This window comes from Arthrobacter sp. P2b (genome assembly GCF_900168295.1).
GTDB lineage: Bacteria > Actinomycetota > Actinomycetes > Actinomycetales > Micrococcaceae > Arthrobacter.
Map to the genome: position 1 here is coordinate 1 of NZ_FVZL01000011.1, position 55,988 is coordinate 55,988.

Sequence of the window (55,988 nt, forward strand, 5' to 3'; positions counted from 1 at the left end):
CCGACGCCTTCGAAATCGTCCTCAACGTCGCCTCCGTCGGCATCATCATGACCTGGGCCACCATCGTCCTGTGCCAAATCCAACTCCACCGCTGGTCAAACAAAGGCTGGCTCAAACGCCCCACATTCCGCATGTTCGGCGCCCCCTACACCGGCTACCTCTCCCTGCTCTTCCTCCTCGGCGTGCTGATCATGGTCTTCATCGAATCCCCCCTGACCATGCTCGTCACCGCCATCGCCTCCATCCTGATGGTCTTCGGCTGGTACGCCTGCCGCAAACGCATCCGCGACATCGCCGAAACCCGCGACGGCTTCACCGGCATCTCCCCGGTGGTCGCCAACCCGCCGGCGGAGACGTTCAAGAAGTAGTGCACGCCGGCTAACACGCCGCAACGCCCGACGGCGGCACCTTTGGTTCTGGAGCTACAGAACCTCAGGTGCCGCCGTCGGGGTTTTAACGGGAATCGCTGTTATCGCTACTTATGCCATGAGGGCTCCACCACCATCGCCGAACCGCCGCCGCGCCTTGTTGGTTCGGCTGCAGCGACAGTACGCCCGTCCGGCAGGAACTCGATGGCCGTGGCGGCGCCGATTTCCGCCGCAGAGGTGCCTGGCGCACCCGCAGCAGTAAACGTGTGGCCGTACCGTGTGGCAAGGTCCTTGCCGTACGGCGCGTCGATGAAGGCCTGTTCAGCGCTTACATTGGCCGTATTGCGCTGCGAGGCGCGCGGGGCGGCAAGGGCGTCCTGGATGTTCATACCCAGGTCGATGCGGTTAATGAGCGTCTGCAGGACCGTGGTGATGATGGTGGAACCGCCCGGGGAACCAAGCGCTACGAAGGGTTCGCCGTCCTTGAGCACGATGGTGGGCGACATGGACGAGCGCGGCCGCTTGCCCGGCTGGATGCGGTTGGGGTCGGTTTCGCTGTACACCGGTGAGAAGTCCGTGAGCTCGTTGTTCAGGATGAAGCCGCGGCCGGGAACCACGATGCCGGACCCGCCGGTCTGCTCGATGGTGAGGGTGTACTCCACCACGTTGCCCCACTTGTCGGAAACGGTGAGGTTGGTGGTATTGATGTTCTCCGTATCCGAGGCGTCACTAAGCGCCGCCGGTTTTGCCGGGCACACGCCGTCGTACGCCACGTCGCCCGCGGCCACAGGCTTGGTTGCCGCGCGGTTGGGATTGATCTCGCAGGCCCGTTCCTTGCCGAAGACCGGGTCGAGGAGTTCTTCCGTAGGAACGTCCACGAAGGCAGGATCGCCAACATACTTGCCGCGGTCGGCGAAGGCGAGGGCGCTGGCTTCAAGGTAGTGGTGCAGGACCTTTGGCTTGTCGTTGGCAAGAGCGGGAAGGTCGAACACCTCCAGGATGTTCAAGGCCTCCCCGACGGTCGTGCCGCCACTGCTGGAAGGTGCCATGCCGTAAACGTCATAGCCGCGGTAGTTCACGTGGGTGGGGTCCTGGTCGAGGGCCTCGTAGTCATCCAGGTCTTCAGTGGTCATGACGCCTGCGGGGCCGGGAACCGGGACTTTGGCGTCCACGGATGAGGGTGCATTCCGGACAGTGGAGACGATTTCCTCGGCGATCGGGCCTTCATAGAACTCGTCCACGCCCTTGTGTCCCAGAATCCGGTACGTCTCGGCAAGATCCGCATTTGTAAAGACAGTTCCAACAGCGGGAGGAGCACCTCCGGGCAGGAACAGCTCCCTCGTAGCGGCAAACGGAGCAAAACGGTCCTGGTTTTCGGCGGTCTGCAGGCGGAAGGTCTCGTCCACCACAAAACCGTCTTGGGCAACGTCAATGGCAGGTTCCAGTGCATCTGCCAGGTCCATGCTGCCCCAGCGGTCCAGCGCGCGTTCCCAGGTTGCTGGAGTCCCCGGCACACCAACAGACATGCCACTTGTAGCCTGCTTGCGGAACGGGTAGGCAACGGGTTTATCCGCGGGACTGGCCGGATCGATGAACGCATTTCTGGGCATCGCGGCCGGTGCGGTCTCGCGGCCGTCGATGGTGCTGACCTTGCCCCTCTTCGCGTCGTAGAACACAAAGTAGCCGCCACCGCCGATGCCGGCGCTGTAGGGTTCGGTGACGCCCAGGGTGGCGGCTGCGGCGACAGCGGCGTCGACGGCGTTGCCACCCTTGCGGAGGATTTCGATGGCCGCGGCGGAGGCGTCCGCGTCAACGGTGCTGACGGCGCCTCCGTAGCCGGTTGCTGTAGGCCTTTTTTCGACGTTGTCGGCCTGCCGCGGATGGGCAGAGGCCGGGCTCGCCAGTGCTCCAGTGGTCACGCTCATCGCCAGCGCCGCCGTGACGGCACCGAGCCGGCGTCCCAGATGTGGCATGGTTGCTCCTGATTGGGTTCGGGTGAGGTGCGTCACACGCTACTCCTCGCCCCCTGTACTCTCAACGGCTGCGCCTACCCCTGCTGCATGCCTTCCTGACGCTCCGCTGTCGCACAGGTCTGTCCTCTTGACGTGCGTGGGGTGCGGGTCTATTCTCGGCCCCATCCTGCCGTTCAACGTTCACGGGGGAGCACCAGCAGGGCACGTTTACTGTTCGTCCTGGGCTCCGTCAGTTGCCACAGGACGTGTCCAGGGGCACCGGTCAAGGAGGACCGCGATGAGCAATCCGGAAGCAAAAATTGTCGTAGGTGTGGACGGCTCCGATTCCTCGGTCCAGGCCCTGCGATTGGCAGCCCGGCTGGCGCCCGCCCTCAACGCGCAAGTCCATGCTGTGGCTTGCTGGGATTTCCCGCAAATCTACGCTGGCTACGTTCCGCCCGACTTCGACGCATTTGAAGCAGCCGCGCGACAGACCTTGGCCGAGGCTCTCGGCAAGGCGTTCGGGCCGGATGCCTCCGTAGAGATTACCCAGGCTATAGTCCGCGGCCCGGCGCCGGCCAAACTGGTCGAAGCCGGCGCGGACGCCGCACTCCTGGTGGTGGGGCGCCGCGGGCACGGCGGCTTCATCGGCATGCACCTGGGGTCGGTGAGTTCAGCATGCGTTTCGCACGCCGCCTGCCCTGTCCTGGTGGTGCATGCCGACAGCAATCACCGGCCCCACCATCTCTGGAGAGGCTCCAAGGGCAAGGGCGCCGCGAAGCTCTAGCCCCCGAACCTTCCTGGCGTAATGCAACGCCCCTGCAACTCCCGGCTGGAGCCGATCCCCTATGCTCAGCAGAGTGCCCCTCTGCGCAGGCGCCCGCAGGAGTGGCACTAACTGGGCAGTTCAACGTCGAACCATTCGGGAGAAACAGCATGACCAACTGGCGGATCAGGGATTTCCACTCCTCGGACCTGGACGGGATCCTGCACCTCTGGGAGACCTTGAAGGCGAGCAACGTGGAACCCGTCTACGCCCTTTCCGAGGTCCTGGCATCCTGCGAGAAGGACCACGCCGTGGTGGCGGTGCAGGGCGACCAGGTGGTGGGGGCCGCCGTCGGACGCGCCGCGCACGACCAGGGCTGGATCGTTTTCCTCGCCACCCTGCCCGAATACCGCGGACGTGGGATCGGCACCTCGCTGCTGGCCGCCGTCGAAAACCGCATGGCACCGCACGGGCTCAACAAGCTCTCTGCACTCATGCCGGAATCGGAAACCCGGGTGGAGGCATTCCTGGGCCGCGGCTTCGCCCTGAAGAAGAACCTGCGCTACTTCGAACGGACCATTCCTGTCCAGCGCCAGGAACTCGGCGCCCTGGGCCAGCTGGGCGGTCGCGTCCTGGCCCGCGACCTCTGGGAAAACGTGGCCGGCATGCGCAAGGAGAAGGAACTGCTCGAACGCCGCCTGGTGCTCCCCCTGGCCGAGGCCGACCTCGCCGACGAATTCGGTGTGGTTCCGCCCCGCGCCGTCGTACTTTTCGGCCCGCCCGGCACCGGCAAGACCACCTTCGCCAAGGCCATCGCCTCCCGCCTAGAGTGGCCCTTCGTGGAAGTCTTCCCCTCCCGGCTCGCCGCCGATCCGCAAGGCTTGGCCGGCGCCCTCCGCGAGACCTTCCTGGAGATCGCGGAGCTGGAACATGCCGTGGTGTTCATCGACGAGGTGGAGGAAATTGCGTCACAGCGCTCGGGTGAGCCGCCGTCCCCGCTGCAGGGCGTCACCAACGAACTGCTCAAGATCATCCCGGCCTTCCGCGAACAGCCCGGCCGCCTGCTGGTCTGCGCCACCAACTTCATCCGCGCCCTGGACACCGCCTTCCTGCGCCACGGCCGGTTCGACTACGTCATCCCCATCGGCCTGCCGGACCGGCAGGCCCGCGAAGCGATGTGGCAGCGGTTCATCCCCGCCCCCGTGGTGGACGCCGTTGATGTTGACCTGCTGGTGGAGCGCACCCAGGGCTTCTCCCCCGCCGACATCGAGTACGCCGCCCGCAGCGCTTCCCAGCGCGCCCTGGAGAAAGCAGTGTACGACGACGGCGGGCTGGCCTCCGGAGGGCAGCTTTCCGTCCGGGAGGCGGTCCGGAAGGGCCCCGCCACCCAGGATTACCTCGACGCCATCGCCGAAACCCGCACCACCGTCAGCGAGGAAGTCCACCAGGACTTCCTCGAAGACATCGACGCCCTGGGCCGCGTGTAAGGCAGTAACGTGTGAAGCATGTCCTCCAACCCCCTCCGGCATGCCATGGCGCGCATGGGCGGCCGCGATCCGCATGAAAAGCACCGCGCGGCCACACCGCTTGAACTCTTTTTCGACCTGACCTTCGTGATCGCCTTCGGCGTTGCCGGCAGCCAGTTCGCCCACGAAATCGCCGAAGCGCATTTCGTTGCCGGCCTGATGGGGTTCTCCTTCGCCATGTTCGCCGTCATCTGGGCGTGGATTAACTTCACGTGGTTCGCCAGCGCCTATGACACGGACGACTGGATCTTCCGCGTGGTCACGATGGTCCAGATCGTTGGCGTCCTGATCCTTGCCATGGGGATCGAGCCCATGTTCCATTCCTTGGTGGAGGGCAAGCATGTAGACAACGCGGTGATCGTGGGCGGCTACGTGATCATGCGGCTGGCACTGGTTGCCCAATGGCTGCGCGCAGCCAGGCAGGATCCGGCCCGCCGCGAAACATGCCTGCGCTACGCGAAATACCTTGCGCTGGTGCAGCTCGGCTGGATCGCGGTGCTGATCATCGAGGCGGACGTTCCCACCACGTTCTTCATGATTGTGCCCCTGATCGTCCTGGAGATGTCCACCCCGTACGCCGCCGAACGCAAAGCGCGGACGCCGTGGCACGCCCACCATATTGCCGAGCGGTACGGGCTGCTGGCCATCATCGCTTTGGGTGAATGCCTCATCGGTGCGATCGAGACGCTCCGCGCCATTGTGGCCAACCACGGCTGGAGCGTGGACGCCGCGCTGGTTGGCTTTGGCGGCACAGCCCTGGCTTTCGGCATGTGGTGGATCTACTTCATGCTTCCCGCCGGACGTGCGCTGCACCTGCGGCGCCACCGGTCATTCCTGTTCGGTTACGGCCACATCCCAATCTTCGCCGCGATTGCCGCCACCGGCGCCGGGCTGCACGTGGCAGCGTACTTCATCGACCACGAGGCACACATCAGCGGCGCCGTGGCGGTGGCCAGCATCGCAGTTCCCGTGGCACTGTTCAAAGGTTCACTGACCTGGCTGTACAGCGTGATGGTGGGCCCGGACCGGACGGTCATCACCGTGGCAGCAGGTGTGCTGGCGGCGCTGGCCGCTTCAGTTGGCATGGCGGCGGCAGGAGTTTCCGTCCCGGTCTGCCTGCTGGTGATTGTGCTGGCGCTCGGCATGTCGGTCGTCATCGATGAGCGCCGCGGTTCCGACCGGCTGCATCACGCGCTGGAGAAGCTGGAGACTACTGCTCCCCGCCCGTCCTAGCGTCCAGCGCCGCCCCGCCGGTGGCATCCTGCTCCCCGTAGGACAGGTTCTCGTAGTCCGTGGTGTCTTCCTCATCCAACTGGTCGTCCAGCTCCTCGAGCAGCCACGGGTTCACGCGCGCCAGGATCTTCCGGACCTCCTCCACCTCCACGGCCGCGTACAGCACGGGACGGGCATCCCGGTACTTCGTGACCGGTGGCTTGTCCGGCCATTTTTCGGCCAGTGCCTGAACCCGTTCGGGCAGTGAGTTGTGGGCGTTGTCCGCGATCTTGACCAGGGCGGCGTCGTGGTGCTCTGCGATCTCGCGGATTCCGGCCTGGTAGTCGTCCGGGTTTTCGTGCAGCCGGTTGGTGACGCGTTCGATAATCTCCACGGCCCGCTCGGACACGCCCATGTCCAACAGGGCCTGCCGTGTTATCGGGGTGTCCTCGGCAATGTCGTGCAGATATCCGGCAATCCGGATGTCGTCGTCGAAATCGGCAAGCGCGTCACCGACGGCGAGGACGTGGTCCTTGTACGGGCGCTTGAGCTTGTCCTTTTGCCGGTTGTGGGCCACCTCGGCGAGGACCTTCGCGGTCTCAACCGTGAATCTGGGCGCCGGGCTCTGCTCCGCGGCATGCTGGTCTGACATGTCCTAAGCCTAGGCTGAACCGGCCGCCGAGGCTCACACAGCACCAACGGTTCCGCGCGATGCTACTTCTTGCCGTACTTGCGATGGACGGCCTGCTTGCTGACTCCCAGGCAGAGTGCGATGGCCTCCCACGAGAGGCCGGCCTGCCGGGCGCTCCGTACCAGCGAGGATTCCGTCCGGTGGACTTCCTTCTGCAGCTCGGCGATTGCCTGCAGCGCTTCCGCGGGCCCCATTCCATCCATCGATCCGACCAGTGTCTTCATCCGGTCCACCTCCATGCCGTCAACATTAGTTGACGAACGGTCTTGGCGTCAACAAAGGTTGACGCCGGATCCTGGTTTATGTGCGGTCCGCTTTAGGCGGACCAGATCCACGGGTTCCGGGGGAGCACGTCGGGATCGAACGAATTTAAGGCATGCTCCAGCGTTCCGGGCGGCAGTCCGAGCGATTCCAGCAGCCGGTCCCGGACGGCGGCAACAGGGGTGCCGGCGCGGGAAAGGTCGCCCAGCGTCACCGCGCCATCGCGCTTCGCCAGGCGCACGCCGTCGGCATTCACCACCAGGGGGACATGCGCGTATTCCGGGACGGGAATATTCAGGAGCGATGCGAGATATGCCTGCCGCGGCGTGGATGGGAGGAGGTCGTCGCCGCGGACCACCTGGTCGATGCCCTGCTCGGCATCGTCCACCACCACCGCCAGGTTATAGGCGGTGACACCGTCGTTGCGCCGCAGCACGAAGTCATCCACAACCCCGGTGAATGTGCCATGAAGGCGGTCCTGCACGGAGTACTCCTGCACGGCAGACCGCAGCCGGACGGCGGCCGGCCGGGTGGCACGCTTGAACTCCAGCTCCGCAGCATCAAGGTTCCGGCAGGTCCCCGGATACGCCCCCTGGGGTGCGTGCGGAGCGGACGGCGCCTCCTGGATCTCCCGGCGCGTGCAAAAACACTCGTATGTGAGACCGGCGTTGTGCAGGCGTGTGATGGCGTCAACGTAGAGCCGGCCGCGGCCGGTTTGCCGGACCACCTCACCGTCCCAGGCCACGCCGATGGCTTCCAGGTCCCGCAACTGTTCCGCTTCCGCCCCCGCCCGTGCCCGGTCCAGGTCCTCAACCCGCAGCAGGAAGGTGCGGCCTGTGGAACGGGCGAAGAGCCATGCCAGGATGGCCGTCCGCAGGTTGCCCACATGCAGCTCGCCGGACGGACTGGGGGCGAATCGGCCGGCGGAGGTCATGGATCCAGCCTAAGGGGAACAGCACAAGAGCCCCTCAGCTACCGATGCCTTCGGAAAATCCGACGATCGGTGGCTCAGGGGCTCTTGCCGTGGGGTGCGGAATGACGATGCGTGAACAAGAGTCAATCAGCGGCGGCTTCCTTGCGGGAAGCGGGGTGCAGCGCCCGGGTGGTGTGCCGGAAAGCCTGTAGCCTGCGGGATCCGGCGGTAGCCTTTGCCCTGTTGCCATCATTTGAGCAGCAGACCTACAGTTGGTGCAACTGCCCGGGATTTTGTTGATCACTCTGACTAACCCCTGGGCGCTAACCAGACGGGAAATGATCAGATTGCAGCAACTGGACGCGAGCGATAAACGGATCCTTCGGGCACTCGACGAGGATCCTCGCGTTCCCATCATGGTCCTGGCCCAGCGGCTCGGCCTGGCCCGCGGAACGGTGCAGTCGCGACTGGAGCGGATGGCGGCGTCGGGTGCGCTGCGGCCCAACAGCAGCAGGGTGCTCCCCTCGGCGCTGGGGCGTGGAGTGGCGGCCGCCGTGAGCGCGGAACTGGACCAGAGCCACCTCAACGAGGCCATCGCCGCGCTTCGGGAGATCCCGGAAGTCCTCGAATGCCACGCACCTGCCGGAGACACGGACCTGCTGATCCGCGTGGTGGCCACCAGCCCGGACGACCTTTACCGGGTATCCGAGGAGATCCGGCTGTGCCCGGGCATCGTGCGCACGTCCACCAGCATGTTCCTGCGGGAGGTCATCCCCTACCGCACCACGGGGCTGCTCGCGGCAGACTGACGGAAACGGCCACGCCCGGCTCCGGGCGCAGGTCCACTACACCGGTGGTCCCGCGTTGGATTTCAGGTTCTTCATCACCAGCGTGGACGTCAGGCGCTCCACACCCGGCAAGGACGTCAGTTCGGCGTCGTAGAAGCGCTGGTAGGACGGCAGGTCCTCCGCGATGACCTTCAGCAGGTAGTCCGGCGACCCGAACAGCCGCTGCGCCTCCACGATGTTGGGATTGTCCGCCACCCTGGTCTCGAAGATCTCCATGGTGGGACGGTCCACCTGCCGCAGCGTGACGAACACAATTGCCTCAAAGCCCAGCCCCACGGCCGCGGGGTCGATGTCCGCCTTGTATCCGCGGATCACCCCCGATTGCTCCAGGTCCCGCAGCCGCCGGTGGCACGGCGCCACGGTCAGTCCCACCTTGGCGGCAAGCGCCGTGGCGGTCATGCGGCCGTCCTCCTTGAGGTGGCGCAAAATATTTCTATCAATATGGTCCAGCACGCAAGAATACTACTGCCTGAATAGTGGGGCGGGCGAAAAAGGGACAGCACTTCTGCGCCGAAAGTCCCTAAGGTTTCTCCTGAGACATCCGCTGACAGGAGAAACCCATGAATCCGGAGCTGTTCCTGGCCTTTGTGCTGGTGGCCGCCGCCCTGGCCTGCACGCCCGGCGTGGACTGGGCGTACTCCATCACCGCAGGCCTCCGTCAACGCAGTTTCGTCCCCGCCGTTGCCGGGCTTTGCGGCGGGTACGTCCTGCACACCGTCCTGCTGGTGGCCGGGCTGGCCGCCGTCCTGACCGGTATGCCGGGCGTCCTGGGCTGGATCACCTTGGCCGGCGCCGCGTACCTCATGTGGCTTGGCATCAGCACGCTCCGCTCCTGGCGCGGCGCCTCCTTCAGCGCGGCAGACGCCGTCGGCCGCCCTGCCGCCACCCAGCTTCGAACGTTCCTGCAGGGCATGGGCACCAGCGGGATCAACCCCAAGGGCCTGCTGTTCTACGTGGCGCTGATCCCGCAGTTCGTCAGCGCGGAGGCCTCCCTGCCGGTCCCTGTCCAGTCCGGCCTCCTCGGCATGACTTTCGTTGCGCTGGCAGGCGCCGTCTACACGGCCGTGGCACTGCTTTCACGCACCCTGCTGCAGAGCCGGCCGGGTGCGGCCCGGGCTGTTACCCTGGCCAGCGGCATCATCATGGTGGTCCTGGGGGTGGTCCTGGTCAGCGAGCAGCTCCTGCCACTGCTTGCATCCGCGGTTTAATCCTCGCTGAGCTTCTTCCAGTCCTGTTCCCAGATCCGGCGCATCTCTTCGTCCTTTCGAATGGGAACGGGCGCCGCGATCTCCCGCTGCGGCTCGGGGTCGGGGCGGCGGCGGCCCCAGTCACGGGGATTCAGCGAGCGCCGGCTGGACTCCAGGAGCAGCAGAGCCCGGTCAGTCAAGGCGTCGTTCCGCAGCGCGAGGTGCGTCTTGCGCCGCCGCAGGACCTCGGCGATGGCCTGGTGCGCTGCCTCATAGCGGCCTTCCCTGCGGAGGGCTCGCGCCCGGACCAGCAGCAGCGCGGCGGACAGGTCATCAGCGTTCAGCAGGCCTTCGGTCCAGTCGATCACCGTGCGGCTGCGGCCCAGCGTCAAGGCAATGGAGCAGCGGGCAAGCGCCATGGGGAGCGACGGCGGCAGGCCGGTGAGGGCGTCCAGCGCCGCCTCCGTGCGGCCGGTTTCCCGGAACGAGTGGGACAGCGCCAGGAACACCGACTCCTCACTGAAGAGGACGGGGATCTCCACCCGTTCGGCCAGCTCGATCTGAGTGACGATCCTGGTGAGGTACGTGGACGAGTAGCGGTTCGCTTCGTCCTCGTTCCTGGTGGTCAGTCCGCGCTGCAGGAGCTCTGAGGCACGCAGGTACCCGCCGTGCTTGTAGACCAGCAGCCCGGCCATCAGGTAGCACAGCCCCGCCCACCCGGGATAGGCGCGGGCCAGCGTGATCAGCCGCTCGGGTTCCCGGCTGGTGAACACTGCTTCATGGACTGCCTTGGCCGGCTTGGGCAGGAGCATCTTCAGGCGCGGGACGTCCCCGTCCACGGACAGCAGTGCCGGGTTCCGTCCGCCCAGCACGCCCGTGAGCAGGCCTCCCACTCCCCCGGCCAGGTCATGGACCGGCGTGCGCAGCTGGGCATGGCCAAAGGGGGTAAGGTCGCGCCTGTCCCAGTAGATCGGTGCAGTATCCCCGGCGGTCATCTTTCCATGCTAACCGGGAGGCCGGACAGTGGCGGCTGCAGCTGTCTGTAGAAGAACGGCCGGAAACTTCCGTTGGGCCTTGTTCAACAGCCCGCTATCGGCGAAGGTAGTAAGCACCCTTAGCAGTTTCAGGCTATCCAAGGAGAATGCCATGCAGATCGATAAGGCCCAGATCCTCGAGCTCCTCAGGTCCCAGGGCGACACGGATAAGGCCGCACAGGCCGAGACAGAACTGCCGGACCAGGTGGACACCGACCAGCACGCGGGGCTCCTGTCCAAGCTGGGCATCAATCCCGCGGACCTGCTCGGCAAGCTACCCGGCGGGCTGGGCGACAAGCTCGGCGGCCTGGGATTCTAGGAAGAGCATCAGTGGACGTACGGCCGGTCGGGTTCCGTGGTTGCCGTGACCGCGGACGGTGACAGCAGCAGCTCAACCTTGCTGTCACCGTCCGGGTTGGAGGTGAACTCCCCGGTTGCGGTGACCCAGCTGTCGACTGCGTGCTGTTCCTGCCAGCCGGGACGGTACACGGGGACGCCCACTGGCTGGGCATCCACGGTGCAGCAGGTGACCACGAACCGGGTGACGTAGAAGACGTTCTGCGGATCGTCCTTTGCCGCGGTGACGAACCCGGTGACGGTTGCGGTCTTGCCGGTGAAATAGTCGTCCCCGGGGCTGCGCCGGAGCAGGGACGCCCATTCCCTGACGCCGAACGACGACGGGTCCTCCTCCACGAGCCTGCTGGTCATGGCCGGCCCCAGCGTGCCTGAGAGGTTGAGGTCCCGTTGCCGGGCGGCCTCGGAGGACAGGGCGGCCGGTGGCAGGACCAGCAGCCCCACCACGGCAGCGAGGACGGCCAGGAGGCTGCCCGCGGCACGGAGGCGGCCGGGACTTCCGGTCCCCGCACCAGGGCGACCGTGAGTGTGGCCGTGGCCACCGCCGTCGGTGTGGCTGTGTCCGTCTGCGGCGCCCTCCGCGGCCTCCGGCGGGACAAGGATGAAGGCAGCAACCGATGCCGCGGCGGCCAGCACTGCCATGCCCACGGTGAAGGGAACGTAGCGGGGATGGATGTACAGCTCGAGTTTTCCGGTGAGCGCAAGCCCCAAGGTGGCGGCGATCCCGGTCAGGCTGAGCATGACGCCCTGCCTGCCCGCAAAGCCCTTAGCCAGCAAGATTCATCACCACCCCCAGGACGGCCGAACAGGTGCCGATCAGCAGCACCAGGCGCAGCAGGGTTCCGGCCGTGAACGTGGTGCGGAGCAGTGCCAGCATCTTGACGTCCAGCATGGGCCCGAGGACCAGGAACGCCACGATGGACCCCGGCAGGAACGTGGCCCCAAAGGACAGGATGAAGAAGGCATCGACAGTGGAGCAGATGGAGATGATGAACGCCAGTGCCATCAGTGCCAGCACTGACCACACGGGATCACTCCCGAGCCTGACCAGGACCTCCCTGGGCACCGCCACCTGGATCAGCCCCGCCAAGGCGGAACCGGCGAACAGGGCCGGCATCATGGCGTTGCTTTCCCGCGAGAACAGCTGCAGGCTGCGCCGCACCTTGCCCCCGGACTCGTGCCGGCTGACCTCCACGGCGCACGCTTCCTCGAAGCTGGGCTTCAGGACCCCGGCCGGCCCGCGTCGGCTGTAAAGCCAGCCCACCAGGTTGGCGATCAGCAAACCGCCGGCAAGCCGCCCGGCGAGGATTCCGTTGTCCCAGCCGAAGGCCTGGTGGGTGGTGATGATGGTGACGGGGTTCAGGATGGGCGCCGCGAACAGGAACGTCATCGACTCGCCGACGCTCAGGCCCTTCATCATGAGCCCGCGGGCCATCGGAACGTTCCCGCATTCGCACACCGGCATCAGCATGCCCAGGAAGGACAGGACCAGGCGGCGCAGCACCGGATTCGCGGGAAGCCTGCGGTACAGGACGTCGGGCGGCAGCCAGACCTGCACCAGCACCGAGACCAGGATGCCCAGGAAGACGAACGGCAGGGACTCGATCACCACGCTGATGGAGAGGGTGAAGAAGTCCCTCGCCGCACCCTCGAGGCCGGCAAATGCGCCCGGGGCCAGGGAACGGACGGCGAACCCCAGTAGAGCCACGATGGCCAGGGCCAGCAGGATGTTGAGCCGGCGCCAGCCCAGTTCCCTGGCCCCGGCAGCCGGCTCAGGCGGGGCCGGGCGCGTTTCCACGGCGGGCGGCGACGGCTTTGTCGCCCGGGGCTCCCGTCGGGGCTGGCTCATGCAGGAATGCTAGGGGCACTGCCCACACGGCGCAAGGAGGAGGGCGGGGTCAGGCCCGTTCCATGAACCATTCGGTGAAGGAGCTGGCACGGCCCGAGCCGTCGAACCGCACCACCCAGAGGTTGTCGTATGAAGGATTGTCCCCCGAATAGATGGTGACGCCCTGGACGAAGGCCGTATCGCCGTCGCTCCCCAGCAATTCCCAGCTGAATGTCCAGTCCGCGGGCTGGTCCCGGGCGGCCAGCCAGCCCTCGACAATCCCGTCGTGCCCCAGCCAGGGGTGCGGGTCGCCGGGCCGGGTCTCATAGCGCGCGTCCGGCGTGAACAAGGCGCGGATATCGTCAGGCTCGTTGCTCGTCCAGGCGGCCCGGTACCTTTCCATCCACTCCGGAACGTAGTCGCGCGCTGAAGCTGGCTCGGTCATGCCCCCGTTCTACGCCGATGCCGGGCGGGCTGCAAGCGCTCAGCCGCTGACGGCCGCGATCCACACCCCGATGACCCAGGTGCTGGCTGCCAGACAGGCCAGGCCGAATTCGGCGAGCATCCCCAGCCCGGTGGCTTTAAGGGCCGCCCAGCTGGATGTGGCGGCGGTGCCGATGTTCCGGGTGCGGAGGACTTCGCTGAGCAGCAGGCCGGCGGCAAAGCCGACGAAGAGTCCCACCACGGGGATGATGAACATGCCCGCCACGCCGGCCACCAGGGCAACAACGATGCTGCGGCTGGGAATGGCGTGTTGCTTCAGCTTCCTGCCCGTGAGCACGGCGCTGGCGGCCATGCCTGCTGCCACGAACAGCATGGCGACCGCGAAGACCACCCAGCCGGCCGTCCCTGCCCCGCCCCAGATGGCCCACGCCAGCAGGCTGGCGCCGATCAGGATGCTGCCCGGCAGGACCGGGATAACCGTCCCCGCCACCCCCACCAAGATGGCCAGGCCGCACAGGATGGTCACCGCCGTCTCGGAATTCATGGTCCCCAGTTTAGGGGGAAGCCTCTTAACGCCCGACGGCGGCGCCTCCTGTGCGAGGAGGCGCCGCCGTCGTCATATCCTGACTGGAAGGGGTGCTTACTCCGCTTCCACCGCGGCTGCAACAGCGGCGGTGACGGCGGGCGCGACGCGCGGATCCAGCGGGCTGGGGACGATGTAGTCCGCCGACAGGTCCTCCGCCGCAAGGTCGGCGATGGCCCGCGCTGCCGCGAGCTTCATGGCCGGGGTGATGCGGCGGGCGCCGGCATCCAGCGCACCCCGGAAGATACCGGGGAAGGCCAGGACGTTGTTGATCTGGTTCGGGAAGTCGCTGCGCCCTGTGGCCACGACGGCGGCGTACTTCACAGCCACCTCGGGCAGCACTTCGGGGTCCGGGTTGGAGAGGGCGAACACGATCGAGTCCTGGTTCATCAGGGCCAGGTGCGCCTCGTCCAGTTTGGAGGAGGAGACGCCGATGAAGACGTCGGCGCCCGTGAGCGCCTCGGCCGGCCCGCCGGTGATGCCGCGGGGGTTGCTGCGCAGGGCGATGTCGGCCTTTTTGCTGGTGGTGTCCGCGGCAAGGTCCGCGCGGCTGCTGTTGATGACTCCGCGGGAGTCCAGCAGGACAACGTCGGTGATGCCGGCGGCCAGCAGGATTTCGGCGACGGCGATGCCGGCGGCACCCGCACCGGAGACCACCACGCGGAGGCCTTCGAGGGGGCGTCCGGTGACCTTGGCGGCGTTGGTCAGTGCTGCCAGGGCCACGACTGCGGTGCCGTGCTGGTCATCGTGCATGACGGGGCAGTCCAGGGCTTCGATGAGCTTTTCCTCAAGCTCGAAGCAGCGGGGTGCGGCGATGTCCTCGAGGTTGACGGCGCCGAAGCTGGGGCGCAGGCGGACCAGGGTTTCCACGATCTCGTCCACGTCGCTGGTGTTCAGGACCAGGGGGATGGAGTCGAGGTCACCGAAGGTCTTGAAGAGGGCGGACTTGCCCTCCATGACGGGCAGGGAGGCGCTGGCGCCGATGTTGCCCAGGCCCAGGACGGCGGTGCCGTCGCTGACCACGACCACCAGGCGCTCGGCCCAGGTCAGGGTGCGGGCAAGTTCGGGCTGCTTGTGGATGGCACGGCTGACTTCGGCCACGCCCGGGGTGTAGGCGATGGAGAGGTCGCGCTTGTTGGACAGCGGGACCGTGCTGGTGATGGACAGCTTGCCGCCCTTGTGGGCGTCGAAAATCTCGGCTTCTGTCAGGGCGGTGGCTGCTGAATTGTCAGTAACTGTGGCTGCGTCAATGGACACGTCTTTGTCTCCTGGTGCTCGCCGTGCGCGCACGGCACATGGGGACCCAAGCCCGGGCGGACTCAAGGCAATGGAAATGGTGCGACAGGAAACCCAGGGGTGGCGGGTCCGTGGGAACGTCGGGGATGTTCACTCCCTGTTGCTCCGGTGGACCCATGGTAGGCAGGCGCTCGGCCTGTAATCGGCCGATTTGACGGTCAGCAGCTGCGCCTAAACGTTTATCCAGGCAGTACTGTGACGTACGCCACGCAATTATGGCGTACTTATTGCCGAATTGGACTAGACCGGTTACGCAGTCTGATGGAGTGTGAACCCTGCCTGGGTACCGGGGGAAAGCCGTGCGCAGGCCTTTTTGAGGTCTTCTTCGGCTTCGAAGAGGGACAGCCGGCGGTTCCGGACGGACTGGACCAGACCAGTGACGGTCAGAAGCAGAACACGCGCTGCAACAGCGTCCCCGGATGCGGTGGCCACTACTTTCTCGCTGAGGGCGTCGATCTCGCGCAGCAGCGCAGTGGTGTCGCGGTCCTGAACATAGACGCCGCGGCTCAGGCACTGCTCCACTGCCGGCTGCATGACGCGCATGTGGAAAATTTCCATCACCAGCCCCGCCAGGGCCCGGCCGCGGAAGCGGGCCGAGGCGCCCCGCGAACCGGCCTGCAGTTCGTCGAGCTGCTGGCGGTAGAGGGCAAGCATGAGGTGGGTGGGGGAAGGAAAATACCGGTAAAGGGTGCCCAGCGGCACATCAGCTTTCGCCGCCACTTCCGAGAGTTCCACCGAGTCCAGTCCCTTGCGGGCGAACCCTGCAGCCGACTCCAGGATGCGGGTATAGCGGAGCCGCTGGCGCGGAGCGGACGGCCTTGCGGCCATGGGCGGATGGTCTGAAATGGTCTCGGGCATCAGCATTCCGGGGTTGTGTTCCTATGGTGCAGCAGCCAGGAGCGTCCCCATCCCGAACCGCCTGCAGTCCGGTTCAACTATACGGCACAGTAGCGTGCCGTAATTAGTCAGCGGGCTTAGCTTCCGGGGCAAACCTCGGTCAGCGGACACCCTTGATTTTGACCACGAAGACGGCGCCGAGCAGGCCGATGACTGCGGCCGTGACGAACAGCGTCAGGTACCCGCCGAAGTACGTCACGGCGAGGAATGCCAGGACCGGCGCGACCACTTGCGGAAGGGAGTTCGCGATGTTGATAATGCCCATGTCCTTGCCCCTGTTTGCGGCCACGGGAAGGACCTGCGTCAGCAGCGCGAAGTCGACGGCGAGGTAGGTGCCGAACCCCACTCCCAGGATGCCGGCGCCCACCAGTGCACCGGCCCATACGGGGAAGAAGGCCATGGTCAGTCCTGCTGCGGCAATGATGGCCGAAGACCCGATCACGAACGGCTTGCGCCGGCCCAGCCGGTCGCTCCAGGGCCCGGCAATGACCGCGGTGATCATCACCATCACGGCATAGATTCCGGTCAGGGTAAGCACCCCTACTGCCGGATCCTCGTGGTTGAGGACATCCCGGAGGAAAAAGAGCAGGTACACGATGGTCATCTGGTTGCAGACGTTAACCAGGAAGCGGGTGAGCCATGCCCACGCGAAGTCCGGATGACGGGCAGGGCTGATCCAGAAGCCGCGCAGGAAACTGCCCCATGAGAACGGCGGCCGGAGCTCCCTGGGCAGTGGCGGGTCATTCCGGTGGAACAAGTACGGCAGCACCGAGAACAGCAGGGCGGCAGCACACAGGGCGTAGCCCACCATGTAGTTTCCCGACACCACGGCCCCGAAGACTGCACCGAGGAGGATGCCACCTGTTGAACCCAGCGCCGCCAGGCCGCCTACGCCACCGCGCTGCAGCACCGGCACGCGGTCCGGGACGGCGGCGGTGATGGCAGCGTACGCAGCGTTGGCACCCAGTTGGACCAGGCACCAAAACAGAACCAGCATGGCAACAGCAGTAGCACCGGACATCGCCAGCAAGGCAGCGGCACCCAGGATGGCGCCCGCTAGGATCCACGGTGCACGCCGGCCGAAGCCCGAGACTGTCCGGTCGGAAAGGGCGCCGAACAACGGGTTGGCAACCAGCGAGACGGCAGCACCGCAGGTGGTCACCAGGGACAGGATGGCTTCCTTGTTGGCCTCGTCGATGCCGATGGCGTGCTGGCCGATAAAGATGTTAAGCGGCCCGAAGAAGGCGGCGTTGATGCCCACGTTGACCAGCACCAGCCCGGCGACCCAGCGCGCGGTGACCTTTTGCGTCGGCTCGGCGAGCGCCGCCGTCGTACCCTGCGCCCCGGCTCCCTGATCCAGCGGTGCGGGAGTATCTGACAGGCTCATGACGTGCTCCCCGGGGGACGGCTGATAGGCGACGGGATCAGACTATCGTGGGCGGTACCACTCCGCCGTGTCCGATGGCGGAACAGCACTCTGCAACGTCAGCCCAAGCACTGAGGAGAACCATGAGCGCAGCGTCCACTCCAGCGGAAAGCACCGCCGTCAATACCGCCGACCTCTACGACGAGCGCGGCGACGAACTGGCATCAGTCTCACTGCAGTTCCAGTCCCTCGGCGGGCGTTCCCACTTCAGCGGGCCCGTCCGGACCATCCGCTGCTTCCAGGACAACGGCCTCGTAAAGTCCACCCTGGCCACACCGGGCAACGGCAACGTGCTGGTCGTGGACGGCGGCGGCTCGCTGGGGACAGCCCTAATGGGGGACATGATTGCCGAAAGCGCAGTGGCCAACGGCTGGGCCGGCGTCGTTATCAACGGAGCCATCCGGGACCGTGAAGCGATCGCGGGACTGGACCTCGGCGTGAAAGCCCTGGGCAGCAACCCGAAGAAGAGTGCCAAGGCGAGCGCCGGTGAAGTGGACGTTGACGTGGTGATCGACGGCGTGACCATCCGGAGCGGAGCCATGATCTGGTGCGACCCGGACGGCATCCTCGTGGAGCGCTGACGGGGCGCCGCCAAAAAAGTTCGTCGGGACGGGGAATAAGAAGCGGGCGTAGGATAGTTACTGAAAGCAACTATCCTACGCTTTTCCTACTTCCTTCCCCTGGAGTCCTGCATGTCCAAAACCCCCACGGCGCGCGCCGCCGGAGAAGCGCTGACGCAGCGCCAGATTGTCACCGTGATGGTGGGACTGATGCTGGGCATGTTCCTGGCGTCGCTGGACCAGACCATCGTGTCCACGTCCATCTACACCATTGCCAACGACCTGGACGGGCTGTCACTCCAGGCCTGGGCCACCACCGCGTACCTCATCACCTCAACCGTCAGCACGCCGCTGTACGGCAAGTTGAGTGACATCTTCGGCCGCCGGCCCCTGTACCTCACCGCGATCGCCATCTTCCTGGTGGGCTCGCTCTATGCCGGCTCGGTCAACTCCATGACCGAACTGGCGTTCGCCCGCGGCGTCCAAGGCTTGGGCGCCGGCGGCCTGCTGGCACTGGCGCTGACCATCATCGGCGACATCGTCTCGCTCAAGGACCGGGCGAAATACCAGGGCTACTTCATGAGCGTGTTCGGCATCTCCTCGGTGCTGGGCCCGGTGGTGGGCGGTGCGTTCGCCGGATCCGCCAACATCCTGGGCTTCGACGGCTGGCGCTGGGTGTTCTTCATCAACCTGCCCATCGGCCTGGCCGCACTGGCCGTCGTCTTCCTGTTCCTCCACCTGCCCGCGAAGCACGTCAAGCAGAAGATCGATTACTGGGGCGCTGCCGCCATCACCCTGGCGATCGTTCCGCTCCTGCTGGTGGCCGAGCAGGGCCGCAACTGGGGCTGGACATCCCTGAACTCTTTCCTCTGCTACGGGCTGGGCGTGGCAGGCATCGTCTGGTTCCTGCTGGCCGAGAAGCACGCCGGCGACTATGCCCTGATCCCCCTGCGGCTCTTCCGCAACGTCACCTTCGGCCTGTCCTCGCTGCTGAACTTCATCATCGGCATCGGCATGTTCGGCGCCATCGCCATGCTTCCGCTCTACCTGCAGCTCGTGAAAGGTCTCACGCCCACCGAGGCCGGCCTCATGATGATCACCTTCACCGTGGGCATCCTCACCGGATCCATCACGGCCGGCCGCACCATCTCGGCATCGGGCACCTACCGGATCTTCCCCATCATGGGGACCGGCATCCTCACGGCGGCAGCGCTGGTCATGGGACTGTCGCTGCACGTGGATACCGGACTGTGGGTTCCAGGCGTCATCGCGGTCTTCTTCGGCATGGGCCTGGGTTTCTGCATGCAGCCGCTTACCCTTGCGATGCAGACCTCGGTCCCGCCGCGTGACATGGGCGTGGGAACGTCCTCCGCGGCGTTCTTCCGCTCCATGGGCGGCGCCGTGGGGACGGCCGTGTTCATCTCGCTGCTGTTCAGCCTGGCGGCCAGCCGGATCGCCGACAGCATGAAATCCGCCATGACCGATCCCGCCTACCTGGCAGTCCTCCAGGACCCCGCCGTCGCTGCAGACCCGGCCAACGCCAAGCTCTACGAGTTCTTCCAGAACGGCGCCTCGAACGAATCCCTCAACGACACCAGCTGGCTGCACACCGCCAACAGCGTCCTGACGCGGCCCATCACCGAAGGCTTTGCCTATTCCATCGACGTGGTCATGTTCACGGCCGCCGCGCTGACCGGCATCGCCTTCCTCATCAGCTTCGCGCTGCCCAACAAGAAGCTGACGGACCAGAACGCGGCCAAGGAACCGGTGGCAGCCCACTGACGCCCGCCACCCCTTACCGGGGCGGCAACCAAGGACAGACGACGACGGCGGCCCATCCGCCGTCGTCGTTTTGCCTTGTGGGGCTGGAGGGTCCCAAGTGGAACCCTGGCCGGTGACGTGCCACACTGTTTAGCGCGTGTGCGCCGGCCCTTCTGGCCGGTACCGCAGCCGACGACGTCCGCACCGCATCCATCAGACCCCCAGACCCAGGGAGAACCATGCCCACTGCACAGGAGCAGACGACCGCCCGGATACCGCAGCGGGTGATCTGGCTGGCCCTCGCGGGGGCGGTGGGCGGATTCCTCTTCGGCTTCGATTCGTCCGTGGTCAACGGTGCTGTGGACGCCATGAAGGATGAATTCGCACTGTCCGAGGCTGTCACAGGCTTCGCCGTCGCCATCGCCCTGCTGGGCTGCGCCGCCGGCGCCTACCTCGCCGGCAAGGTGGCCGACCGCTACGGGCGCATCCCCGCCATGAAGCTCGGCGCGCTGCTTTTCCTGGTCAGCGCCCTGGGGACCGGGTTCGCCTTCAGCGTCTGGGACCTGATCTTCTGGCGCCTGGTGGGCGGGCTGGGCATCGGCCTGGCCTCCGTGATCGCTCCGGCCTACATCTCCGAAATTTCGCCGCGCAAGGTCCGCGGCCGGCTGGCATCGCTGCAGCAGCTGGCCATCACCACCGGTATCTTCGCCGCGCTCCTGTCCGACGCCCTGTTCGCCACCAGCGCCGGCGGTGCCGGCCAGGCGTTCTGGCTGGGCATCGAGGCCTGGCGCTGGATGTTCCTGGCCGCCGCCCTGCCAGCCCTGGTCTATGGCTGGGTGGCGTTCACGCTCCCCGAATCGCCGCGCTTCCTGGTGTTCCTGGGCAAGGAGGACGAAGCGCGCAAGGTCTTTGACTCGATTGCTCCCGCTGAGGACACGGACCGGCACATCCGCGAAATCCGGGAGGCCATCGAAGAGGACAAGCTCGCCGGCCAGAAGGGCTCGCTGCGCGGCAGGACGTTCGGCCTGCAGGCAGTGGTCTGGGTGGGCATCATCCTCTCGGTGCTGCAGCAGTTCGTGGGCATCAACGTGATCTTCTACTACTCCACCACCCTGTGGAAGGCCGTTGGCTTCCAGGAGCAGGACTCGCTCACCATCTCGGTGGCCACGTCCGTCACCAACATCCTGGTCACCCTTGTCGCCATCGCCCTCGTGGACCGGATCGGGCGCCGGCCCATCCTGCTGGCAGGTTCCGTGGGCATGGCTGTGTCGCTGGGCGCCATGGCCCTGGCCTTCGCATCGGCCACCGGCAGCGGCTCCGATATCTCTTTGCCGGGCCCGTGGGGACCCGTTGCCCTGGTTGCTGCAAACGTGTTCGTGGTCAGCTTCGGCGCCTCGTGGGGCCCGCTGGTGTGGGTCCTCCTGGGCGAGATCTTCCCGTCCCGGATCCGTGCCCGCGCCCTGGGCCTGGCCGCGGCTGCTCAGTGGGTGGCCAACTTCGCGATTACGCTCAGCTTCCCGGTGATGGCCGCCGGTTCGCTGCCCCTGACCTACGCCATGTACGCCCTGTTCGCCGCGGCGTCCTTCTTCTTCGTGATGTTCAAGGTGCCGGAGACCAACGGCATGTCCCTGGAACAGGCCGAGACGCTGTTCGTAGCCAAGGGTTCCGCCAAGGCCTAGCGACGCCGGAGAGCGTCAGGCGAAGTAGACGCCAATCCGGTTGCCGTCGATCTCCTCGATCCGGATGTCGATGTCGTAGACGTCGCGGAGCATGGCCTGCTGCATGATCTGCCGCGGGCTGCCCTGGTGGACCAGCCGGCCGTCCTTCATGGCCAGGATGGTGTCCGAGTAGCAGGACGCGAAGTTGATGTCGTGGACCACCAGGACGATGGTCTTGCCCAGGTCGTCGGCCAGCCGGCGCAGGAGCCGCATCATCTCCACCGAGTGCTTCATGTCCAGGTTGTTCAGCGGTTCGTCCAGGAGCAGGTACTGCGTGTCCTGGGCCAGCACCATGGCGATGAACGCCCGTTGCCGCTGCCCGCCGGAGAGCTCGTCCACGAACTTGTCCGCCATGGGTGTCAGGTCCAGGTGGGCGATGGCCTCCTCCACCTTGGCCAGGTCCTCAACGGTGGGCCGGCCGCCTGAGTGCGGGAACCGGCCGAAGGCCACCAGGTCGCGCACGGTGAGGCGCATGGTGAGGTGGTTCTCCTGCCGCAGGATGGCCATGGTCCGGGCCAGCTCCCGGCTGTCCGTGGAGGCGATGTCCAGCCCAGCCACGGACACGGCGCCCTCCTCCAGCGGCTGCAGCCGGCTGATCAGCGAGAGGAGTGTGGATTTCCCGGCGCCGTTGGGTCCGATGATCGACGTGATGCCGCCCTGCGGAATGGTGCAGCTGACGTCCTCGAGGACCGCCTGGCCGCCGTAGCTCTTGGAGACGTTGCGGACCGCGATGGTCATTTCAGGGAGCCTTTCAGCAGGAGGTAGAGAAACAGGATGCCGCCGGTGAACTCGATGACCACGCTCAGGGCGGTGCCGAAGCCGAACACCTTCTCCAGGACCAGTTGCCCGCCCACCAGGGCAATGGCGCCGATGAGCACAACGATGGGCAGCAGCCAGGTGTGGCTGAACCCGCGGCACAGCTGGTAGCCCAGGCTCACCACCAGGAGGCCGAAGAAGGTCACCGGCCCCACCAGCGCGGTGGACACGGCCACCAGCAGCGAACAGCCCAGCAGGACCAGCATGACCGTCCGGCGGTGGTCCACGCCCACGTTGATGGCCACCTCCCGGCCGAGCGCCAGGACGTCCAGCGTGTGCCGTCCGCGCCATACTGCTGCGCAGACGGCGGCGATGATCCCCGCGGAGACGCCCAGCAGCGCCGGGTCCACGTTGTTGAAGGATGCGAAAAACAGGTCCTGGAGGATGATGAATTCGCTGGGCTCCATGAGCCGCTGCAGCAGCGAGGAAAAGCCGCGGAACAGGCTGCCCAGGATGACGCCCACCAGCAGGAGCAGGTGCAGGGAACGTGTTGCTCCGGTGAACATCCAGCGGTACAGCAGCGCGCTGAACACCACCATCAGGATCACTTCGACGGCGAACTGGAGGGTGGGCGGGGCTGCCACCACGGACGCGGCCCCGAGGGTGAAGGCCAGCACCGTCTGGATCAGGATGTACAGGGAATCGAAGCCCATGATGGACGGCGTGAGGATCCGGTTGGCGGTGACCGTCTGGAACAGCAGCGTGGACACGCCCACAGCCACGGCCACCAGCAGCATGGCGGCCACCTTGATGGCCCGGCGCGGGAGGATGTAGCCCACGTTGCCTTTGAGTTCGAAGAACAGGAAGAAGCAGACGACGACGGCGGTCAGCGCCAGCAGGATCCCCAGGACCAGGCGCGGCGAGGCGTTCCTGATGCGGCTTCGGAGCGTGGGCTTGGGGACAAGGCTGTGAGCCGTACGGGGTTTGGTGGCGAGCGCTTCAGGCATTGCGCTTCCTCAGGATCAGGACGAGGAAGAGGATGGCGCCCAGCACGGACATGACCATTCCCACGGGGACCTCGTAGGGGTAGCGGATGGTGCGGCCGATGATGTCGCAGACCAGCACGAAGGCGGCGCCGAACAGGGCGGTCCAGGGAACCGCGCGGCGGAGGTTGTCGCCGAAGATGAGGGACACGATGTTGGGCACCACCAGGCCGAGGAACGGCACGGCGCCCACCGTGGTGACCACGACGGCGGAGATCAACGAGACGATGACGAGTCCCAGGCGCATGGTGCGGGCATAGTTCAGGCCCAGATTGGTGGTGAAGTCCTGGCCCATGCCGGCCACCGTGAACCGGTCGGCTGCCAGCAGCCCCACCAGCATCAGCACGGCGACGATCCAGAGCAGCTCGTACCGTCCGCGGAGGACGCCGGAGAAATCTCCGATCATCCAGTTGCTCAGGGTCTGCAGCAGGTCGTAGCGGTAGGCGAAGAATGTGGTGACGGCGGCGATGACGCCGCCCAGCATGATGCCCACCAGCGGGATAAGCAGGGTGTTGCGGGCCGGCAGCCGGCGCAGGATGGCCAGGAACAGCGCCGTGCCCAGCATGGCGAAGGCACTGGCAACCAGCATTTTGGCCAGCACGGGAGCGGAAGGCGCAAAAACTGTTACCACCAGGATCCCGAGGGTGGCGGACTCGACCGTTCCCACCGTGGACGGCTCCACGAAGCGGTTGCGGGCCATGAGCTGCATGATCAGCCCGGCAACGGCAACGGCCATCCCGGCCAGGAGCACGGCGAGGGTCCGAGGCACCCGCGAAACCCAGAAGATCTCCACCGTGGCCGGGTCCGCGGCCAGCAGTGCCGGAAGTGACACGTCGCTGACGCCCACGAACATGCTGGCGGCGGCGAGGGAAAGAACGGAAACTGCGGCCGCAGCCAGGCCCGCATGGTGGCGGGCCTGGCTGCGGGTTGCCGGCGCGGCGGGGCGCACGGCGGTGGCGGTCATGGCGTGTTAGCTCAGGAGCGGGGCTTTAGGCCACGGATTCGGCGACGGCGTCAACCATTGCCTTGACGTTGTTCAGCCCGTAACCGATGACGTACCAGCCCATGGGGTCCAGGTTGATGACCTTGTTGTTCCTGACGGCGTTGGTGGACTGCACCAGTTCGTTGTCGAGGATGGGGTTGGCGGCAGACGCCTCGGCACCGACGGCGCTGTCGCGGTTGATGACGTAGAGGATGTCCGGGTTGGCCTGCTTGATGTACTCGAAGGAGATGGCTTCACCGTGGCTGCCGTCCACCTTCACGTCAGCGGCCGTCGGTACGCCCAGGACGTCGTGGATGATGCCGAACCGGGAGCCTGCGCCGTAGGCCGTCACTTCGCCGCCCGAGGTCAGGACGATGAGGCCCTTGCCGGCAGTCGCTGCCTTGGCCTTGGTCTCGGACACGGTGGCGTCCACGGCCGCGAGCTGCTCTTCCACTTCCGCGGACTTGTCGAAGATGGTTCCCAGCTTTTGGGCCTGCGTCTTGAAGCTTTCCATCGGGTTGGCCGCATCGATGGACAGGTCGATGGTGGGGGCGATCTTGCTCAGTTCCTCATATGCCCCGGCGGTGCGGCCGGAGATGATGATGAGGTCCGGGTCGCCGGCGCTGACGGCTTCGAAGTCCGGTTCCTTGACCGAGCCGATCTTGGTGTACTTCGCGTCCGAGTACTTGGACAGGGCCTCCGGGTACTGCGCTTCAGGAACGCCTGCAGGCTCCACGCCCAGCGCGTCGAGGGTGTCCAGCACACCAAGGTCGAAGGTGAAGACCTTCTTTGGGTTGACCGGCACGTCGGCGGTGCTGCCCTGCGCGTGCTCCACGGTGATGGTGGCGGCTTCCTCAGCGGGCGTGGCGGTCGCGCTTCCGCCGCACGCGGTCACGGTCAAAAGAGCTGCTCCCGCAGCCAGTGCCCCCAGGTAGCTCGACAGCTTCTTCTTCACGTTTTTTCTCCACTCAGGTAATACGTCACAACTCTGTTGCCTAATAGGGCTGAGCCTATAAGTAAGGAAAGGCTAACTTCAAAATGAGAAGGGCGGATTGGGGCCAAAGTGGGGGACATCACACAGGACGACGCCGGCACCTGGGAAAGTGCCGGCGTCGTCCTTGTGCAGTGCGTCGTGGAGTGGGACCTTGGGTCAGACGGGGGTGCGCGCCACCTCTGCCTGCCGCTCCTCCACCAGGGTGGAGACGGCGTTGAACAGCGGGTGGCCGGGCTCCAGGCCCGTGATCCTGGCGGTTGCGTCCGCCGGGCCGGCCGAGGCGAGGATGGCAGCCAGCTCCGTCACCTCGACGTCCGCGGGGTCGTTGAAGCGCAGCGCCGCGGCGATCGCACCGAGGAGTGCCTCGGGTACCACGCCGCGTTCGGCGAGCTCGGCCGCGGGCCCGATAAACCGCTCGTGCCTGCTGAGTTTCCTCAGGGGTGCCCGGCCCACCCGATTCACTGTGTCCGGCAGGTAAGGGTTGGAGAACCGGACCAGGATCTTCTGGACGTAGGCTTCCTGCTCGTCGTTGCTGAAACCATGCTTGGACACCAGCAGCTGCTTGGTCTCCTCCAGCACCGCGCGGACGTCCTCGGCAACATCCTGGTCCGCCATGGCATCGGAGATCTTTTCCAGTCCGGCCTCGAACCCGAAGTAGGCGGCAGAGGCGTGCCCGGTGTTCACCGTGAACAGCTTCCGCTCAATGTACGGCGAGAGCTCGTCCACGAAGGTGGCACCCGGAATCACCGGGGCCGCCCCCTGGAACGCTGTCCGGTCGATGACCCACTCGTAGAACGTCTCAACCGTGACATCCAGGCCCTGGCCGGCTTCCTGGTTGGGGACGATCCGGTCCACCGCGGTGTTGGCGAACACTGCCTTGCCGTCCAGCGCCCCGGCGGCGGCCCCCGGCTGGGAAGCCACTTCCTTGGCCAGGATGTCCGTGGCGTTGATCGCGTTCTCGCAGGCCATGACCTGCAGCGGAGCGAGTTCCGCGCCCCTTGCAACGATGCCCCGGGCGATCACGGGCGCCACGAACTTCAGGACGTGCGGGCCCACCGCGGTGGTGACGATGTCCGCCGTCGCGATCTCTTTGACGAGCTCCGCTTCCTGGGTGTTGGAGTTCAGTGCCCGGAAGTTGTTGACCGTCCGCACCGCGGGATTCTCCCCCACTTCGTGGACCGCGTAGCTGTCCGCCGCCGCCAGTTGCCCGATCAGGGCGTCCGCGACGTCCGCGAACACCACCTCGTAGCCGGCGTCATGCAGGAGCAGGCCCACGAAGCCGCGGCCGATGTTTCCGGCACCAAAATGTACTGCCTTCACTATGCGTTGACCTTTCCGAAGAGCTCCAGGACTTCGTCCTCGGACGTGGCAGCCTCCAGCCGGGCCACCTGTTCCTTGTTGGTGAAGACCTTCGCGATGGAGGACAGGATGTGCAGGTGTTCGTTGTTGATGCCGGCGACACCCACCACGAATTTGACCTGCTTGCCGTTCCAGTCGATGCCTTCGGGGTAGCGGATCACCGACACCGCGGACTTGCGGATGTGGTCCTTCGCTGCGTTGGTCCCGTGCGGGATAGCGAGGTAGCTGCCCATGTAGGTGGACACCGATTCCTCGCGTTCGTGCATGGCCGCGATGTAGCCTTCATCCACTGCGCCGCGGGCCAGCAGGAGCCGGCCGGCTTCGTCAATGGCGGCGTCCCGGGTGGTGGCTGAGCCGGTGAGGATCACGCTCTCGCGGGCGAGGATTTCGGAGTTGCCTGCTGCCTGGGTTTCAGCGGTGCCGGCAGCGGTTCCGCCGGCTACCGTTCCTGCCGCTACCGCCGTTGCGGGGCCGGATGCGGAGGCTCCGCCGGGCGTTCCCGCACCGGCGTCCTGCCCTTCGGTTGCCGCGGCGCCGCCGGTGTTGCTCCCCCTGACCAGCTCCACGATTTCGTCGTAGCGGGGGCTGTTCATGAAGTTGTCAACGGAGTAGTGCACGGCACTTGAAGTGGCGGGCTTGGCGCGTTCGGTCAGGTCCTGGTGCGTGACCACCACGTCGTAGCTGTCGTTGAGGTTGGCGATGGAGGCGTTGGTGACCTTGACGTCGGGGAAGCCGGCCGCCTTGATCTTGTTCCGCAGTACGGAGGCGCCCATGGCACTGGAGCCCATGCCGGCGTCGCACGCGAACACGATGTTCCGCACCGGTCCGGCGAGCACGCCCACGCCGCCGCCGGCGGCAGCACCTGCGCCGGCACCCGTGAGGGTGGAAGCAACGGAGCTCTTCTTGCCCTTCATCTGCTCCATGCGCGAGGTGGCATCGTTCAGGTCAACCTCATCGCTGTGCTTGGTGGTCTTCATGATGACCGAGGCCACCAGGAAAGACGCCGCCGTGGCAAGCAGGACCGCCAGGATCACGCCCACGTAGCTGTCCCGGGAGGTCTGGGCGAGCACCGCGAAAATGGAACCCGGCGCGGCAGGCGCCACCAGGCCGGAGTTGGTGATGGCGAGCGTGGCGATGCCCGTCATGCCGCCGGCGATGGCCGCCAGGATGAGCAACGGACGCATCAGCACGTACGGGAAGTAGATTTCGTGGATGCCGCCGAAGAAATGGATGATCGCGGCACCCGGAGCGGAGGCCTTGGCGGCGCCGCGGCCGAAGAACATGTACGCAAGCAGGATGCCCAGGCCCGGACCGGGGTTGGCCTCCAGCAGGAACAGGATGGACTTGCCCTGCTCCAGGGACTGCTGCACTCCAAGCGGCGTCAGCACGCCATGGTTGATGGCGTTGTTGAGGAACAGCACTTTGGCCGGTTCGATAAAGATGCTGGTCAGCGGGAGCAGGCCGTTGTTCACCAGGAACTGCACCACGTTCCCGGCCCCGGCGCTGAAGGCGGACACCACCGGCGCAATTGCGTAGAAGCCAAGCATGGCCAGCAGCGCGCCCCAGATACCGGCGGAGAAGTTGTTGACCAGCATCTCGAAGCCGGGGCGGATCTTGCCGTCCCAGATCGAGTCGATCTTCTTCATGGTCCAGCCGCCCAACGGGCCCATGATCATGGCGCCGATGAACATCGGGATGCCGGCGCCAACAATCACGCCCATGGTGCCGATGGCACCCACCACGCCGCCACGGACGTCATAGACCATCTTGCCGCCGGTGTAGCCGATCAGGAGCGGCAGCAGGTACGTGATCATCGGCCCCACAAGGCCGATGTTCTTCACACCGTCCGTCTCGCCGAAGCCACCCAGCTGGGGAACCGGCAGCCAACCCTTTTCGATGAAGAGGGCCGTGATAATGCCCCAGGCGATGAAGGCACCGATGTTGGGCATGATCATTCCGGACAGGAACGTCCCGAATTTCTGGACGCCAACCCGCATGCTGGTGCGGGGTTTTGCAACTGTCTCTGTTGCCATGTGATTTCCTAACCGTCATTCCTGCTGCTCCGCAGGATGGTCCGTTGATTACGACGACGTACTGCTGGTGGAACGGGGGTACCGCCAAAGTGGTGCTGGCTCACGCCGGGCTGGTGGAGATCCGGTGCAGCCATTCGAGGAAGAGTTTGAGTTCCGAGCTGGAGAGCTGGTCTGAGTGCGAGGCCTGAAGTGCGGCGTTCAGGGCGATCGCAGCCACCACCACCGAGGACTTCCCGGTGTCACCCGGGGCCGTGCCGCTGGCGGGCTCGGCGGACACCGCGAAAATCATGGCGTCCCGGGTCATGGTGGACAGTTCGAGGTTCCGTTCGGAGGCGGGCTCCGCAATCAGCATCAGCGTCACGCCCACGTTGGCCGCCAGGATGGACCTGGCCGCTTCCCGTGGCTGGACGTTCAGCTGGCCCGCCGCCGCTGCCTTGTTCAGCATCTCCTCCATCAGTGCCTCGGCATCGGCAACGATGGCGGGGCGGCTTTCCGGGCGGATGTTGCCGAACATCACCAGGTACAGCTCCGGCTGGTTGAGCCCGAACTGGACGTGGTTGTCCCACATTCTCCGGATATCCTCGAGCGGCTGTCCGGAGGGGGCGAAATCCCTTTCGCCCGCGACATATTCTTCGAATCCCGCGGCGACGACGGCGTCGAAAAGACCTTCCTTGTCACCGAAGTGGTGGTACAGAGTGGGAGCTGTAACCCCCGCCAGCTGCGTGATCTGGCGGGTGGAGACGGCTGCTCCCCCGGAGTTGGCAAGCAGCTCCGCGGCAGCACGCAGCAGCCGCATCTTGGGGGGAAGCTGGCCATCCAAACTCATAACCGCTACCCTAGCACCTATAGCATTGCTATATGAACTGAATCACATACAATTTTTTCAGGCACGTTTCCCGCCTCCGGACGTAGCAGTCCCTGGTGGACCCGGCACGGCGCCGGTTATCCTGACGCGCCTGGCTACCGGCAGAGAATGAGGACCTTCAGTGCAGAACTTCCCAGGAGTAGGCGTCAGCCCAGGCCGCGTCATCGGCACCATCCGCCAGATGCCCAAACCGATCAGCGAACCTCCCGCCGGCGAACAGCTCCCGGCAGGCACCACGCCAGAGGAAGCCACTGCCGCACTGAAAGCGGCCTCCCAGGCCGTGCACGACGAACTCAAGGCCCGCGCGGCCCACGCCACGGGTGACGGCAAGGCCGTCCTGGAAGCCACGGCCCTGATGGCCAAGGACACCATGCTGATCAAGGGTGCGGCCAAACTGGTTGCCCGCGGAACCTCCGCAGAGCGTGCCATCTGGGAGTCCGGTTCCTCCGTTTCCGAAATGCTTCACAACCTCGGCGGCTACATGGCCGAGCGCGCCACCGACGTCCTGGACGTCCGCGCCCGGATTGTCGCCGAGCTGCGCGGTGTGCCCGCGCCGGGCATCCCGGCCTCGAACACCCCCTTCATCCTGGTGGCCGAGGACCTGGCGCCCGCCGACACCGCCACGCTGGACCCGAACAAGGTCCTGGCCCTTGTCACCGCAGGCGGCGGCCCGCAGTCTCACACCGCCATCATCGCCCGGTCCCTCGGCCTGCCCGCCGTTGTGGCCGCAGTCGGCGTGGATGAACTCCCGGACGGCACGGAAGTGTACTTGGACGGCGCAGCCGGGGCTGTGACTTCCGAGCCTGACGAGCCCCTTCGCGCTGCAGCAGAGGCCTGGGCGGCCACGGCTTCCCTGCTGGCCGAGTTCAGCGGCACGGGAGCGACGGCGGACGGCCACCTGGTCCCGCTGCTCGCCAACGTGGGCGGCGGCAAGGATGCCGAGGCGGCCGCCAAACTTGGCGCCCAGGGCGTGGGGCTGTTCCGCACCGAGTTCTGCTTCCTGGAACGGGACACCGAACCCAGCGTTGAAGAGCAGGCCCTCGCCTACAAGAAGGTCTTTGATGCCTTCCCGGGCAAGAAAGTGGTCCTGCGCACGCTCGACGCCGGCGCCGACAAGCCGCTGCCGTTCCTGACAGACTCCACGGAGCCCAACCCTGCCCTGGGTGTCCGCGGCTACCGCACGGACTTCACCACGCCCGGCGTGCTGGACCGCCAGCTGGAAGCGATCGCATTGGCGGAGAAGCAGTCCGAGGCGGACGTGTGGGTGATGGCACCCATGATCTCCACCGCCGAGGAAGCCGCGCGCTTCGCCTCGATGTGTGCGGACGCCGGCATCAAGACTCCCGGGGTGATGGTTGAGGTTCCCTCGGCAGCCCTGACCGCGGAAGCGATCCTCCGGGAAGTGGGCTTCGCCAGCCTGGGCACCAACGACCTCACGCAGTACGCCATGGCGGCGGACCGCCAGCTTGGCCCCCTCGCCAACCTGAACACGCCGTGGCAGCCTGCCGTCCTGCGCCTGGTGGGGCTGACCGTTGAAGGGTCCCGTGCGGAAGGCAACAACAAACCCGTGGGCGTCTGTGGTGAGGCCGCGGCCGACCCCGCCCTCGCCGTCGTCCTTACCGGGCTGGGCGTGGCCACCCTGTCCATGACCGCGCGTTCCCTCGCGGCCGTCGCCGCGGTCCTGAAGACGGTGACGCTGTCGGAGGCTCAGCAGCTGGCCAAGCTGGCGCTGTCCGCACCGAGCGCCACCGAGGCCCGGGCCTGGGTCCGGGAGAAACTGCCGGTCCTGGAAGAACTCGGTCTCTAAACCGCCAGCGCGGCCATCAGGCCGTGACGCCGAACCCGTCCACCGCCCGGACCCAGCCGCTGATTGTTTCGGCGGCGGTCTCCGGCGCGGTGTACTGGACGACGTGGCCCTGCCCCGGAATCTCCGCCACCGTTCCCTGTGGAGCGGCCGCCGCCAGCGTGTCACACCACGGGCGGCGGGCAATGGGGTCCTTGCCGCCGCGCAGCACCAGCACCGGCTGGTGGACCGCGGCCAGTTTCTCCTCCAGCGGGTACTCCATCATCACCGGCAGCTCCGTCAGGTACCACCGCGGGCCTGCACGGAAATAGTCACCGAACACGATGATGTTGGAAATCAGCGATTCACTGAACAGTGCGTCGCGGGTGAGCGCCAGCGCCTGCGCAGCCACCGACTTCCGGGCCGTGTCCACCACGGGGCCCATCAGGACTGCCCCGGCCACCAGGTCCGGTGCCTGCAGTGCCATCTCCACCGCGAACTGGGCGCCCATGGAATGGCCCACCGGCACAACGCTCCGGACCCCTGCTTCAGTGAGGACGCCGGTCACGAACGCGGCGAAGTCAGCCACCTGCAGCTGCCGCCGGGGACGCGTCGACGCACCAAATCCCGGCAGGTCGAAGGAGTAGACGTCCGCGCCCTTGGCCAGTTCCAGGTGCAGCCGGGCAAGGTAGCGGTGGGAGACCCCGATGCCATGCAGCAGCACGTAGGCGGGCCTCGCACCGGTCCGCGGCGCAGCGCCCGCAGGCTCGGCGGAAGCGTACAGCCGGCCCTGCAGGCCGTTGTATTCCACGTCGCGGCCGCCACTCAATACCATCAGCCGAGCATACCTCCCGCGGCGGCAGGGCCCGGGTAGGCTGAAATGATGGCACTGATAGCTCCCCGGATGACAGGCGCCCTTCCCCCGGAAGACGCCCAGAAGCTAAACCAGGCACTCGCGGGCAGCGATGACATCACCGTTTTTGTGGATGGCACCGTCCACCGGCTGCCGCCCCTGGCGAGGGACGCCGTCGTCGATCTCCTCCACCGGTTCAGCCGCGGCGAAGCGGTGACCGTCAGCAGCGTTGAGGAAATGCTGACCACGTCCAAAGCCGCAGAGCTCGCCGGAATTTCGCACACCTACCTGCGGAACATGACGGACCGCGGCGAAATCCCGGTGGAGTACCGGGGCAGCCACCGGCGCATTCCCCTGGCCGCCATCCTGGCCTGGCTGGAGCGGCAGAAAGTGGAGCAGCAGAAGAAGGATGCCCGGAAGAAGGCCGGCGGCCAGGAAGCCCCGGACCTAGAGGTTCGGGAAGGCTAGATCCTGGGGCGGGCCGACCAGCGGCGCATCTTCAACGCGGCATGGAGCTCCAGGCGGGGCAGCCCCTTGAGCGGGTCCACACCCAGGAGCTGGCGGATCCTGCCCAGCCGGTTGTAGATGCTGCTGCGGTGCAGGTGGAGCTTGGCGGCCACATCCTGGACTGACCCGTCGTTGTCATACAGGAGCTCCAGGACCGGAATCAGTTCGCCGTTGCGGTCGTGGTCCTCCAGCATCCGGAAGTAGACGGAGCCTGAGTCTGCCCAGGCACCAACCCCTCCCCCCGCCGAGGCCAGCAACTGGTAAACCCCCGTGGCCCGGCAATCCACCAGTTCTCCCAGCTGCGGGTCCACCGCCGCAGCCTGCGCCGCCATCTTTGACTGCCGGTACGCCTCGGCCAGCTGGCGGGTGCGCCCGAAGCCTTCACTGATGCCCAGAATGATGCGGTGGACCGGTCGGCCTGACCGTTTGGCCAGCTCCAGCTGGTAGTGCACCAGGACCTGGGCGTGGTTTGCCCGCCCCGTCGATTCGCGGAACAACACCACCGAATGCGTTTCGGTGCCGGCACTGAACAGTACGGCGTCCACCCCCACCGTGGCCTGCAGGGCAGTTGAGCGGTGAATCAGCGTGGAAGCAATCGGATCCGGCCCGGCCGCCCAGCCGTCCGCGTCCAGCACCGTGACCACCTGCCACGGCCCCCGGCCCTGGACTTCCTTCCACCCCGCCACGGCGGCCACCGCGTTGGGTTCGCCGGCGCACGCTGCCAGGAACTCACGCTCGCGAGCGCGCCGGTACTCGGACTCAGCGGTGTTGGAATCGAGCAGCAGCCCGGACAGCATCTCCAGTTCATGGTTAACGCCCGGCAGCTGGGTGAGGATCGCCGTCGGGCTTTCCTCCACGCTGTCCTGCTGCACCCACAGGTACCCCACGCGGAAGCCGCGCACCATCAATGGAACGCACACCCGGCCCAGCATGCCCAGGTCCTCGTTGGCGGGAACCACCACAGGCCGGACGGCCGTTGCGATGCCGTGCGAGAGCTGCCACGCGCTCACGTCCGCCGGCACCTTCTTGCTCAGCAGAAAGTTCACACGCACGCGGTCAGCGTGCGACTGGTTGGAGCTGTAGGCGAGCAGCACACCGTCCAGGTCCTCCAGCGAAAGCCCGCGGCCCAGCTTCTGCGCCACCTGCTCCACGAGTTGCTCCACACCCTGCTGCTGCATGGGCCAACAGTACTGCCTCTGAAGCTGCCGAGCCGAACGGACAGGAGGCGACACCTGACGCTCCGGGACTCGACAAATGTCGATCCCGCCCCAGCAAAAACCGCGGAATCACGCGGTTCCCCTCCGGTTCCCGCACTGCAGCCATGTCAGCTGGCTCACAACCGCATTTATCGTGGAAATACAGAATCCTTCCGCACTTTCCGGCTGATCCGGCCGAGAACCTGGAGCCCACGATGATCATCGGCGTCCCCAAAGAAATCAAGAACAACGAATTCCGGGTGGCCATCACCGCCGCCGGTGTTCACGAGTTCCGCACCCACGGCCACACCGTCCTGGTGGAGCGTGGCGCGGGCCTCGGTTCAGGCATCACCGACGAGGAATACTCGATTGCCGGCGCCGAAATCGTGAACGAGGCGGACGACGTCTGGGCCCGCGCGGACATGGTGATGAAGGTCAAGGAGCCCATCAAGGCGGAGTACCACCGGTTCCGCAAGGGCCTGATCCTCTTCACCTACCTCCACCTCGCGGCCGAGCCCGAACTGACCCGGGAGCTCATCAACTCCGGCGTCACGGCCATCGCGTACGAAACCGTCCAGGAAGGCCGGAGCCTGCCGCTCCTCGCCCCCATGTCCGAGGTTGCCGGCCGCCTCTCCGTCCAGGTGGGCGCCTCCTCGCTGATGGCCCCCGCCGGCGGCAAGGGCATCCTGCTGGGCGGCGTTCCCGGCGTCCGCCCCGCCAAGGTAGTGGTCCTCGGTGCAGGCGTTGCCGGCACCAACGCGGCAGCCATGGCCCTGGGCCTCGGCGCCGACGTCACCATCATGGACATCAACATCCACCGCCTCCGCGAACTGGACGCCCAGTACCAGGGCCGGCTCAAGACCGTGGCCTCGAACAAGTACGAGATCGAAAAGTCCGTGGTGGATGCCGACCTGGTGATCGGCTCCGTCCTGATCCCCGGTGCCAAGGCGCCCAAACTGGTCACCAACGACCTCGTGGCCCGCATGAAGCCCGGCTCGGTCCTGGTGGACATCGCCGTGGACCAGGGCGGCTGCTTCGAGGACACCCACCCCACCACGCACCAGGAACCCACGTACAAGGTCCACAACACCATCTTCTACTGCGTGGCCAACATGCCCGGCGCCGTGCCCAACACCTCCACCTATGCGCTGACCAACGTCACCCTGCGCTACGCCGTTGCCCTGGCAAACCTGGGCGTCAAGGCCGCCTTCGACCGGGATCCCGCCCTGGCCGCAGGCCTCAACATCGCCGCCGGCCACGTGGCGCACCACTCCGTGTCCGAGGCCCACAACCTGCCGCTCGTAGCGGACTGGCACGAACTGGTCTCTGCGTAGCAGTCCTACGCCAGTTCGCGTGCTTGTTCAATGATTCTTAAGGACTCAATGGCATCCTGAGGGTCTACGGGGAGGGGCAGGCTGGAGGCCGCGCCGCCGTCGAGGATTTTGTCCGCGAGGAGCCGGTAGAACTCGGGATAGGCGCCGCGCTCGGTGGGCAGGGCGTCCAGGTGGCCATCACGGCCCAGGAGCCCTGCCCATTCCGGCGCTTCCACGCCGTACTCCTCGTCCAGCGGGCTGCCGCCGGCCACGATATAGGGTTCCTGGGGGTCCACTCCGTGCTTGGTATAGCCCCCGACGGAGCCGAGGACGCGGAACCGCGGGGCCTGCTGGGCGCACAGCATGTTCATCGTGAGGTGGCTCAGCACCCCGGTCTCGTGCCGCAGCACCAGGAACACGTCGTCCTCAGCGCGCTCGTCCGACCTTCGCGCCCGCAATTCCGCGTGGACCACTGATGCCGGGCCGAAAAGCTGGAGGGCCTGGTCGATCAGGTGGCTGCCCAGGTCGTACAGCGCACCGCCCCCCTCGGTCGCCGTGGCGCGTGCCTTCCAGGCTTTCGCGATAATCGGGGACCAGCGCTCAAAACGCGACTCGAACCTCGTCACGGTACCCACAGCCTCCACCGCCAGCAGCTTGCGCAGGGTCAGATAATCGCCGTCCCACCTGCGGTTCTGGAAGACCGTCAACACCCTGCCAAGTTCCCCGGCGAGCTCAACCAGTTCCCGGCCCTCGGCGCTGGTGACCGCGAACGGCTTGTCCACCACCACGTCCAGCCCCGCCTCCAGGGCGGCTTTGGCCAACGGGTAATGGGTGGCCGGAGGTGTTGCCAGCACTACGAGGTCCAAGTCATCGGCGCGCTTCAGCACGGCCGGACCGTCCGGCACCGTCTTCACCCGCGGAAAGCGGGCCGTGGCAGCCGCCTGCCTGCCGCCGTCGGACGTGGCGATAATGTCCAGGGAGTAACTGCCGTCCGACGCGATCAGCGGCGCATGGAAGACGCTCCCTGCCAGGCCATATCCGACGACGGCGGTACGGATGGTTCGCGGTGCAGCTTCAGTCCCGGTCATGGGACTACGCTACTCCGCAGCTCCCCTCAGTGCCCTGCAGATACTGCTGGCTTCTAGTGATCCCCCCTGCAGGAGTCCTTCAGAGCAGGAGATCCACATTGTCCGCCCCAACGAAACAGGCAAAGGCGGCACCTCCCACCAACAAGCCGGCAAAGCCTTCGCCCCAACTGTGCTCACGCAGGGTTGTTCGGCTCACCAGCATTATCGGGACAAGCACCAGAAGATAAGCACAAAGGGGTCCGAATACAGCAATTCCCCAAAGGGCAGCAAAAGTAAGAACCGAGACGTGCGCTGATGCGTTCAGTTTGAATCTGGCAACCGCCAACGCTGAATTGCCGGCGGCCAAGCCAACGACCGTTGCAGAAACAGGCGCCGGTACCTGCAACAAGACGCAGGCGGCGGCACCCATCAGCGTCTGGACGACTACCACTTTGGTTCGCCACTCAAGCGGCAGACCCAAAGCGCCAGCGAAAAGGGGAAACTTTTTGTACGTCACACCAGGGAGGCCGACGATTGCTGCCGCAAGGATCATCGAGCCGATCACCCCGAGCCGCGCTTCGAGCGCTCCCAAGAGGACCACTGCCAACAGCACCAAGGCTGGGGCGAACATTCTCGAATAGGTGGCCATCAACAAAATCATCACCGGAAGCATATCCGGCATGCGAAGGCCGGCACCCCTGGCTTCAGGGATGCCGGCCTTTGCGTCAATGCGGCTGGAAGCCTACTTCTTTTCCCAGCCCAGCGTGGTCCAGTCCGGAACCTGGGACAGGCTCTGGAACAGGGACGGGCCGTAGTTGGCCAGGCCGGTGCGGACGAAGGAGATCTGCGGGCCGTTCATGACCACGCCCATGGAGAAGTACTTGGCCATGTGCTCCTTCTCAACCTCCATGGCCGCCTTGTTGCGCTCCGCGTTGTCCTCGATGGAGGCGAGGTCGGCGATCTTCTTGTCCAGTTCTGCGTCACCGAGGCCGTTTTCGTTGGTCTTGGAGTCGTAGTACTGCTTGACCGCCGACGTGGCGTCCGCGCCAACCGTGTAGCCGGAGACGCTCATGTCGAATTCGCGGGCGCCGATGACCTTTCCGAAGTCGGCGGAGGCGCGCTGGTCAATGCCCACGTCCATGCCGCCGGCCTGAAGCTGCTTCTGCAGGGTCTGGGTGAAGGCGAGAGTGGTGGGATCGTCACCGAAGTTGCTGATCTTGAAGGCTGCGGGCTTGCCGTCCTTCTCCATGATGCCGTTGGCGTTCTCGGTGTAGCCGGCGTCGGTCAGGACCTTCTTGGCGGCTTCCGGGCCCGTTTCCTTGACCGGGTAGTTGTCCTGGTAGTACTCCGAGAAGGGCAGGAGCATCATGGAGCCGGAGCTGGGCTCTTCCCAGTTCAGGCCGTTGAAGCGGACCTTGCGGAGGGCTTCACGGTCCACGGCGGCGAAGATGGCCTTGCGGACGGCAACGTCGGTGACCCGCTGCGCATTGATGTTCATGCCGCCGGCGAAGAGGCGCTGACCGCGGCGGACCTCGGAGTTGCTGGTGCCCTCAAGCTGCTTGTAGAGCGCGATGGTGTTGGCGGACATGGCGTCGATCTCACCGTTTTTGAAGGCCGCGATCTGGGCGCTGGTTTCCAGCTGGCGGAAGGTCACACTCTCCAGCACCGGCTTGTTGCCCCACCACTTCTCGTTGGGGACCAGCGTCACGGTCTTGGCGGCGGCATCGTACTGGTCCACCTTGAACGGGCCGGCCATCCATTCAGGATGCATGTTGCCCACAAAGCCTTCGTTGAAGATCTGGGGCGAGTTCACGGCAGGGTGGATCAGGCCGAAGAAGAGGTCTTCCACCGGATACACCGGCTGGGTCATCTTGACGATGACTTCCTTGTCGCTGCTGCCGGCTTCCACGGACTCCACGAATTCGTAGGCGCCGGAGCTAACGATGTCGTAGCCCGCATCGGGGCTCTTCAGGATGTTCCAGGTGTTCTGGAAGGCCTTGATGTCGATGGGCGTGCCGTCGTTGTACGTGGCCTTCTCGTTGACCTTGATGGTGATGGTCTGCTTGCCGTCCACCACCTCGCTGTCCACGGACTCACAGAAGTCCGGGTTCGGCGTCGCCTTGCCGAGGAAGTCCACCTTCCAGCAGCCGCCGATGCCGCCACCGCTCACAGCCACCGGGTTGATCGGCGCCATCAGGGCGGAGTTATCCGAGCTGTTGCCGTTGTTGGAAAAACCGTTGAAGTCCGGGCCGATGCTTCCCAGCGGAAGGGTGACCTTTCCGCCCTGCTCAAGATCGGCTGCCGGCTTCTCGTTGATGCTGATGAGCTTGGACAGGTCGCTGCCTGCCTCCTGGCCTTTGGCCGTCTCGGGCCCGGTGGCACCGCCACCACCGCCACAGGCCGTCAGCGCCAGAGTTGCAGCAATGGCCGCAGCTCCGCCGATCCTGGTCAGATTCCTCATGGTTTTCCCTTCGTTGTTGCTAGTGGTGGTGCTTGTGATGGGTCGGATAATCCTAGGGCGCATGGTGGTCCGCCGGCTCGTGGACCACCAGCATGTCTTCGTCCAGTTCCCCGTCCGGGAAAAAGCAGGCAAAGCGCTGGTCCGGAGAGGGTACAGGAGCCGCTTCCAGGGCCTGCGTGGCCGCCGATGGTGCGACGGGTTCCAGCGGCGGCTCCAACGTGAGGCACTTTTCCTGCTTCGCCGGCGGAAGTGCAGCGAAGACGGGACACCGCGTGGCGAAGTTGCAGCCTTTCGGCGCATCCAGGGGCGAGGGCAGGTCGCCCTGGAGGATGATGCGTTCGCGGGTGCGCTCCAGCTGGGGATCGGGTACCGGGATGGCGGAGAGGAGGGCCCGGGTGTAGGGGTGGCGCGGGTTGTCGAAAACCCGGTCCACCTCGCCGATTTCCACGATCTTGCCCAGGTACATGACGGCTACCCGGTTGGAGATGTGCCGGACCACCGAAAGATCGTGGGCCACCAGGAGGTAGCTCAGGCCCAGCTCGGCTCGGAGCTTGTCCAGGAGGTTGATGACGCCTGCCTGGACGGAAACGTCGAGGGCGGAGACGGGCTCGTCCAGCACCACCAGCTTGGGGTTGACGGCAAGCGCCCGGGCTATCCCGATCCGTTGCCGCTGCCCGCCGGAGAACTGGTTGGGGAAGCGGTTGACGTGGTCCGGCTGCAGTCCCACGAGCTTCATCAGTTCCATGATGCGTTTCCTGATGGCCGGCCTGTCCATGCCCACGTTCTGGAGCGGCTCGGCGAGCACCTCGTAGACCGTGAACCGGGGGTCCAGCGCCCCGGTGGGGTCCTGGAACACCATTTGCAGTTCCCGCCGCATGGCGCTCTTGGTTTTGGCATCGACGGCCTGCTTGTTGCTGATCCCGCCGATCACCACCTCGCCGTCCTGGTCCTTGTGGAACTCCATGATTTCCAGGAGGGTGGTGGTCTTTCCCGAGCCGGACTCCCCCACGATGGAAAAGCATTCACCCTCGCGGATATCAAAGCTCAGGCCGTCCACGGCCTTGACGGTGCCGATGCGGCGCTTGAACAAAGCACCCCTGGTCAGCGGGAAGTGCTTGCGGACATCCTTGAGCTGCAGCACGGTTGAGCGTTCGGTCCGGGGGATGGAGTCGAAGCGCGACACCGGAACCGGCGGGGCGGCAAACACGTCCTGCACGTCTACGTCTGCGCCCCCGAGCGATTCCGCCTTGATGCACGCGGCCCGGTGCTGGACCCCTCCCGCCACCGGGGCCAAAGCCGGTTCCCCGGCCAGGCAGGCGTCCGAGACCAGCGGGCAACGCGGAGCGAAGGAGCAGCCGGTGGGCTGGTGGAGCAGGTTGGGCGGCATACCCTCAATGGGCACCAGGGACGTCTTTTCCGCCACATCCACCCTGGGAACCGCGCCCAGCAGCCCCATCGTGTACGGCATCCGCGGGTTGTAGTAGATCTCGTCAACCTCGCCGGTCTCCACCGGCTTGCCGGCGTACATCACCATGATCTCGTCGGCCATGCCAGCCACGACGCCCAGGTCGTGCGTGATCATGACGACGGCGGCGCCCGTTTCCTCCTGCGCCCTGTGGAGAACCTCCAGGACCTGCGCCTGGATGGTGACGTCCAGGGCCGTCGTCGGCTCGTCCGCAATGAGGACCCGCGGATTGTTGGCAATGGCAATGGCAATCATCACGCGCTGGCGCATGCCGCCGGAGAATTCGTGCGGGAAGGCTCGCAGCCTGTCCTTGGGGCTGGGGATTCCCACCATGGCCAGGAGTTCGACGGCGCGGGCTTCTTTGGCCTGCCTGCTCATGGTGGGGTTGTGGATGGTGAGCGCTTCGGTGATCTGGGTGCCCACGGTGTAGACGGGCGTCAGGGACGAGAGGGGGTCCTGGAAGACCATGGCCAGCTCGTTGCCGCGGTATTCGCACATGGCCTTGTCACTGAGGCCCAGCAGTTCGCGGCCCTTAAGCCTCACGGAGCCGGAAATCTCGGCCGTGGCGGGCAGCAGCCCCATGATGGCCAGGGACGTCACGGATTTTCCCGAGCCGGACTCCCCCACGATGCCCAGCGTCTTGCCGGGCAGGAGGTCAAAGTCAACACCGCGGACGGCATGCACCACGCCGTTTTCGGTGTTGAAGCGGACGTTGAGGTCCCGGACGGACAGCACGGCATCCGTTGCCGCGTGGAGCCCGGCGATGTGCAGCCGCTCAACCGGCCCGGTGGACTCTGCCGGCCCGGCAGTGGTTTCGCTGCTCATGACGCCTTCTTCTTCATGGTTGCCGTCTCTGCGCTGATTCTCCGGGCTTTGGTTTTCCTGGCTTTGCCCGAGGAACTGGAACTGGGGTCGAAGGCATCCCGCAGGCCGTCGTTCATCATCGCCAGGGAACCGGTGAGGAGGAACATCACCGTCAGGGGTACCCAGAACATCCAGGGGAACGTCTGGACCTGGGAGGTCGCACCGCCGATCAGCACGCCGAGGCTGACGTCCGGAACCTTGATGCCGATGCCGATGAAGGAAAAGGCGACTTCCGCAAGGATGGCTCCGGTGACACCGCGGGTGATGTCCAGAACCAGCAGGGAGCCGATGTTGGGGACCAGGTGCCGCCACACGATCCGGCGCGGCGGGACGCCCATGTACTGGGCTGCCTTGACGAAGTCCCGCTGCATGAGCGACATGGACAGCGAACGGATCAGCCTGGCCGTTCCCATCCAGCTGAAGACCAGCAGGACGATGATCAGCAGCAGCCAGGAGGGCAGGTCCCGTTTCAGGCCTTCCCCTCCCCCGCTGGTGGCAACCGCCACCACCAGCAGAGCGGGCATCATGATGAGCGCTTCAAGGACAAAAAGCATCACCTTGTCCACCTTGCCGCCAAAGTACGCCATGGTGCACCCGTACACGGCGGCGATGAGGACCGACACCAGGCCCACGATCAGGCCGATCAGGATGGAGATCCGGGTTCCTTCCACAGTCATCGCATAGAGGTCGATGCCAGCCTGGGAGGTGCCCAGGTAATGCTCCGCCGACGGCGGCATCCCAATGTTGAAGGGATCGATGGTTTCCTTGTCCCACTGCGTGAAGTAGCCGCCCACAAAGGAGAAGAGCGTCAGGGCAAGGAAGATGGCGAGGCCCGCCACGGCGGTTTTGTTGCGCATGAAGCGGCGGAAGATGATCGTGTTCTTGCCGATCACCACATCGGCGTTTTCCAGGTGCGCGTCCTGCGCAGCGGCAGCGGGGTCGACGGCATTGAGGTTGGTCATGGCTACTGCACCCGCACTCTGGGGTCAACGAGGGTTGTGGCAAAATCAGCCAGGATGGCCCCCAGGGCGAAAATGACGGAACCGTAGGCGAGCGTGGCAGTGGCCGCGTTGACGTCCTGCAGCGAGATGGCATCGATGCTCCACGAGCCGACACCGGGCCAGGCGAAGATTTTCTCCGCGAAGAAGCCGCCGGCAAAGATGGCCGGGATGGTGAAGGCGATGCTTTGGGCAACGGGAATGAACGAGACGCGGAGCGCATGCCGGGTGATGGCCTGGTTGCGGGTGAGCCCCTTGGCGCGCGCGGTGCGGACAAAGTCGGCGTTGACGTTGTCCAAAAGGTACTGGCGCTGCGCTATTTGGTAGGAACCCCAGCCGACCAGCGTGATCGCTATGGTCGGAACCGCGTAGTGCGCCAGCATGTCCACGAACTGCTCCCACCCCGGTTCCATGCCGGGAGTGGAAATGCCGGTGACGAAGAAGATCCGCTGGCCTACTGTTTCGTTGATGTTGATGGCGCCCAGCTGTACGAGGAAGTATGCGATGGGGGCGGGCACAATGTAGGCGAGGTAGCTGTAGGACGTGATCACGCGGTCCTGGAACTTGTACTGCCGGGCGGCCGAATAAACGCCCAGGGCCACGCCGATGATCAGGGTCAGAATGATGGACGCGAGGAACAGCCGCGTGGAGATCCATACCCGGTCACCGAATTCGGCATTGATGAACGCCCCATTGGGGCTCCTGCCCCAGTCCCACCTTGTCACGATGGCGGTCAACCACTCAACGTACCGCTCCCAGGGGCTGAGCTCCGGGTCCAGACCCTTCAGGCGCATGGAAGTGGCCACCTGCTCCGGCGTCGGACGCGGAATGCGCTCCTGTTCCAGCAATGCCGGCTTGAGTGTACTGACGGCAAGGAAATATCCGGCCGACGTGGTCAGGAAGATCATGACCAAATAGGTGATGCCGCGCCTGGCGAGGTACTTGAGCATGGTGTGCGCTACTTCGGATTCGCCGCCGCGCGCTGACTGAAGTGGCACGCTTGCTTCCGCCGGCGTGCCGGAGTGCGGGACAGTTCAACAATCACGCGCAGGATCCTTCCGTCTTCCCGGGATTGGCGGGGGTTGTGCCGCCTCACCGGGTGTTGTGCCAGCGGGTAGCTGGCTGTCCCGCAGCCTTGGCAGGGCCGTCCTGACGGACTATGTCGCGGGTCACATTTCTTGAGGAAACTATCACAAGCCTTGAGCCAAAACGTGGGTAACCGCAGGAAAGCTACCCGCGCGTATCAGATTGTTATGAAGAATTCTGTGAAGTCCATATGACTGGACGCCGCGGCTCCGTCCGGCGTAATCTACGCGTCTTTGACCACCCTTGTGACAAGGTCGGCCCAAGAGGCGGCCAGCCTTTCCGGGGCCACGCCGCGGTCCCGTACCAGGTGGAGGAGCCGCTCCGGATCCAGCGTTGCGCTCAGGGACCCTGCCATGAGCCAGGGGTCCGAGTCGAAACCCGCCTCGCGCAGGAGCACCTCGATGTGCCGGTGCCACAGCGCCGCGGCCGGCACGTCAAACCGGCCCCGCGAGGCGTTCTCAGCGGCAAGCACCAGGTCGCCGAACTCCACCACGTAGGCGATCCGTTCAGAACCGAACGCGATCAGCCGCTCACGTCCGGGCGCGCCGGGACCCAGCGGAGGAGGTCCAAACAGGAACCGGGCCTGGAACGCGGATTCGGAATCGTCGAGCAGCGTCAGCATGAGCCCGGCCCTGCTGCCGAAGCGGCGGAACACTGTGCCCTTGCCTACGCCCGCACGTTCCGCGAGGCGGTCCATGGTCAGGCCTTCGGCCCCGCATTCCGATATCAGTTCACGGGCAGCCGCCAGCAGGCGTTCCCGGTTCCGGACGGCATCACTGCGCTCGGCGGGCGTTGCCGGCGTCATTCCCGGCCGTAGTGGGATGGAGCTCACAGCCACATTCTAGCCCCCGGGAATAATAAGCGGACCGTGGTCCGTTTAGTCTGGTGAAGGCATGACAAGCCTCAGCTTCAACCGGCACGCGGCCCCTCCCGCTGCCCCTACCCCAGGAGTATTCATGACTAAGAGCACCGTCCTCACCCTCGTCGGCAGCCTGCGCGCCGGGTCCACGAACCAGAAGCTGGCCGAGGCCATCCAGCTGAACGCCCCCGAGCAGGTGGAGGTTGTCATCCACGACAGCCTGGGCAACATCCCCTTCTACAACGAGGACATCGACGTCGAAGGCCAGGTTCCTGCCGCCGCCGCCGCCCTGCGTGCGGCTGCCAGCGAAGCCGACACCGTCCTCCTGGTGACCCCCGAGCACAACGGCACCGTTCCCGCAGCCCTGAAGAACGCCATCGACTGGCTGTCCCGCCCCTTCGGCGCCGGAGCCCTCGCCGGCAAGCCCACGGCCGTCGTCGGCACTGCCTTTGGCCAGTTCGGTGGCGTCTGGGCGCAGGATGAGGCGCGCAAGGCCGCCGGCATCGCCGGTGCCCAGGTCCTCGAGGACGTCAAGCTCGCCGTTCCCGGGTCCATGGTCCGGTTCGCCGAAATCCACCCCAAGGATGACGCCGAGGTTGTGGAGCAGATCAAGGGCGTGTTCGATGCCCTTGCCGCCGCCGCTCCCGCAGCCTAGGCACACCCGCCGGCGCCCGGTACGCAGCTACGCGTACCGGGCGCTGCTGCATCCGGGTACTGCCGTGACCAACTCTTGTCCCAACCGGTACCTCACGGACACACTCCGCCGGAAAGGCCAGCCGTAACGTTAATCCACGGAACGTACCGGAACGGGATCGCGGTGCAGTCATGGCAGCAGAGTGGAGCGCCGGGAGGCGACGGACGGGCTTGCGCCTAACGGCAAAAGCCTGCCTGGCACTGCCGCTGCTGCTCGGCGCCTGCATTGGCGCACCGCCTGCAGGTCCAGGCGCGGGGACCTTCCCTCCATCCGCCCCTGGCAGCAGCGCCCCGGCTGCGGCACCCCCGGCGGCTCCAGCGCCACAGCCCCAGGACCAGCCGCCGGCAGGACCGGAGCCGGAAACGCTCCCTCCTGCCGAGGGCGTACCGCCGGCAGGCCCTTCCACAACGCCGGAAGCCGCGGAGGGCTTGCCCGTTCCCGAGGCCGGACGGGCGCCCGCAACGCAGGCCCCCGCACCACCGGCGCCGGCCCCGGCCACCATTCCGGCCGTGCCGCGCACCGTGACGGCCTACTACGTGCTCCTGGACGACGGCGGCAGCAACGGCGTGCGGTTCGGCTGCAATGACAGCCTGGTGGGCATGGACAGCGCAGCCCCCGATTCCGATCCGCTTCCGGCCGCCATAGGTGCGCTTCTGCAGGGAACAGGTGGAGCGGGAATGCCGGGCCCCGGGGCGGGACCGGCCCGGGAGATGTACAACGCCTTGGCGGACTCCGGGCTGAAGTTCCTCTCCGGCTCTTTCGATGGAACGACGGTCACGGTGTACCTGGCCGGCGCGTTGAGCCTTGGCGGGGTGTGCGACATCCCGCGGGTAGAGGCGCAGCTGACGCAGACAGCAGTTGCGGCAGTGGGCGCAATCCGGGCTGAAATCTACGTCAACGGGCAGCCGCTGAAAGAAGCACTGAGGCAGGACTAGCCACCCGCCCAGCAACCTGTCGTACGCGGGTTGACAACAAGTGTTGCTTTTGGAGCAACATCCGGCTGTATCCTGTGGGTGTGAGCCACGAAACACTTGATGCAGCAGGGACGCTGCCAGCGGAAGCCATCGATGCGATTGAACGGGCTGCAACGTCAGCGCACCGGCATGAGGACCTGTTCTCGGAGCGTGCCGCGAACATCCGGCAGTCGGCGGTGCGGGACGTTTTCGATATTTCCATGCGGCCCGGCCTGGTCTCCCTTGCGGGCGGCAGTCCGTATCTGCAGTCGCTTCCGCTGGACCGGCTTTCGGCCACCGCCGCCAAAATCATTGCCGAGGACGGCCTCACGGCGCTGCAGTATGGCGCCGGACAGGGGACCGAAGAACTGCGCACCCAGATCTGCGAGGTGATGGCCGCTGAAGGTATCCTCGACGCCCGGCCGCAGAACGTGGTGATCACCGCCGGTTCACAGTCGGCCCAGGATGTTGCCACCAAATTGTTCTGCAATCCCGGCGACGTGGTGCTCGTGGAAGACCCTACCTACGTGGGTGCCCTCAACACGTTCGAGGCATACCAGGTGCAGGTGGAAACGGTGGACATGGATGAATCCGGCCTGGTCCCCGAGCTCCTGGAGGCGCGGATCGCGGCGCTTCAACTGGCCGGCAAGAACATCAAGTTCCTTTACACCATCCCGAACTTCAACAACCCGTCAGGGATCACCCTCGCCAAAGAGCGCCGGCAGCAGGTGGTGGATATATGCCGCACTGCGAATATTCTGATCCTCGAAGACAACCCCTACGGTCTGCTGCGCTACTCCGGCGAGCACTTGGTCCCGCTCCGGGCCGACAATCCCGGGGACGTCATCTACATGGGTTCGTTCTCGAAGATCTTCGCGCCCGGCCTGCGCATCGGGTGGGCGCTGGTGCCGGAACACCTGCAGCGGCGCTACTACCTCGCGGCCGAGTCTGTGACGCTGTGCCCGCCCGCCCTGAACCAGATGCTGGTCTCCGCCTACCTTCGTGAGTACGACTGGAGGGGCCAGATCGAGACCTACCGCGGCCTGTACGCCGAGCGGTGCACGGCGATGCTGGCTGCGTTGCAGGAACACATGCCCGCAGGGGCCACGTGGACCAGCCCGGAGGGCGGCTTTTTTGTCTGGGTGACGCTGCCGGAAGGCGTGGACACCTACCCGCTGCTGCACAAGGCCATCGACGCGGGCGTGGTGTTTATCCCCGGCGCCGCCTTCACGCCGTCGGACGAACCGTCCAACAAACTGCGACTCGCCTTCAGCGCCGTGCCTCCCGAAGCCATCGCCGAGGGTGTCCGCCGCCTGGCGCCTGTGCTTCGGGAAGCCATAGCTGCGCTGTAGCGTTGGCCTGACCAGTGCCGCATAAACGAAGCAAAGGAGCATCACATGAGCGGAATCATCGTTGTAGGGGTTGACGGCAGCGGAACCGCGAAGAAGGCAGCCGAGTCCGCACGCGACCTCGCCGCTGCCTTGGACGCATCACTCCACGTGGTGTCGGCCTTCGACAGCGACCGCACCGAGATCTTCGGCAGCGGCAGCGACCAGTGGATCGTCTCAGACGCCGACGCGGCCGAACACGTGGCCCGTACCGTGGCGGAGTCCCTCGGTGGCGGCGTCAAGGTCACGTATTCCGCAGCCCGCGGCCGGCCGGCGGATGCCCTCATCAAGGAAGCGGTCCGGATGGAAGCCCGCATCATCGTAGTGGGCAACCGCAGGATGCAGGGCATAGGCCGCGTCCTGGGCAGCGTGGCCAACAGCGTGGCGCACAACGCGCCCTGCGACGTCTACATCGCGAACACGTACGACGCCGACTAGCAGTAACCCCGGACACTCCCCCGGGTGGCGAAAGTCGCTGCGGGGGGTGTCTGGTTTCACGCCCGATACCCGGGTTCAGCCGTTAGCGCAACGATAAAATTGAATAGGCCCCCAATGGTGCGGCACCCAGCAACCACTATCGAGGGGCATATCTTGATCACTCTCCAGCGCCGGCAGCTCGTAGGCCACGACATCCTCCTGGCCCGCCACGGCAACCACATCTGCTCCATGCGGGTTGACCGCAGCAATGGCACCGTCGTGGCACTGCTGGATGACGGCAGTGTGGACTCCGCGCCGAACCTCATCACGCCCGGGCTGCAGCTTCCCGAAACCGTGGGAAGCGTGCTGCGCGAAGACTGGAAGCTCTTCACGGCGTGGGCCGGCATGGCCGCTGCTATGGGCGTCCTCATGACGGCCGCGGCCGTGGTCCTGGGAACTACCGCAGATCCGGCCACCATCGAGATGTTTTCGGCGTACCCGTATTCCTCGTTCTAGGGCCTGCCCGGCCGGGACTTGTACTGCCTAGGTCACCATCAGGCCCTGCAGGATCCACCAGATGCCTGCCATCACCACTCCGCCGAAGAGTGACCCCGTCACCACCTGTGCCACCGAATGGGCCCGCAGTACCACACGGGACCAGCCGACGGCCGGGATCAGGAGAAGCAACGGACTCCAGGCCGCCCCGAGCATCAGCACGGCGATGACGGTCGAGCAGGAGATGGCGGCAGCATGCCCGCTGATCTTCCAGAACGGGCTCACTCCGGCCAGCACCACGACTCCGCCAACCACCGCAAGGACCATGGCAACAACGCTCCGGGGCGCGCCGACAGCCTCCAGGACCACCAGCCCTGCAAGGATCGATGCCAGGGCCATCAGCAGGACAGGAGCCCGCTGCTTCCGGTCACTGACATGATGGTCGGTAACCTTCCCCAGCCGGACCAGGACCAGCAGCAGAAGCAGCGGAAGCACGCAGACAAACAGGGCCGCCAACGCGCCGTACGCCATGGTGGCCGGAAAACCGCCCTCGGTCAGCGGACTGACCAGCAGCTGGATGCTCACCACCACGGGAGGCTGAAACGTCTCCGTCAGCCACCGGGCGGTCCTGTTCTTCGCCCGGATGGTGCCGGCGCTGATGCCCACGCCGTCAGTCAAGGAGGAGCGCAGGCTCTTCCAGGATGGCGGCGACGTCCGCCATGAAGCGGGCGGAGAGGTCACCGTCCACAACGCGGTGGTCGAACGAGCCGCCAAGCGTGGTGATCCAGCGCGGAATCACTTCACCGTCAAGGACCCAGGGTTTCTGCTTGATGGTGCCAAAGGCAACGATGGCCACCTCGCCCGGGTTGATGATGGGCGTTCCCGTGTCGATGCCCAGGGCGCCGATGTTCGTGATGGTCAGCGTGCCGCCCTGCATCTCGGCGGGCTGGGTTTTTCCGGCCCTGGCGGTGGTGGCCAGGTTATTCAGCGCCAGCGCCAGCTCCTTCAGGGACAGGTCCTGTGCGTTCTTGATGTTTGGCACCATCAGGCCCCGCGGCGTGGCAGCCGCGATGCCCAGGTTCATGTAGTGCTTGACGTGGATTTCCGCGGCGTCAGCCCCGTCCGCGTTGTCCACCCAGGTGGCGTTGACACTCGGGTTGCGCGCCGCGGCCCAGATAACGGCCTTGGCCAGGATGAGCAGCGGGGAGACCCTGATGCCCTCGAAATCCCTGGATGCCTTGAGCCGCTTGACGAACTCCATGGTGCGGCTGGCGTCCACGTCCACAAAGATGCTGACGTGCGGCGCGGAGAACGCGGATTCCACCATCGCCTTGGCCGTGGCCTTGCGGACGCCCTTGACCGGAATCCGTTCAATCCGCTGGTCCTGCGGCTTGCCCGCTTTGCCCCAGAAGCCGTCCGCCTTGTCCAGCTCTGCGTCGCGCTGGGCCTGGTAGCTGACCAGGTCCTCGCGGGTCACCTCGCCCCGTGAACCGGTGGCCACCACGTCCGCAAGGTCGATGCCGAGGTCCCGGGCAATCTTGCGTACGGGAGGCTTGGCCAGGACCCGGTTGACCAGGCCCGTGATGGTGCCGCCCAGGGTGGGGCGGTTGTCCAAGTCGCCTGCGGCCGGGCCGGCCGAAACCTCGGGTGCTGCCGTCACGGCGGCCGGCGTGTGTGGCTGGACGGGCTCCACTTCCGGGGCGTTGAGTGTCACGGCAGCGGAGGGCTGGGCTTTCCGCGGGCGGCGCTTGACGGCGTCGGCCTTCGGTCCGGAACCCACCAGCGGACCGCCGGCCAGGGCACTTTCCTGCGCGCCGCCGTCGGCCCTTGCTCCATCATCGGCGGGCAGCGTGCCGTAGAGGGGCTGGACGGGCGTTTCCGGGGCGCGCACGTCTGCGGGCGTGGGGTCGCCTGCCACGTCATCGCTGACGCTGATGATGGCCGTCCCGACGTCGATGGTCACCCCTTCGGGGACCAGCAGTTCGGTGACGGTCCCGGCAAACGGGGAGGGCAGTTCCACGATGGACTTTGCGGTTTCGATTTCGCACAGGACATCGTTGATGGCGACGGCGTCACCGGGCTTGACCTTCCAGGAGACAATTTCCGCCTCGGTGAGGCCCTCGCCGACGTCCGGCAGGTTGAACTTGTTGAGAGTCATGGTGTCCTCAGTAGGAGAGGGCGCGGTCCAGCGCCTCGAGGATGCGGTCGATGTCCGGAAGGTAGTCTTCCTCCACCTTGGCAACGGGATAGGGCATGTGGAAGCCGCCCACGCGGATCACGGGGGCCTCGAGTGAGTGGAAGGCACGTTCGCTGATCCGCGCGGCAATTTCGCCGCCGATCCCGCCGAACGTCGGGGCCTCGTGGGCGACGATCAGCCGGCCGGTCTTCTGTACGGAGGCCGTCACGGTATCGAAGTCCAGGGGCGAGATGGAGCGAAGGTCGATGACTTCGACGCTGCGGCCGTCCTCCTCCGCGGCATTGGCGGCCGCGAGGGCAACGGGAACCAGGGGGCCGTAGGCCACGATGGTGGCGTCGGTACCTTCCCGGAGGACGTGGGCCTTGAACGGATCCGCTGACGGCCCCGGGTTCTCCACATCCACGTCGCCCTTAAGCCAGTAGCGCCGCTTCGGCTCAAAAATGATCACGGGATCCAGGCATTCCACGGCCTGCTGGATCATCCAGTAGGCGTCGTGCGCGTTGGACGGGGTGATGATGCGCAGGCCCGCGGTGTGGGCGAACAGCGCCTCGGGGGATTCGGAGTGGTGCTCCACGGAGCCGATGCCGCCGCCGTAGGGGATCCGGATAACCACGGGAACCGTGAGGTTGCCGTTGCTGCGGGCATGCATCTTGGCGAGCTGGGTGGTGATCTGGTTGAAACCCGGGAAGACGAAGCCGTCGAACTGGATCTCGCACACGGGGCTGTATCCCCGCAGCGCCAGGCCAATGGCAGTGCCGATGATGCCGGATTCCGCCAGGGGGGTGTCCACCACGCGGTCGGGGCCGAATTCACCGATGAGCCCGTCTGTTACGCGGTAGACGCCGCCCAGCGGGCCGATGTCTTCGCCCATCAGGAGTGATTTCGGGTTGCTGGCCAGGGTGGCGCGGAGGCCTTCGTTGATGGCCTTGGCAATGGTCATGGTGGTCATCAGTGGCCTGCCTTTGCTGCTGCCTGTCCGGCCGGTACCGCCGGGGGTTCCTCACCGGCAAACCCTGCGGAGTATTCCTCGAACCACGCCAGCTCTTCGGCCACCAGCGGGTGCGCCTCTGCGTAGGTGTTGGCGAAGGCGGAGCGGATGTTCGGGGTCTCAAGGTCATGGGTAGTGCGCCGGACGTAGGAGGCGAGTTCGTCGCCGTCGGCCTTGACCTGGGCGAAGAAGGCGTCGTCCGCGAGGCCTTGGGCGCGCAGGTATTTCTCCAGCCGCAGCAGGGGATCCTTAGCCCGCCAGGCGTCCTCTTCGGAGGACGGGCGGTATTTGGTGGGGTCATCGGCGGTGGTGTGGGCGCCGACGCGGTAGGTGAAGGCCTCGATCAGGACCGGGCCCTTGCCTTGGCGTGCGTGCTCCAGGGCCCACTCGGTGACGGCGTGGACGGCGATGACGTCGTTGCCGTCCACCCGGATGCCGGGGAAGCCGTAGCCCTTGGCACGGTTGGACAGCGGAACGCGGGTCTGCACGTTGGTGGGTACCGAGATGGCCCAGTGGTTGTTCTGGCAGAAGAACACCACGGGAGCGTTGTAGGAGGAGGCGAAGACCATGGATTCGTGGACGTCACCCTCGGAACTGGCGCCATCCCCGAAGTAGGCGATGACCGCGGCGTCCGGCACCTCCGCCTTGGAGCCGGCGGCTGCGGCAAGCTTCTGGTCCCGCTGGATTCCCATGGCGTAGCCCACGGCATGGAGGGTCTGGGCGGCCAGGACCAGTGTGTAGAGGTGGAAGTTGGTGTCCTTGGGGTTCCAGCCGCCATTAGAGACGCCCCGGAACTGGCGGAGGAGCTCAGCCAGGTCCACGTTCCTCGTCAGCGCCACCCCGTGTTCACGGTAGGTGGGAAAAATGTAGTCCTGCGGCTGGCTGGCCCTGCCCGAACCGATCTGGGCAGCTTCCTGCCCGGTCAGGGGCACCCACAGCGCCAGCTGGCCCTGGCGCTGCAGCGCGGTGGCCTCCACGTCGAACCGGCGGATGGCAGCCATATCGCCGTAAAGTCCGCGCAGGGCATCGGGCGTGAGCTTGTCGGCGTACTCGCTGTACACCGGATCGGAACCCAGCTTTCCGTCGGGACCCAGCAGCTGCACCATCTGCGCCGGGGGCTCGCCCATAACGGCTTCCGCATCAGCTTCCCGCTGGTCGTCAACCGCTGTTCCGTCGAACTCGGTGGAAGGCAGATGTGTGCCCATACCGTCTCCTTGCTTGCCGCATCCGGATGCAATGCAATGTCGCTGGGATATATGCCTCAAAAGGAATACATTCCCGGTGCGGCATATACATTGGCTTACTGATCCTAACTTTATCTTCAGTAGGTAGCCGCAGGACTACTTGTTAAGCGCTAGGAACCCCGCGGAGCCTTTGTATAGTCGACACATAACCGAAGGAAGCGCGTGTTGGCCTCTTGCTCGCCGACGCTAACCCTGACCCCCTCGCCGGGAAAAGCGCGCACCGAGAGCCCCTGGGCTCCCGCCAGCTCTGCAAATTCGCTACTGTCGGACCCCAGATCCAGCCAGACGAAGTTTCCCTGTGCATCCGGAACAGCCCAGCCAAGGTCCCGCAGACCTGCAGTAACGCGGGCCCGCTCGTCCACCAGCGTTTGTACCCTTTCTACAACCTGAGGGAAATTCTGGAGGGAAACAATGGCCGCCTTTTCGGCAATCTGCGACACCGCGAACGGCGTCGCAGCCACCCGCAGGTGCTGGGTCAGCGCTGGATTGGAGACGCTGTAGCCGACGCGCAGGCCAGCCAGGCCGTGCGCTTTGGAGAAGGTCCGGAGTACCACCACGTTGGGGTATTTCCGGTAAAGGGCGATCCCGTCCACCGCACCGGGTGCCCGGACGAACTCCTGGTACGCCTCATCAATGACCACCACGACGTTGGAAGGCATCGAGCGGATGAAGGCTTCGGTCTCGGCGGCGGTAAGGGCCGGTCCGGTGGGATTGTTGGGCGTGCACAGGAGTATCACCCTGGTGCGGGCCGTAACGGCTGCCGCCATGGCGTCCAGGTTGTGCCGGCCGTCGGAGGTCACGGGAATCCGGACACTCTCCGCCCCGGCCAGGCCCACGCTGATGGGATAAGCCTCAAAGGAGCGCCAGGCATAGATGACTTCATCGGCCTTGCCGTCGTCGTTCTGGCCAGCGAACGCGGCGAGGATCTGGTTGAGGGCACCCAGGCTGCCCGCTCCGGTGACGATGTCCTCGGCGGGGACATTGAGGAAATCCGCGAGCGCCGCCCGAAGCTTGGTGCTGACCGGGTCCGGATAGCGGTTGAAATCGGTCTGCTGCGCGATCGCCTCGATAACTGCGGGGAGCGGCGGGAGCGGGTTCTCGTTCGAGGACAACTTGTAACTGGTGAGTCCGTCGACGGCGGCGGGCGGCTTTCCGGCCGCGTAGCGGGGCAACCGGCCTACCACCGGACGCGGCGGGATTCCACCGGCCAGGGTCTCTGATGAGGTCATGCGCACTAGCCTACTTCTCGTGCGATAACCGTTCCGGGTGGTGCATTGGCTTCTTCCGGCGTGGGAAGAAGGCCCTACCGTACCCAGCCCCCGTCCAGCGCGCTGTGCGAGCATGGGGCCATGGGTTCCTTCATTCTTCGGGTCATCATCAACGCCGCTGCCATCTGGGCAGCGAGCTGGGTCCTGCCCGGCCTGGAAATCTCCAGCCAGGCGGCCTCCGAGGCTGTGGCCAGGACCGGTGTTACGGAAGGCACGGACACCATCGGCCTGGTCCTGGCCTACCTCTTTATCGGTGCCATCTTTGGCGTGGTGAACGCGTTTGTCCGGCCCCTGGTGCGGTTCCTCGCACTCCCCATCACCATCCTCACCCTGGGACTCTTCACCATCGTCATCAATGCCGCGATGCTGTACCTGACGTCCTGGATCAGCAGTTACACACCGGTGGAGTTCACCATCGACTCCTTCTTCTGGACCGCCGTACTGGCGGCCATCATCATTTCCCTGGTATCTCTGGTGGCTGGTGTGCTGCCCGGGGGACGGAAGCGTTAGCCTGCCGGATTCCACCCGCCGTGCTACCGGCCGCCATGTCCCCGCTCGTGGGCGCGGGGGTCTTGCGGGGTGAGCGTGGGCATGGGGCCCTTAGCCCTCGACAGGGAAAAACGGGTGGCTGTGGCGGTCCCGCCCGCTCCAAGGACGCCTGTCAGCACTGCGGTGGACTGTAGCAGCGACGGGTCGCTGCTGTCCGCGATTATCCGCGCGGCATCCTGGTACCCCTCGAAGCTGTGGCCAGGGCCCAGCCCCTTATCCTCCTGAGCGGAAACGGGGGAGGCCATGGATACGGTGACCCGGTTGCGGGTTTCGGGGTTCGCCAGACCATCGCTTCCGGGCACCCAGTCGGCCTCGTGTTCAAGGTGCAGTGAGCTTACTCCCGCTCCCGGCCTGGTCCCGGCCACCGGCGAGCCGGCTGTCAGCACATACTTGACGTCGTACTGTTCCAGGACGCGGGGATCGGAAGCCAGGTTCATGGCATGGATCCCGCCCTGGCTGTAGCCCACCGCCACCACGGCCGCACCACGTTCCGCCCCGGCGGTTTCCAGAGCAGCAAGGACGGCCCGGTTGATCTCCTCCGAGCCGTACAGCATCGCCTCCGCGATGCCGGCTTCGTCGAAGGGGTTGTCACCGCCCGCGTACATTCCTGCCGCCTGGGTGCCGGGAAGGACCACCACGTACGTTGCAGCACCGCCGTTATGGACCTCAAGGACCTCAATGTGTCCGGGACCGCGGGCATCGACGTTCCGGATGCGCTCCAGGAGGCCGGCCGGTGATGCATCCAGTTCCACCTGGGCGGACTCTTCCTGCCGCGCGGCGAGCGGCCTGGGTATGAAGTTCGCGACCAGGAACATCAGGGCGTCCCGGACGAAGGGTTCCTGATCGATCCTTGCCCGGACATCCGGAGCCGCCAGCCCCAGCATGGTGATGATGGATTCTGCGGTCCGCCGGTCCGGGACTCCTGCTGCGGCCATGATGGCCCACGAGGTGTTGAACTCCTCCACACTCGTGATTCCGAGGAACCTCCCGGCGTTGGCACGCCACTCCGCGTCCTCATAGTCCCGGAGGCAGGCACGAATCTGGCTGCTGATGCGCTGTAGCTCTGCCCTGGCAGCCTGGACGCGCCACTGGCCGTTCCGCACTGCGGCCAGATGGGCGGACGTGGACCATGCCGGCTGCCGGTCAACCCAGCAAAGGTGGTCCAGGATCTGCCCGGTCTCCTGCTCAACGGCAACGAGGTCACTGGCCAGGGTATCCAGCTTCTCCGCGCCTGCCGTCAGCTCTTCGAGCTGGACGCTGATGCCAGTGGGGCCGCCCCTGATGCTCAGATGTCCCTCCCTGGAGGGGCCGAACAGGCGAATGCGGTCAGTGTCCATGGGTTGTTCGCCTTGCATCAGTGCTGGCTATTGGCGAGTGCAGCCGCGACGCTCTCCTGGGCATGCCGTGCAACGGCGGCCTTGGCTTCCGCCAGGCATTCCGAAGCCTGGCGCAGGGCAGCGTCCTGGCGGGCGACGGTGTTCCGGTAGGCCTGCCCCGCCGGTGACTGCCAGTCGAGCAGCTGGATAGCCCTCAGGCCAGCGATGACTTCCTCAACCCTTGCCATGCAGGACCCGAGCCGTCCCGCCAGTGGCATGAGGTCGGCGGCGACATGGTCTGCCGCTCCGGGCATGCCGTCCCCCAGTACATTCCACATCCGCACTCCCCCACCCTGGGCAGCCCACGGGT

54 protein-coding genes and 1 pseudogene are annotated in these 55,988 nt (G+C 65.9%); 19 read left to right on the plus strand and 36 right to left on the minus strand.

The window, feature by feature from the left end:
* Positions 1-368 (plus strand): annotated as a pseudogene (locus B5520_RS15510) (L-asparagine permease); the annotation flags it as partial.
* Positions 369-475: 107 nt separating this feature from the next.
* Here B5520_RS15510 and ggt read toward each other — a convergent pair.
* A complete protein-coding gene (gene ggt, locus B5520_RS15515) occupies positions 476-2,341 on the minus strand; it encodes a gamma-glutamyltransferase (RefSeq protein WP_079597981.1) in 1,866 nt (621 codons plus the stop codon).
* A 277-nt stretch (positions 2,342-2,618) separates the two neighbouring features.
* Here ggt and B5520_RS15520 point away from each other — a divergent pair, with 277 nt between their 5' ends.
* From B5520_RS15520 to B5520_RS15530, 3 genes are all read left to right on the plus strand, one after another.
* A complete protein-coding gene (locus B5520_RS15520) occupies positions 2,619-3,107 on the plus strand; it encodes a universal stress protein (RefSeq protein WP_079597982.1) in 489 nt (162 codons plus the stop codon).
* A 149-nt stretch (positions 3,108-3,256) separates the two neighbouring features.
* On the plus strand, positions 3,257-4,573 hold the full coding sequence (locus tag B5520_RS15525; protein ID WP_079597983.1) for an ATP-binding protein: 1,317 nt from the start codon (positions 3,257-3,259) through the stop codon (positions 4,571-4,573).
* Positions 4,574-4,591: 18 nt separating this feature from the next.
* On the plus strand, positions 4,592-5,845 hold the full coding sequence (locus tag B5520_RS15530) for a low temperature requirement protein A (RefSeq protein WP_079597984.1): 1,254 nt from the start codon (positions 4,592-4,594) through the stop codon (positions 5,843-5,845).
* Here B5520_RS15530 and B5520_RS15535 read toward each other — a convergent pair.
* The 3 genes from B5520_RS15535 to gluQRS all read right to left on the minus strand — a co-directional run bounded on the left by B5520_RS15535 (position 5,823) and on the right by gluQRS (position 7,710).
* On the minus strand, positions 5,823-6,476 hold the full coding sequence (locus tag B5520_RS15535; RefSeq protein ID WP_079597985.1) for an HD domain-containing protein: 654 nt from the start codon (positions 6,474-6,476) through the stop codon (positions 5,823-5,825). The genes B5520_RS15530 and B5520_RS15535 overlap by 23 nt on opposite strands.
* A 62-nt stretch (positions 6,477-6,538) precedes the next feature.
* Entirely contained in the window at positions 6,539-6,754 is a 216-nt protein-coding gene (locus B5520_RS15540; protein WP_079597986.1) for a transcriptional regulator, read from the minus strand.
* A gap of 77 nt (positions 6,755-6,831) precedes the next feature.
* Entirely contained in the window at positions 6,832-7,710 is an 879-nt protein-coding gene (gene gluQRS / locus B5520_RS15545) for a tRNA glutamyl-Q(34) synthetase GluQRS (protein WP_079597987.1), read from the minus strand.
* Positions 7,711-8,027: 317 nt separating this feature from the next.
* On the opposite strand from gluQRS, the gene B5520_RS15550 reads away from it, so the two are divergent.
* Positions 8,028-8,498 (plus strand): Lrp/AsnC family transcriptional regulator, encoded by a 471-nt coding sequence (locus B5520_RS15550; RefSeq protein ID WP_079597988.1) that lies wholly within the window; start codon positions 8,028-8,030, stop codon positions 8,496-8,498.
* A 36-nt stretch (positions 8,499-8,534) separates the two neighbouring features.
* On the opposite strand, the gene B5520_RS15555 is transcribed toward B5520_RS15550, so the two are convergent.
* Complete coding sequence (locus B5520_RS15555) at positions 8,535-8,990, minus strand: Lrp/AsnC family transcriptional regulator (RefSeq protein ID WP_079597989.1); 456 nt, start codon at positions 8,988-8,990, stop codon at positions 8,535-8,537.
* Positions 8,991-9,097: 107 nt separating this feature from the next.
* On the opposite strand from B5520_RS15555, the gene B5520_RS15560 reads away from it, so the two are divergent.
* Positions 9,098-9,745, plus strand: coding sequence for a LysE family translocator (locus tag B5520_RS15560; protein ID WP_079597990.1), 648 nt, complete (start codon positions 9,098-9,100; stop codon positions 9,743-9,745).
* On the opposite strand, the gene B5520_RS15565 is transcribed toward B5520_RS15560, so the two are convergent.
* Positions 9,742-10,719 carry a hypothetical protein gene (locus B5520_RS15565; RefSeq protein ID WP_079597991.1) on the minus strand — a complete coding sequence of 326 codons (978 nt, stop codon included), beginning with the start codon at positions 10,717-10,719 and terminating at the stop codon, positions 9,742-9,744. The genes B5520_RS15560 and B5520_RS15565 overlap by 4 nt on opposite strands.
* A gap of 151 nt (positions 10,720-10,870) precedes the next feature.
* On the opposite strand from B5520_RS15565, the gene B5520_RS15570 reads away from it, so the two are divergent.
* Positions 10,871-11,077 carry a hypothetical protein gene (locus tag B5520_RS15570; protein WP_079597992.1) on the plus strand — a complete coding sequence of 69 codons (207 nt, stop codon included), beginning with the start codon at positions 10,871-10,873 and terminating at the stop codon, positions 11,075-11,077.
* 8 nt (positions 11,078-11,085) lie between these two features.
* Here the strand turns inward: B5520_RS15570 and B5520_RS15575 are convergent, their stop codons facing one another.
* The 7 genes from B5520_RS15575 to B5520_RS15605 all read right to left on the minus strand — a co-directional run bounded on the left by B5520_RS15575 (position 11,086) and on the right by B5520_RS15605 (position 17,547).
* Entirely contained in the window at positions 11,086-11,853 is a 768-nt protein-coding gene (locus tag B5520_RS15575) for a TIGR03943 family putative permease subunit (protein ID WP_079597993.1), read from the minus strand.
* A gap of 25 nt (positions 11,854-11,878) precedes the next feature.
* Positions 11,879-12,961: a permease gene (locus tag B5520_RS15580; RefSeq protein ID WP_079597994.1), complete on the minus strand. Its 1,083-nt coding sequence runs from the start codon at positions 12,959-12,961 to the stop codon at positions 11,879-11,881.
* A gap of 49 nt (positions 12,962-13,010) precedes the next feature.
* Positions 13,011-13,385, minus strand: a complete 375-nt coding sequence (locus tag B5520_RS15585) for a nuclear transport factor 2 family protein (RefSeq protein WP_079597995.1) — start codon at positions 13,383-13,385, stop codon at positions 13,011-13,013.
* Positions 13,386-13,424: 39 nt separating this feature from the next.
* Complete coding sequence (locus B5520_RS15590; protein ID WP_079597996.1) at positions 13,425-13,928, minus strand: DUF456 domain-containing protein; 504 nt, start codon at positions 13,926-13,928, stop codon at positions 13,425-13,427.
* A 96-nt stretch (positions 13,929-14,024) separates the two neighbouring features.
* Complete coding sequence (locus B5520_RS15595; protein WP_079597997.1) at positions 14,025-15,224, minus strand: NAD(P)-dependent malic enzyme; 1,200 nt, start codon at positions 15,222-15,224, stop codon at positions 14,025-14,027.
* 288 nt (positions 15,225-15,512) lie between these two features.
* Positions 15,513-16,121, minus strand: coding sequence for a TetR/AcrR family transcriptional regulator (locus tag B5520_RS15600; RefSeq protein ID WP_079598082.1), 609 nt, complete (start codon positions 16,119-16,121; stop codon positions 15,513-15,515).
* Positions 16,122-16,260: 139 nt separating this feature from the next.
* Positions 16,261-17,547, minus strand: coding sequence for an MFS transporter (locus B5520_RS15605; protein WP_079597998.1), 1,287 nt, complete (start codon positions 17,545-17,547; stop codon positions 16,261-16,263).
* 122 nt (positions 17,548-17,669) lie between these two features.
* Between B5520_RS15605 and rraA the strand changes: the two genes are divergently transcribed.
* The 3 genes from rraA to B5520_RS15620 all read left to right on the plus strand — a co-directional run bounded on the left by rraA (position 17,670) and on the right by B5520_RS15620 (position 21,586).
* The gene (gene rraA / locus B5520_RS15610) at positions 17,670-18,167 is read left to right on the plus strand and encodes a ribonuclease E activity regulator RraA (protein WP_079597999.1); all 498 of its coding nucleotides are present in this window, start codon (positions 17,670-17,672) and stop codon (positions 18,165-18,167) included.
* 111 nt (positions 18,168-18,278) lie between these two features.
* Complete coding sequence (locus B5520_RS15615; RefSeq protein ID WP_079598000.1) at positions 18,279-19,928, plus strand: MDR family MFS transporter; 1,650 nt, start codon at positions 18,279-18,281, stop codon at positions 19,926-19,928.
* Between the two features lie 218 nt (positions 19,929-20,146).
* The gene (locus tag B5520_RS15620) at positions 20,147-21,586 is read left to right on the plus strand and encodes a sugar porter family MFS transporter (RefSeq protein ID WP_079598001.1); all 1,440 of its coding nucleotides are present in this window, start codon (positions 20,147-20,149) and stop codon (positions 21,584-21,586) included.
* Between the two features lie 15 nt (positions 21,587-21,601).
* Here the strand turns inward: B5520_RS15620 and B5520_RS15625 are convergent, their stop codons facing one another.
* From B5520_RS15625 to B5520_RS15655, 7 genes are all read right to left on the minus strand, one after another.
* Positions 21,602-22,363, minus strand: coding sequence for an iron ABC transporter ATP-binding protein (locus B5520_RS15625; RefSeq protein ID WP_079598002.1), 762 nt, complete (start codon positions 22,361-22,363; stop codon positions 21,602-21,604).
* Positions 22,360-23,388: an iron chelate uptake ABC transporter family permease subunit gene (locus B5520_RS15630; protein ID WP_079598003.1), complete on the minus strand. Its 1,029-nt coding sequence runs from the start codon at positions 23,386-23,388 to the stop codon at positions 22,360-22,362. Before B5520_RS15630 ends, B5520_RS15625 begins: the two co-directional genes overlap by 4 nt.
* Positions 23,381-24,388: an ABC transporter permease gene (locus B5520_RS15635; RefSeq protein ID WP_079598004.1), complete on the minus strand. Its 1,008-nt coding sequence runs from the start codon at positions 24,386-24,388 to the stop codon at positions 23,381-23,383. Before B5520_RS15635 ends, B5520_RS15630 begins: the two co-directional genes overlap by 8 nt.
* 25 nt (positions 24,389-24,413) lie before the next feature.
* Entirely contained in the window at positions 24,414-25,361 is a 948-nt protein-coding gene (locus tag B5520_RS15640; RefSeq protein ID WP_079598005.1) for a siderophore ABC transporter substrate-binding protein, read from the minus strand.
* 195 nt (positions 25,362-25,556) lie between these two features.
* Entirely contained in the window at positions 25,557-26,720 is a 1,164-nt protein-coding gene (locus B5520_RS15645; RefSeq protein ID WP_079598006.1) for a mannitol-1-phosphate 5-dehydrogenase, read from the minus strand.
* The gene (locus B5520_RS15650; protein WP_079598007.1) at positions 26,720-28,792 is read right to left on the minus strand and encodes a PTS mannitol transporter subunit IICBA; all 2,073 of its coding nucleotides are present in this window, start codon (positions 28,790-28,792) and stop codon (positions 26,720-26,722) included. Before B5520_RS15650 ends, B5520_RS15645 begins: the two co-directional genes overlap by 1 nt.
* Before the next feature lie 100 nt (positions 28,793-28,892).
* The gene (locus B5520_RS15655; protein WP_079598008.1) at positions 28,893-29,618 is read right to left on the minus strand and encodes a TetR/AcrR family transcriptional regulator; all 726 of its coding nucleotides are present in this window, start codon (positions 29,616-29,618) and stop codon (positions 28,893-28,895) included.
* A 160-nt stretch (positions 29,619-29,778) separates the two neighbouring features.
* On the opposite strand from B5520_RS15655, the gene ptsP reads away from it, so the two are divergent.
* Positions 29,779-31,464 carry a phosphoenolpyruvate--protein phosphotransferase gene (gene ptsP, locus B5520_RS15660; RefSeq protein ID WP_079598009.1) on the plus strand — a complete coding sequence of 562 codons (1,686 nt, stop codon included), beginning with the start codon at positions 29,779-29,781 and terminating at the stop codon, positions 31,462-31,464.
* Between the two features lie 16 nt (positions 31,465-31,480).
* Here the strand turns inward: ptsP and B5520_RS15665 are convergent, their stop codons facing one another.
* Entirely contained in the window at positions 31,481-32,275 is a 795-nt protein-coding gene (locus B5520_RS15665; protein WP_079598010.1) for an alpha/beta fold hydrolase, read from the minus strand.
* Between the two features lie 48 nt (positions 32,276-32,323).
* Here B5520_RS15665 and B5520_RS15670 point away from each other — a divergent pair, with 48 nt between their 5' ends.
* Positions 32,324-32,761, plus strand: a complete 438-nt coding sequence (locus B5520_RS15670; RefSeq protein WP_079598011.1) for a helix-turn-helix domain-containing protein — start codon at positions 32,324-32,326, stop codon at positions 32,759-32,761.
* On the opposite strand, the gene B5520_RS15675 is transcribed toward B5520_RS15670, so the two are convergent.
* Positions 32,758-33,978, minus strand: coding sequence for a PucR family transcriptional regulator (locus B5520_RS15675; RefSeq protein WP_079598012.1), 1,221 nt, complete (start codon positions 33,976-33,978; stop codon positions 32,758-32,760). The genes B5520_RS15670 and B5520_RS15675 overlap by 4 nt on opposite strands.
* Positions 33,979-34,211: 233 nt before the next feature.
* On the opposite strand from B5520_RS15675, the gene ald reads away from it, so the two are divergent.
* Positions 34,212-35,330 (plus strand): alanine dehydrogenase, encoded by a 1,119-nt coding sequence (ald, locus tag B5520_RS15680; RefSeq protein WP_079598013.1) that lies wholly within the window; start codon positions 34,212-34,214, stop codon positions 35,328-35,330.
* Between the two features lie 5 nt (positions 35,331-35,335).
* Here ald and B5520_RS15685 read toward each other — a convergent pair whose 3' ends face one another.
* The 7 genes from B5520_RS15685 to B5520_RS15715 form a co-directional block, all read right to left on the minus strand.
* The gene (locus tag B5520_RS15685; RefSeq protein ID WP_079598014.1) at positions 35,336-36,397 is read right to left on the minus strand and encodes a Gfo/Idh/MocA family protein; all 1,062 of its coding nucleotides are present in this window, start codon (positions 36,395-36,397) and stop codon (positions 35,336-35,338) included.
* Positions 36,398-36,476: 79 nt separating this feature from the next.
* Positions 36,477-37,058 (minus strand): hypothetical protein, encoded by a 582-nt coding sequence (locus B5520_RS15690; protein ID WP_079598015.1) that lies wholly within the window; start codon positions 37,056-37,058, stop codon positions 36,477-36,479.
* Between the two features lie 60 nt (positions 37,059-37,118).
* Complete coding sequence (locus B5520_RS15695) at positions 37,119-38,837, minus strand: ABC transporter family substrate-binding protein (RefSeq protein ID WP_079598016.1); 1,719 nt, start codon at positions 38,835-38,837, stop codon at positions 37,119-37,121.
* Between the two features lie 52 nt (positions 38,838-38,889).
* On the minus strand, positions 38,890-41,127 hold the full coding sequence (locus B5520_RS15700) for an ABC transporter ATP-binding protein (RefSeq protein WP_079598017.1): 2,238 nt from the start codon (positions 41,125-41,127) through the stop codon (positions 38,890-38,892).
* On the minus strand, positions 41,124-42,128 hold the full coding sequence (locus B5520_RS15705; protein ID WP_079598018.1) for an ABC transporter permease: 1,005 nt from the start codon (positions 42,126-42,128) through the stop codon (positions 41,124-41,126). Before B5520_RS15705 ends, B5520_RS15700 begins: the two co-directional genes overlap by 4 nt.
* A gap of 2 nt (positions 42,129-42,130) precedes the next feature.
* Positions 42,131-43,114 carry an ABC transporter permease gene (locus tag B5520_RS15710; protein ID WP_079598083.1) on the minus strand — a complete coding sequence of 328 codons (984 nt, stop codon included), beginning with the start codon at positions 43,112-43,114 and terminating at the stop codon, positions 42,131-42,133.
* A 359-nt stretch (positions 43,115-43,473) separates the two neighbouring features.
* The gene (locus B5520_RS15715; RefSeq protein ID WP_079598019.1) at positions 43,474-44,082 is read right to left on the minus strand and encodes a TetR/AcrR family transcriptional regulator; all 609 of its coding nucleotides are present in this window, start codon (positions 44,080-44,082) and stop codon (positions 43,474-43,476) included.
* Between the two features lie 124 nt (positions 44,083-44,206).
* On the opposite strand from B5520_RS15715, the gene B5520_RS15720 reads away from it, so the two are divergent.
* From B5520_RS15720 to B5520_RS15740, 5 genes are all read left to right on the plus strand, one after another.
* On the plus strand, positions 44,207-44,764 hold the full coding sequence (locus tag B5520_RS15720) for an NAD(P)H-dependent oxidoreductase (protein ID WP_079598020.1): 558 nt from the start codon (positions 44,207-44,209) through the stop codon (positions 44,762-44,764).
* Positions 44,765-45,231: 467 nt separating this feature from the next.
* Positions 45,232-45,738 (plus strand): GerMN domain-containing protein, encoded by a 507-nt coding sequence (locus B5520_RS22460; RefSeq protein WP_254865596.1) that lies wholly within the window; start codon positions 45,232-45,234, stop codon positions 45,736-45,738.
* Positions 45,739-45,818: 80 nt separating this feature from the next.
* On the plus strand, positions 45,819-47,108 hold the full coding sequence (locus B5520_RS15730; protein ID WP_079598022.1) for an aminotransferase-like domain-containing protein: 1,290 nt from the start codon (positions 45,819-45,821) through the stop codon (positions 47,106-47,108).
* Positions 47,109-47,153: 45 nt separating this feature from the next.
* Complete coding sequence (locus B5520_RS15735; RefSeq protein ID WP_079598023.1) at positions 47,154-47,582, plus strand: universal stress protein; 429 nt, start codon at positions 47,154-47,156, stop codon at positions 47,580-47,582.
* Positions 47,583-47,735: 153 nt separating this feature from the next.
* Positions 47,736-48,077 (plus strand): hypothetical protein, encoded by a 342-nt coding sequence (locus B5520_RS15740; RefSeq protein ID WP_079598084.1) that lies wholly within the window; start codon positions 47,736-47,738, stop codon positions 48,075-48,077.
* A 27-nt stretch (positions 48,078-48,104) separates the two neighbouring features.
* Here the strand turns inward: B5520_RS15740 and B5520_RS15745 are convergent, their stop codons facing one another.
* The 5 genes from B5520_RS15745 to B5520_RS15765 form a co-directional block, all read right to left on the minus strand.
* Complete coding sequence (locus tag B5520_RS15745; protein WP_079598085.1) at positions 48,105-48,722, minus strand: phosphatase PAP2 family protein; 618 nt, start codon at positions 48,720-48,722, stop codon at positions 48,105-48,107.
* Positions 48,723-48,726: 4 nt separating this feature from the next.
* Positions 48,727-50,214 (minus strand): dihydrolipoamide acetyltransferase family protein, encoded by a 1,488-nt coding sequence (locus B5520_RS15750; protein ID WP_079598024.1) that lies wholly within the window; start codon positions 50,212-50,214, stop codon positions 48,727-48,729.
* A 7-nt stretch (positions 50,215-50,221) separates the two neighbouring features.
* The gene (locus B5520_RS15755) at positions 50,222-51,202 is read right to left on the minus strand and encodes an alpha-ketoacid dehydrogenase subunit beta (RefSeq protein ID WP_079598025.1); all 981 of its coding nucleotides are present in this window, start codon (positions 51,200-51,202) and stop codon (positions 50,222-50,224) included.
* Positions 51,202-52,446: a pyruvate dehydrogenase (acetyl-transferring) E1 component subunit alpha gene (gene pdhA, locus B5520_RS15760; protein ID WP_079598026.1), complete on the minus strand. Its 1,245-nt coding sequence runs from the start codon at positions 52,444-52,446 to the stop codon at positions 51,202-51,204. The genes B5520_RS15755 and pdhA overlap by 1 nt, the downstream gene beginning before the upstream one ends.
* Positions 52,447-52,595: 149 nt before the next feature.
* Positions 52,596-53,714 (minus strand): histidinol-phosphate transaminase, encoded by a 1,119-nt coding sequence (locus B5520_RS15765; protein ID WP_079598027.1) that lies wholly within the window; start codon positions 53,712-53,714, stop codon positions 52,596-52,598.
* A 120-nt stretch (positions 53,715-53,834) separates the two neighbouring features.
* Here B5520_RS15765 and B5520_RS15770 point away from each other — a divergent pair, with 120 nt between their 5' ends.
* Positions 53,835-54,263 (plus strand): phage holin family protein, encoded by a 429-nt coding sequence (locus tag B5520_RS15770; protein WP_079598028.1) that lies wholly within the window; start codon positions 53,835-53,837, stop codon positions 54,261-54,263.
* A gap of 23 nt (positions 54,264-54,286) precedes the next feature.
* Here the strand turns inward: B5520_RS15770 and B5520_RS15775 are convergent, their stop codons facing one another.
* Together B5520_RS15775 and B5520_RS15780 are read right to left on the minus strand one after the other, a co-directional pair.
* Positions 54,287-55,639 (minus strand): hypothetical protein, encoded by a 1,353-nt coding sequence (locus B5520_RS15775; RefSeq protein WP_254865597.1) that lies wholly within the window; start codon positions 55,637-55,639, stop codon positions 54,287-54,289.
* Between the two features lie 17 nt (positions 55,640-55,656).
* Complete coding sequence (locus tag B5520_RS15780) at positions 55,657-55,956, minus strand: hypothetical protein (protein WP_079598030.1); 300 nt, start codon at positions 55,954-55,956, stop codon at positions 55,657-55,659.
* Positions 55,957-55,988 lie beyond the last annotated feature (32 nt).

Coding starts and splice junctions, on each gene's coding strand:
- ggt (WP_079597981.1), bottom strand. CDS start 2,341: ATGCCACATCTGGGACGCCGGCTCGGTGCCGTCACGGCGGCGCTGGCG.
- B5520_RS15520 (WP_079597982.1), top strand. CDS start 2,619: ATGAGCAATCCGGAAGCAAAAATTGTCGTAGGTGTGGACGGCTCCGAT.
- B5520_RS15525 (WP_079597983.1), top strand. CDS start 3,257: ATGACCAACTGGCGGATCAGGGATTTCCACTCCTCGGACCTGGACGGG.
- B5520_RS15530 (WP_079597984.1), top strand. CDS start 4,592: ATGTCCTCCAACCCCCTCCGGCATGCCATGGCGCGCATGGGCGGCCGC.
- B5520_RS15535 (WP_079597985.1), bottom strand. CDS start 6,476: ATGTCAGACCAGCATGCCGCGGAGCAGAGCCCGGCGCCCAGATTCACG.
- B5520_RS15540 (WP_079597986.1), bottom strand. CDS start 6,754: ATGGAGGTGGACCGGATGAAGACACTGGTCGGATCGATGGATGGAATG.
- gluQRS (WP_079597987.1), bottom strand. CDS start 7,710: ATGACCTCCGCCGGCCGATTCGCCCCCAGTCCGTCCGGCGAGCTGCAT.
- B5520_RS15550 (WP_079597988.1), top strand. CDS start 8,028: ATGATCAGATTGCAGCAACTGGACGCGAGCGATAAACGGATCCTTCGG.
- B5520_RS15560 (WP_079597990.1), top strand. CDS start 9,098: ATGAATCCGGAGCTGTTCCTGGCCTTTGTGCTGGTGGCCGCCGCCCTG.
- B5520_RS15565 (WP_079597991.1), bottom strand. CDS start 10,719: ATGACCGCCGGGGATACTGCACCGATCTACTGGGACAGGCGCGACCTT.
- B5520_RS15570 (WP_079597992.1), top strand. CDS start 10,871: ATGCAGATCGATAAGGCCCAGATCCTCGAGCTCCTCAGGTCCCAGGGC.
- B5520_RS15575 (WP_079597993.1), bottom strand. CDS start 11,853: ATGCTCAGCCTGACCGGGATCGCCGCCACCTTGGGGCTTGCGCTCACC.
- B5520_RS15580 (WP_079597994.1), bottom strand. CDS start 12,961: ATGAGCCAGCCCCGACGGGAGCCCCGGGCGACAAAGCCGTCGCCGCCC.
- B5520_RS15585 (WP_079597995.1), bottom strand. CDS start 13,385: ATGACCGAGCCAGCTTCAGCGCGCGACTACGTTCCGGAGTGGATGGAA.
- B5520_RS15590 (WP_079597996.1), bottom strand. CDS start 13,928: ATGAATTCCGAGACGGCGGTGACCATCCTGTGCGGCCTGGCCATCTTG.
- B5520_RS15600 (WP_079598082.1), bottom strand. CDS start 16,121: ATGCCCGAGACCATTTCAGACCATCCGCCCATGGCCGCAAGGCCGTCC.
- B5520_RS15605 (WP_079597998.1), bottom strand. CDS start 17,547: ATGAGCCTGTCAGATACTCCCGCACCGCTGGATCAGGGAGCCGGGGCG.
- rraA (WP_079597999.1), top strand. CDS start 17,670: ATGAGCGCAGCGTCCACTCCAGCGGAAAGCACCGCCGTCAATACCGCC.
- B5520_RS15615 (WP_079598000.1), top strand. CDS start 18,279: ATGTCCAAAACCCCCACGGCGCGCGCCGCCGGAGAAGCGCTGACGCAG.
- B5520_RS15620 (WP_079598001.1), top strand. CDS start 20,147: ATGCCCACTGCACAGGAGCAGACGACCGCCCGGATACCGCAGCGGGTG.
- B5520_RS15625 (WP_079598002.1), bottom strand. CDS start 22,363: ATGACCATCGCGGTCCGCAACGTCTCCAAGAGCTACGGCGGCCAGGCG.
- B5520_RS15630 (WP_079598003.1), bottom strand. CDS start 23,388: ATGCCTGAAGCGCTCGCCACCAAACCCCGTACGGCTCACAGCCTTGTC.
- B5520_RS15635 (WP_079598004.1), bottom strand. CDS start 24,388: ATGACCGCCACCGCCGTGCGCCCCGCCGCGCCGGCAACCCGCAGCCAG.
- B5520_RS15650 (WP_079598007.1), bottom strand. CDS start 28,792: ATGGCAACAGAGACAGTTGCAAAACCCCGCACCAGCATGCGGGTTGGC.
- B5520_RS15655 (WP_079598008.1), bottom strand. CDS start 29,618: ATGAGTTTGGATGGCCAGCTTCCCCCCAAGATGCGGCTGCTGCGTGCT.
- B5520_RS15665 (WP_079598010.1), bottom strand. CDS start 32,275: ATGGTATTGAGTGGCGGCCGCGACGTGGAATACAACGGCCTGCAGGGC.
- B5520_RS15670 (WP_079598011.1), top strand. CDS start 32,324: ATGGCACTGATAGCTCCCCGGATGACAGGCGCCCTTCCCCCGGAAGAC.
- B5520_RS15675 (WP_079598012.1), bottom strand. CDS start 33,978: ATGCAGCAGCAGGGTGTGGAGCAACTCGTGGAGCAGGTGGCGCAGAAG.
- ald (WP_079598013.1), top strand. CDS start 34,212: ATGATCATCGGCGTCCCCAAAGAAATCAAGAACAACGAATTCCGGGTG.
- B5520_RS15685 (WP_079598014.1), bottom strand. CDS start 36,397: ATGACCGGGACTGAAGCTGCACCGCGAACCATCCGTACCGCCGTCGTC.
- B5520_RS15690 (WP_079598015.1), bottom strand. CDS start 37,058: ATGCCGGATATGCTTCCGGTGATGATTTTGTTGATGGCCACCTATTCG.
- B5520_RS15695 (WP_079598016.1), bottom strand. CDS start 38,837: ATGAGGAATCTGACCAGGATCGGCGGAGCTGCGGCCATTGCTGCAACT.
- B5520_RS15700 (WP_079598017.1), bottom strand. CDS start 41,127: ATGAGCAGCGAAACCACTGCCGGGCCGGCAGAGTCCACCGGGCCGGTT.
- B5520_RS15705 (WP_079598018.1), bottom strand. CDS start 42,128: ATGACCAACCTCAATGCCGTCGACCCCGCTGCCGCTGCGCAGGACGCG.
- B5520_RS15710 (WP_079598083.1), bottom strand. CDS start 43,114: ATGCTCAAGTACCTCGCCAGGCGCGGCATCACCTATTTGGTCATGATC.
- B5520_RS15720 (WP_079598020.1), top strand. CDS start 44,207: ATGACTAAGAGCACCGTCCTCACCCTCGTCGGCAGCCTGCGCGCCGGG.
- B5520_RS15735 (WP_079598023.1), top strand. CDS start 47,154: ATGAGCGGAATCATCGTTGTAGGGGTTGACGGCAGCGGAACCGCGAAG.
- B5520_RS15750 (WP_079598024.1), bottom strand. CDS start 50,214: ATGACTCTCAACAAGTTCAACCTGCCGGACGTCGGCGAGGGCCTCACC.
- B5520_RS15755 (WP_079598025.1), bottom strand. CDS start 51,202: ATGACCACCATGACCATTGCCAAGGCCATCAACGAAGGCCTCCGCGCC.
- pdhA (WP_079598026.1), bottom strand. CDS start 52,446: ATGGGCACACATCTGCCTTCCACCGAGTTCGACGGAACAGCGGTTGAC.
- B5520_RS15765 (WP_079598027.1), bottom strand. CDS start 53,714: ATGACCTCATCAGAGACCCTGGCCGGTGGAATCCCGCCGCGTCCGGTG.
- B5520_RS15770 (WP_079598028.1), top strand. CDS start 53,835: ATGGGTTCCTTCATTCTTCGGGTCATCATCAACGCCGCTGCCATCTGG.
- B5520_RS15775 (WP_254865597.1), bottom strand. CDS start 55,639: ATGGACACTGACCGCATTCGCCTGTTCGGCCCCTCCAGGGAGGGACAT.
- B5520_RS15780 (WP_079598030.1), bottom strand. CDS start 55,956: ATGTGGAATGTACTGGGGGACGGCATGCCCGGAGCGGCAGACCATGTC.